Here is a 56,442-nt window from a genome sequence, read left to right as displayed (position 1 = left end):
GAAGAGGGCTCTTTATGAGTTTATCATATAGGGAGTTACTACCAACATACCATTCCATAAAGCTGTCCTGGACAACGAGGCATTCGTACGTGGTGACCTGACAACACACTTCATTGATGACTATGATATCATAGAAGATGTCAAAAAGGTCGTTGAACGTGAGCATGAAAAGAATATCACTCTGTCATCGGTGCTTTGTTCCAATTCCAGAAAGGCTGCAGCCGCAAGTGTGGCGGTCGGTGCCTACGTGAATACTGCAAAACAGCAGAACAATCAACAGACTAAATAAGGTCTGTTGACATTTTCTTTTATAATTAGATATGATGTGGGGGTCTTTATCTTGGCTGACAGGAAAATGGATATTATAAGAGCTTTGAAAGAAGCAGGGGATGCACCCATCTCCGGGGAAGATCTGGGTGAGAAACTGGGTATATCCCGTACAATGGTGTGGAAATACATAAAAGCCCTGGAAGAGGATGGTTACGTAATTGAATCATCTCCCGGGGCAGGTTATGTTCTTGTTTCCACTCCTGATAAGCTCTATCCGGCCGAGATAAGCATTGGACTTGATACTTCTATTATTGGGAAAGATATCCACTATTTTGAGACAGTTGATTCCACCAATGATATGGCAAAGAAAATGGGTCTTAAGGCTGAAGAAGGCACCATTGTTGTTGCTGAAGTGCAGGAAAACGGACGTGGTCGCAAAGGAGATCCGTGGATCTCTCCAAAGGGGGGTATATGGCTTTCTGTTATCCTTAAACCGTCTATTCTCCCTGCTCATGCACCGCGACTTACTCTTATGGCAGGGGTTGCTGTTGCCAATACCATGAGACAATTTGGTGTTGATGCATCTATAAAATGGCCAAACGATGTTGTCATTGGTAAAAAGAAGATATGTGGTATCCTGACGGAAATGGATGCCGAGGCAGACCATATTGGTTTTGTGGTTATCGGAATTGGGATCAATGCCAATATCCCTGTTGAAGAGCTTCCGGAAGAATTGAGGGAGGGTTCTATGAGCCTGAGTTCCATTAAAGGGGAATGCATAAACAGGGCGGAGTTCGTTCAGGCTTTGCTAAGGTCCCTTGAAACAGAATACCTGCGTTTCAAAGTGGATGGCTCCACTAAGATCCTGGAAGATTGGATGTCTTTGTCCAATACTATAGGTAGGCAGGTTGACGTTATAACACCTCACAAGATCATCTCAGGAAAAGCTACAGGAATTAATGCCGATGGTGCTCTGATAGTTGAAAATGATGAAGGTGTACATGAAGTTATTGCAGGTCGATGTATCTATAAATGATGGTGTTTGATTTGACCACTGGTAGAAATTACAGGTCATTGATCCTGTTTTTCATTTTAATTTCATTTCTTGTAATGCCGACTTCAGGTGCCCAGATAAGGCCTGAGGTATTGTTAGATGGAACCGGTATCTTTATAGAATCCGGCGATTCCTGGGAGTTTAGTCAGGGGTATGTTTTTGTCGTCAAGGATGTAAATGAAGATGGGGGTGCATGGGTAGAACTTTCACTCGATGGTGCTCTTCTAAAGGATGTAATCCTTCAGGAAGGTGATGTCTTTGTATATTCTCGTGATTCCAATGAGATATTCAATATGACAGTTGATACTATTTATTATGGCTCGGATGCTGAGCTGGTGACCTTCAGGCCAGTTTATCAGTATCGTGATATTGCTCTCCCGGCTCCACTACCTGATGAGTCCGATAACTCTTCAAATGAATCAGATGTCCCATCTATTCCGGATGTTACTCCTGATGAGAATATTCCGGGTTTTGGAATTTTGATGTCATTATTGTCGTTGACATCGATCTTTATCTGCAGTCGCTTTTTTATTAATAAGTGAGGATGATTTCAGGCAGGGCAATAAATAGCAAGATTTAGGTGAAATTGTCTGAAAAATGAAATAAGGTCTAAATATAAATTAACGAAATTAATAGATCAATTTAAAAAAAGTTAGAAAATCTTAAGTTCAGAACTTAAGATCTCCCTTTTCCATAAGCAATTTGAGGTCCTGAAGACTCATCTTTCCAGTCTTCTCGAACTTCTCTTTTGCTACACTGTGCTGTTCATCTATCTTCTTCTCATCCTTTACAAGCTGGATATCGTTGAGCTTGTCAAGATAGACACTGAGTTCATCCCTGAGCTGTGAGATCTTTGCCTTTAAAGGGTCGATCTTTTCCCTTATTGGGGACACTACGTCGTATGTTTCCTTGATCTGGGAATGGTACATATCAGCTTCTTTTCGAAGCTCATCTACCTTCTTATAGCTCTCAAGCATTGCAAGATGATGTTTCTGTGATTCTTCTGCAAGTTCCTTGATGTTCCCGCCAGGTGTGCCATCTGCCTTGTAGATTGATTCAGACTGTTTGTAAGTCTCTACTATCTTCTTGTGAATATCATCTGCAGTGCTGGCAGAGTCGATTCTCTGTTGTAGGTCTGTCAGTCTTGAGAAGATGTCGATCTCATGTTTTAATGGGATATCAGCGTTAAGGAATTTATCCAGTTCTGCTGCATATGCCTTTGTGAGGGAATCCACACTTCCTCTGGAAAGCTTGTTGTACTCATCACGTTTTGCTTTGAGCTCGGAAATACTGCCTGTGATCTTGTCCTTCTCGCCACGTACTTTTTCATTTGAAGCTTTGATCTCAGAGATCTTTCCGTTGACCTCATCACGCAGTTTCTTCTCTTCACGTGCTTTTGTTGCAAGTTCCTTTACCTGTGCATTAAGTTTGTCCCTTTTTTCCTTAAGCTCATCGATGTTTGTTCGGTGGAGCTTAAGTTCCCTGAAGACGCCTTTAAGGGTACGTTCGTTCTGTGAGATCTTTGTCCTGTAATCATTGACCACATTCTTGAGATCTTTCTCGCTCATCGTTGCCGGGTCCTTTAGTTCGCTCATGCGTCTGCCTCCTGTGTCTTCTCTTCGCTGGAGGGAAGCTTTTCCCAGTACTGAAGGGCTTCATTATGGCTCTTTATTCTGTTCTCAAGCCAGCCATGGCGAGGTGTGAGTTCCTTGAGCTCTTCTCTTGCTTTCTGGAAGGCGCTCTCAAAGTTATTTTCAGTGCCGCTGATGCCTGCAAGCTCAGTACTTGAGGTAATGGCTTCATTTACCCTTGTCCTGATTTGCTGAACTGCTTTCTGGATATCTTCCTGGGTTCCCATGCCATTCAGTTTATTAAGAAGCTCTTCAACGATCTTCTTTTCTTCATCGATATCAAAAGCACGCTTTACTTTGGTGATGTCATCTTTTACGCCATGCATCAATTTGTTATCAAGCAACTTTTCATCGATCTCGTCAAACATCTCTTCGAGGGTGTTCTCTGCCTGATGGTACAACTGCTGGCGCTTTTCTTTTAGCAGTTCGATGCGGCTTAAAACATCTTCCTTATCCTTCTTTGAGGAGTCGACCTGTTCTTTCAGTGCCTTCACTTTCTCTTCGAGACCGCTGAACTCGCGGTTGTATTCTTCCAGAAGGCGTTTATGCTTTGTGATCACATTCCTGACCAGTTCATTCCTGTCAAGAATGGAAATTTCATTACTTTGTGTACTCTCACTCATAGTTCCACCAAATTTATGTCAGAATTTTGATGTTGTGTAATCTATAATTATAATATGAAATTAATGTGAAATTATAATCTGTATAGCTGGGCATGCGGGATCCCTTCGATATATATTATGCATCCGGGATCTATCAGGCCTGCATCGACAGCACATTGTACTGCACGCTTGCCAAATATGTTTGATGTTGTAGCATTTGCAATGGCTTCAATTATCTTTTCTTCAGGTGCAATTTCACCTTTGTAGAATGATTCGGTTATTTCGACAACCAATTCGCCCTTTTTAAGTTTTTTACCTATCAGTTCCCTGTCACAGACCGCAACGATCATCTGATTTCCGGATTTGTGTATTTTCAGGTACATATGTTCACTTTTATACTATTTTTATGTGCTTGTTATCAGGCGAAAGCAGGTCTCCCTGTCTTTTCATTTTTGTGATAAGCTCTTCTACACGGTCCCTTTCTATATTTTCACTCTCAGCTTCTGCATAGACCTCTTCAAGAGGTGCCTTGGAACCTGCGTGCCTTTCACTGACACGTGCAATGATGTCTTTGACAAGATGTATTTTATCCCTCTGGCTCTTGCTCGTTCCGGATGCGATCACATCTACATCTAATGCACCTGTGTCCGGGTCAACTCCCACCTGTCTCATACATGCCATGGATATTCTTGTGGTACGCTTTGCATCATCCAATGTAACTACATTACTTAAACGTATGCGAGCACTTGCTTCGGCAAGCCTTACAAGGGCTTCCAGTTGCCTTGCAGTGACAGGAACAGGTGCATCCTTTCCTTCTCCCTGCCGTCTAAGGTCGAGGTAATAATTAATAATATGCTCACGGGCCTCATCTTCCATTATCGGGAATACTTTCCTTCGTGCATAGGCCACATATTTTCTCATCAGGTCATTGTCGATAGTAGGAAGTATGACCTCCATGTGTGATTCCACATCTTCCTTCGATACCGTTGATGTGGGGAGCTTTTGCCTTTGTTCTGAAAGTTCTCCTGCGTAATGGGATTTCAGGATGTGGTTTGCGATGTTACTATCCTTCGTGCGGTCAGGCACATCAAGAAGTATGAATATAAGGTCGAACCTGGAAATCAGCGCAGGTGGCATGTTGATCTGTTCGGCAAGTCCTTCATACTTATCGAATCTTCCATATTTTGGATTGGCAGCACCAAGGAGTGCACATCTTGATTTAAGGGTTGCAAGGATACCTGCTTTTGCGACACTGATGGTCTGCTGCTCCATTGCTTCGTGCAGTGCGCTCTTATCTTCCTTGCTCATTTTGTCCATTTCATCCACTGATGCCAGACCCATATCTGCCATCACAAGTGCACCGGCTTCCAGTGTCCAGCGTCCGTCGCCAAGGTCATCCTTGACCGCTGCGGCTGTCAGACCACTGGATGATGCGCTTTTACCGGATGCGAACACTCCTCTGGGTGAGATCTTCACCATGTAACGGAGCAACTGACTTTTTGCGATACCGGGGTCACCAACCAGGAGGATGTGTATGTCACCCCTGACACGGGATCCGTCTGGGAGCATTTTAGGAACTGCTGAGAACAGCTGAAGGCTGAGTGCTTCCTTTATGTCCTCATAGCCGTAGATAGATGGTGCGATGGATCCGATTATATTGTTGTAGATGTTCGGGTCTTTGCTCATGTCAAGTATTGTTTCTTCATCTTCCGGTGTTATGTCAAGCTCATCGAATTCCTGGTCTACATATTCAAGGGAGTTAGCATGAAGGACAAGGTCATAAAATGTGGATTTACCTTCCCTTAAGGTCCTTTGGTGTGAGCGAAGTATTCCATTTATTACAAGACGGTCACCTGGCTTCACAATACCTGCAAGGTCATCCTCTGCATCAACGTCGAGGCTTTGCGGTTGTGAACCTCCCTTTAGGTTCTCCGGTGATTCCTGTACCTGGAGCTTCTGTGCATCCACGAAGGTGGACTGGTCGATAAGTAATTTGAAAGGTCCCTTCTTACCACAAGATTCATTCTCACATTCATTTGGTTCTACGAACTTAGGACCGTCCTGTGGTTCATAGCTTGTGTTTTCACATCGCATGCACATGAATGCTGCATTCGTAACTTTTGGCCTGACCTCTGTAGCTTTGCGTATCATACCTTCGATGGATATGAATTTTAACAAATGCTTGCTACGCAGATCCCTTATGCCAATGCGGTTTGGGATATTTATAAACTGGACGTGTGCATCATCGAGATCTTTTTCGATAGGGATGTCGATCTCACGAAGTGCTTGCTCAGCATAGGGGATAACGTCATCAGGGTGCTCAAGCAGTTCATGTGCAAGATCTGAATCGAATTGTTCAAGGTCCGGGAAATCGACCACAATGCTTCGCATTTCGGGATATTCGTTGGCCAGCAGAAGAATATCATCCCAATAGTATCTCTTCAGGAAATCCCTGAATTTTTCATCCCATTTAATTTCACTCATCTGATCCACATTTGTCCTTTTTTAGAATGATTATTATATGTATCGCAGTTAAAAACATCATAATACATATCAATATTTCGAGCCGATATAATCATCATTGGATATGTAAGGAGGTACTTTCACTTGATCAGTTGCTGTATCCTTCCAAAAAAGCCCCTTAATGTCTGTACTTCCCTTGGCATGAGCTGTGCCCTTCCGAAGATCCTTTTGAACATAAGATGTGTTTTTTCTTTTTTATGCTCCGGGTACTGGATATCGTCCAGAAGTTCTCCTATGTGCTCGTGAAGAAGCCTGAGATCAAAACCATCTGCAAGTTGCTGCTCTCCAGCTTCTATCTGACTTAGTTCGTATAATATTATTGTCGTAGCATGTGAAAGGTTCATTATCGGATAGATCTCGGAGGTAGGGATGCTGACTATCATGTCGCTCATCCTTAGTTCCTCGTTCGTGAATCCGTTATCTTCCCTGCCAAAGAGGACGGCAACAGTTCCGCTTGTTTCGTTGAACTTTTCCTTGAGTTCGTGTGGAGTGTACGGCGGCATACGTATATGTTCATCCATTTTCAGTCCAGTTATGCCGGTAGTTGCGACCACTACATCGGCCCCTTCGATAGCTTCTTCGATGCTGGTTACAACGTTTGCTTTCTCAAGTACATCCCATGCATGTGATGCCAGTGCACGCGCTTCATTTTCCAACTTGCAAGGGTTGACCAATACAAGGTCACTGAACCCAAAGTTTTTCATAGCTCTTGCTACTGAGCCGACATTACCCTGGTACAATGGTTCCACCAGAACGATCCTCAAATTAAAAGTCATCCTCTTCTTCAATATCATTAATGCATGTATATCTTGCGCAATCATGTGTCTTTTATATGTCCTGCTATTTGGAGATTATATGCAGAACTGCTATTATATCACAGCATACGTCAGTATTCCATAAACGTTATCAAGAATCCTGATAATATAGTTATTACAATTTGTATCGAGGAGGTAAAGAAATGAGTTTAGAAGATATTTTGAAAGCTACTTTTAAGGGTGAGACAACTGAAGTCGGATGGTACCTTGCAATGTCAAAGCTGGCCGAGCGTGAAGGGCATTTTGATGCTGCTCTCTATTTCCGACAGATCGCAATGGATGAAGCATGGCATGCTACAGAAGTCGCTGAGATCCTTGGTGTTATCAAAGGCACTACCATCGAGAACATTGAGATGATGCTCGAGGGCGAGACAATGGCTGAACAGGAAAAGGCTGATGCTGCTAGTATTGCACGTGAGGAAGGAAATGAAGCCGCAGCATTGTTCTTCGCAAGAGCATCCCTTGATGAAGCAAGGCACAAGGCAGGTCTTGCAGGTCTTCTCAAAAAGCTGAAGCAGACTGAATAAAACCAATATAATTGATCGGATGTGGGATCGGTGGCAAAGGATCTGTTGGATAAATGTGCTATACTTCAGCGCGATAAGCAGACCTATGCCATTGTTCCACAAACTCCGGGTGGCATTGTAACTCCTGATGAACTCCAGTGTATAGTTGATGTTGCCAGGAAGTATGATGCTGATACTCTTAAATTTACATCCGCACAACGTATTGCTATTGTCGGTTTAAAAGAAGAGGATATTGACAATGCATGGCTGGACCTTGGTATGAAGCCGGCAGCAGCCATCGGCAAATGCATTCGCAGTATAAAGGTCTGTCCAGGCACGAGCTTCTGTAAAAGGGCACAACAGGATGCTGTTTCCCTTGGATTGATTATTGATAATAAATATCATGGTATGGAGCTTCCATCAAAGTTCAAGATAGCTGTCAGTGGTTGTATGAACTCCTGTTCCGAACCAGCAGTAAAGGATATCGGCATAATGGGAACTCCCAGAGGTTTTACTTTGATGGTGGGGGGAAATGCAGGTATAAGGCCAAGGCTTGGGGATGTTATCGCTGAAGGCCTGACTGAAAGTGAGGTTCTTGATCTCGTTGAGAAGATCGTTGACACCTATAAAGGGTATGCTAAACGGTATCGTCTTGGCAGGCTTATTGATGATATGGGTCTTGATAATTTCAAAAGAGAAATCGGTGTTTTATGATTTTTTAATGCTTTTTCCTGTACTTTCTTGTTTAAGCTCCTATTATATTGATTTTCATGTTTTCTGTGATCTCCTTGAATTGGATCTCTATAGAATGTTTTTTAATTAATTTCTCCCTCCCGGTGGATCATCGATAATGAAAATATTTAAATACAATAGATTCCACCAATACACAAACCGTATTCGGTATCATGATAATTTTTAGAAAGATGTAATCAATACTGATTCGTAGCAATATCAGGAGAATAATTTATGAGTATGGAATATTTCAGTGGACTTTCTGAGACTGCAGAAATCGCAAACAGTTTCGGGATGCTTACTGAGTCTATGAAGATCACATTTGCAGCGGTTATGATTATGGCCACCATATCAATAGCGATCTTCATGCTTGGTATGTATATCAATCTCAAAAAATGGGGCATGGGTTCCGAAGGCTACAGTCTTAAGCCAAAAGGAAGCATTTTCACATTCCCTAAAGCGTTAGCCTATCAAATGAGTGCAAAAGGGCATGGACATGGTCAGAATATCTTTGTAACACTTATTCTTGATGCTCTTCTTCAGAGACGTGCATTAAGGCGCAGTCCTGGAAGATGGATCATGCATATCGCCATCTTTGGTGGATGGATCGCTCTTTGTATCATGTCAGTTGCCATGTTCGTTGTGGAAATCATCCACATGGTAGGAATTCACATAATCTCGCCTGAGGTTTTCAGAGAGATGCTCAGTTTCCCTAACGATGTTTTCAGTTACATTCTGTTGTTCGGTATCATCGTTGCAATTTTCAGGAGACTTTTCCTTAAGAAGGCTCGTGAAAGTACAATCGCTTTTGATTCCGTACTTCTTGTCGGACTTACTATAATCGTTATTACAGGTTTCGTTGCTGATGGTCTAAGGAACGGTAATTTCTGGGGCTTCGGAATGCAGTCTGATCTTGCACCACCTGCAGCACTGTTCCACGTTGTGATCTCATTGTTCTTCTGTATCGCATATATCCCATTCAGCAAGTACATGCATATGATCGCAGGACCACTTACACTGCTTGCTAACAAGGGAGGCGAGTGATCATGAAAGGCGAACCTTCAATTAATACAAATAACTTTACTGCTGTCCAGCTCATGGAGCTTGATGCCTGTGTACGCTGTGGTGAATGTGTCAACTGGTGTCCAACCTATGACGCTTCCGAAAAAGATCCTGGACTTGCACCAAGGGATAAGATCCTCAGGTGGAAAAAGTTCATGGACAAGTCCTACGGTCTTCGTGCCAGGCTTTTCGGTCCAAAGGCAATTCCTGAGGAAGAGATCGAGCAGTTCAAGGATGATGTCTATGGATGTACTACCTGTGCAATGTGTGCAACTGTCTGTGAGGTCGGTATCAACACCGTCGAACTCTGGGAATCCATGCGTGCAAACCTTGTAAAACGTGGAAACGGTCCATTCGGTAAGCAGAGCATGTTCGTCAAGCTCATTGGTGAGTACATGAACCCATACATGGCTGACAACAAGGACAGGCTCAACTGGATCACTGAAGATATCAAGATCGCTGATAAGGCAGAGATCCTCTACTTCGGAGGATGTACTGCAGAGCTCAGGGAAGCAAAACTTGCATTAGCTACCGCACGTGTTCTCAACAAGCTTGGAATCGAGTTCACAATGCTTGGTGAAGATGAATGCTGCTGCTGTTCAGCACTTGTCAGGACCGGTCAGTATGAGATCGAGGACATTGCACGTAAGGCTGCAAGAAGCAATGTTGATGGTATCGTTGCAAAGGGTGCAAAGACAGTTGTCTATGCATGTGCAGGATGCTTCAGGGCTTCACTTGTCGACTGGCCAAGGCTTCTCGGTGAAGAGCTTCCGTTCAAGGTTGTTCATATCACAGAGTTCCTTGAGGGACTTATCAAAGAAGGAAAGATTGAATGGGAAAAACCATTTGACAACCTTACTGTAACATACCACGATCCATGCCACCTTGGTCGTCACGTTGGTGTTTTCCAGCCTCCAAGGAGTGTTCTTAACTCTATTCCAGGTCTCAACCTGAAAGAGATGGACCGTATCAAAGAGAACCAGCGCTGCTGTGGAGCTGGCGGTGGTGTAAAGGCAGGTATTCCAGACCTTGCTCTCAAGGTCGCTGAGACACGTGTCCAGGATGCTCTTGCAAAGAACCCTGATATTCTCTCAAGTGCATGCCCATTCTGTAGAAGGAACCTTTCTGACGGAAGAGACTCCCTTGGTGCAGATGAGCTTGTTGTTGAGGATGTCATCGTCCTTACAGCAGAAGCACTTGGAATTGATCTGGATGACTGAGTGGAGGGTTAACCCTCTGCTTTTCATTTCTTCTTTTTGTATATCCTGATTTTTATTTTACGTTAGTTCCTTTCTAGAGTTAGCTTTAAATATTGCAAGGTCTTCTTTTTGGCTCATGGAAATTCCCTATGAACTTTTGGGCAGGATATTTGTATATCTGCTTCTTTTTGTTTTGCTGGGAATTATTGTAGCATTACTGATCGGGTTTTATAGCTTTAAGAAAAAGAAGGTAGTGTTCCCGGGTTTTGTTCTCTTCATCCTTTATTTGTTCTATTCGCCAGCAAAATGGATCTGTAGTGTCTTCTCTATCCGCGATACGCTTGTGGATGAGATCCTTATTGAGATAAGAAATGCTGTAATGCTTGATGATTTTATCAATACAACAGGTCCAAGGGCTGTGTTCTTGCCTCAGTGCATGCGCCATGCCAGCTGCAGGGCCAGATGTGATCCTATCATTGGATATGAATGTAAGATGTGTGGTCTATGTGATATCGGGGCCATCTGTGAGGCGGCGGATGAACATGGGTTCACAGTTTATGTGATACCTGGTGGGAGTTTTGTGAAGAAGATCATGAAAGCACACAGGCCTGCTTCATGTATCGGTGTAGCCTGTTATAATGAGCTTTCAGAGTCCATGGAGGAAATATCCTTTATTCCTGTTCAGGGCGTCTGTCTTTTGAGAGACGGCTGCTTCAATACAAAAGTGGATGTTATGGAAGTGGTCAGTAAAATGGAGATCTGCAATGTATAATCTCATAGGCAAATTGGTATTGTTATTTTTGATACTTTCCGTTGTTGTTTCATCATTGTCTCTCTATGCCAGTCGCGTAAGCCTTACCCGGAAAGTGTGCTTATCCGGCTTCTTTGCAAAAGTTCTGGATTTTTTCTTTCTTCCTCTTAAGTATTTCTTCTGCAAGTTCTCGGATCCTCGCAAGCTTGACAGGTGGATGGTTTCCCTGAAGAACTCTGCACACCGCTCTGATTTTAAAAAGACGACAAAGAGGCATATGTTCGTTCCACATTGCATGCGTGCTCTTGATTGTCCTGCATATGCAACTAAATATGGTATACAGTGCAAGTCCTGTGGAAAGTGTGTCATGGATAAATTGAAGAAAGACGCAAAAGAATATGGGTATGAGTTCTATATTGTGACCGGCTCTTCATTTGTTAAGAATATCCTGAACGATCGTTATGCAGATGGTGTTCTCGTCATCGCATGTGATTATGAGATCAACAAAGGTATGCGTTCTCTTGCAGGCACCGGTATTGTCACATATGGTATACCTATGCTCAATGATGGCTGCTACAATACTGGGGTGGACTACAAAGCTGTCACTGAGACTCTGGAAATGTTTGCATAATTTCTTTTAGAATAAGATTGGTGAGTGAGGAGAGTAAGCTCCCTTCTGTTGGTGCAATTCCCCTGTTCACAGGGTGAATAGGGAAGGTCCTTACGGACTCTTGCACTGACGACATTCGGCTAAGCGTTAATAACTTCGGGACGGTCCAGAAACCCGTTTTATCCCTACTTCCAACTTGCATCCACGAGGATTCGCCGTTCCATCCACTTCCCATGCGACCTCAATCTTGCGGTATCATTGCATTAACATGGTGTGGTATCGTTTCTGTGCCAGCGCCCTGGCTCTCGCCAGACACCCTTCACAGGCGTTCGTGTATCTGGATGATGGGGAGACTTTCCTCAGGCCGAAGGCCCGGCGGTCGTCCTTCCTCTCTCGGTTCTATGGTTGTCGATGTTGAATATATAGTTAGCGGCAAAATCGGTGGTGTCTGGATGACGTTGGTTCTATTGTCTGCAGTTCATATGGCGCATTCATCATGTCTTATTTTTTGATTGTATTTATTGATGATTTGATCTATCTTTTAAAACAAAGCCTACAAATAGCAGTACTTATATATTGATTATTGTAATCAAGAGATCGCAGATGTCATTCAGGTGGTGCGGATATGCCAGATAAAACGGTGTTCGATCAGTACAAAGAGATGATTGAGAAAACAAAGCAACTTCACTCGGAATTAGTTGAATTGTCTTCAAAAGTAGATGGTATGGTTGGTACTATGGATACGGGCATTTCTGATCAAATTGCACCTGCAAGAATGGTTTCAGCATCGTCTTCTGATGTCAATATTTCCAGTGATCTGGACAACTATCCGGTAAGAGGCTCCTTGAAAAGGCAGGGTTCAGATCTTAAGAGGCATTAAGTATTCTGGATGTTGCACATATCTTTTCTTTTAGGTTATACTGACATTACAAGTTTTACCATCGTTTGGACGTTTACTATTTTAATATTATGTCATAAGTATGCGGGCAGGCAATATTTATGTAGTGTTCAATATAATGTTCATATGAACGCATTATGTAGATTCAGCTGATGGCTATGATTTAAGGAGTTCTGTTACATTGAAAAAAATAATGGTTGTTGATGATGAAGCTGACACCATTTATCTTGTCAGGTCCATTCTCGAAGCAGAGGGTTTTGAGGTAGTGGGGGTAGGTAGCGGTATCGAATGTCTTGAAAGGCTCGATGCTGAAAAACCTGATGCTGTGTTGCTGGATATTATGATGCCGGATATGGATGGGTGGGAAACCTATCATAAAATAAAAAAAGATTTTCCGGATATGCCTGTTTCGATCCTTTCTGCCAAAGGTCAGAAGTTTGATCAGATGCTTGGACTTAATGTTCTGAAGGCGGACGATTATATCATTAAACCATTCGGTGCAGCGGATCTTGCAAGACGTATCAAGTCCCTTTTTGGGGAAGCCTGATACGACTCATGTTCTTTTGTATTTTAGATCTTGTAGTTTCAGCCTATTATTTTGCATATGATGGCAGTTCCATCTCTGGCAAAAAGGTGAGCTGTACCTGAACCGGTCAGGCCTTTCTCGATCTCGTTTCGCATTTCCCAGTATCTTGCGGGATCAGTTCCGGCCCTTAATATTACTGTACCGATATCTTCCTTTCTAAGCTGTTTATTTATTAGTGCGGTGTCCAGCTTTGATATCTGGATAATTTCGTAACTTGTCTTTGCAATAGGGTGGTTTAGGGGTGATTCGGATGTAAGGAGAATCCTCTTTTGGTCGATATTGAATAATTTAACCTCTGATCCTGTATTTTCCATTATGGATCCTGCAAGCTCTGGCAACAGTTCGGCTTTAATGACGGATGGCTCTGGCTCACATGCAAACTCTCCGATATGTTCGGTAGTTATTATTTCTGAAGCTGGGCTATTTGAGTCGATCCTTGCTTCTGAAGGTAGTGATACTGCTGAGCGATCACATGTCTTTATATCTCCAAAATAAAGGTTCAATCTGTTCAACTGACCATTTAAGGATAGGTATTCTTTTTCACAATCAAACGGTATCCTGTCCGGTGTCATCTGTGGCGGGGCTTCGAATGCAAAATTGTTCGTTTTTTCCTCGTAGGCCGAAAGCACCTCTGGAATTCCCGGCTTAAGGCTTGTGATAAGACGTTTGTCTTCTAATGGTGGTCTTGCAGGGTCGGAGAAGAGTATGTCTATTTTAGGCACCTGTTCGAGAACCTCTTCTGATAGTGCATCTCCGCAGATGAACTCCACATTCTCCAGACCGTAACGTTCGCAGTTCTTTCTTGCAAAATCGATTTTTTCCTGATCGATCTCTATTGCATAGACCTTTTCACATTCTTTTGCAAAGAATATGGTCTGGCCACCTATTCCACAACTGATGTCTGCGATGGTTTGGCATTTCAGGCGTTTTGCCCTGTAGCTTGCTACTACTTCAGGTGTTGCAAAACGCAGACCGTCATTGTCGGCTTTAATCCTGTTATCAAATTTCTTTTTTCGTGACACTTGTGATCAGTATGAAAGAAAGGTTCAACAGATTTAAATCCATCCAATGTACCTGTCAATGTTCTCTTTATCTTCGTGGGATTTGTCGATTTGATCAATGTTTTCCGGTACATTTAATTAGGTTCCAAAATATCTGTGCAGTAGTTGTGCGGTAGTATATGTGTGATGTGTTAATCCTCATATATGGCTATTAAACCCTTCAATTGCATGAATGTTCTTGGTCGTATGCATTTTCGTGTTTGTTTTTTACCTAATGACCATGCAAAACATTTATATATAGAATCTGACATTTAGACACCCTAAGTTAGGATTAAGTATGTAATTTGGCCTTGCCAATTTACACGACTAAAGATCATAACGTAGGAATAAGCAAGTGTGAAAAGTCGGATTTAACAGGAAGTGTTCATGGGCCTCTTCACGGAATGCCCGCTCTTGTGTGCAAATGTGTACAAGGGAACACTGAATGGCTAAATCTTTTAGAGATGATTGAGTACGAACAGACAGCCGGATGTATCCTGCCTGTTATGAGAAGTATGTTAGTTATCTTGCTTTCCGCGTGATGTATGTAGAAACGATCTACGTAGTTCTTTTTGGAGCTATATAGTGGACATTGCATGCATTTTGGGAATTACACTTTTTTCACAGTCTTGGCCTACATCATGAAAAAACGAAACTTTGTTTCAAACAGAATCGTAAAAGTAGGAGAATACAAATGGCAAAAGGACACAGACCAAGGCGGGGTTCACTTGCATTCAGTCCACGCAAGCGAGCACAAAGTCACATTCCAAGGTTTAGATCATGGCCAGAGTCAAACGCTGAACCTAAGCTTCAGGGCTTTGCAGGTTACAAGGTAGGTATGACCCACGTCATCATGATCGACGACACAAAGAACAGTCTTACAGAGGGCAGTGAGATATCCGTTCCTGTAACTGTTATCGAGACCCCAGCTATCCGTGTTGCAGCAATTCGTGCATACGGTGAGGACACCTATGGGGAAAAAGCAATTGGTGAAGCATGGACAAACGTTCTTGACAGCGATCTTGACCGCAGGATCAAAGCTCCAAAGAACCACGACGTCAATGCAGCACTTGCTAAGATCGAAGGACTTGTAGAGGATGGTACTGTCACAGATATCAGACTTATCACATACACATTACCTTCAAGTCTTACTGGTGTTCCAAAGAAGGTTCCTGATATCATGGAAACCGGTGTAAGTGGAGCAGATGCAAAAGCAAAATTCGAGTACGCAAAGAACGTTCTGGGAACCATGGTAGATGTCTCAGATGTGTTCGGTAACGGCGGTATCATCGATGTTGCAGCTATCACAACCGGTCACGGTACACAGGGTCCGGTAAAGAGATGGGGAATTAACCTCATGAAGAACAAGCACTCCCGTCAGGGAAGTCTTAGACAGGTCGGTACTCTCGGTCCATGGACTCCTGCACACGTTAGCTGGAGAGTTCCACAGATGGGTCAGATGGGATACCACCAGAGAACTGAGTACAACAAGAGGATCTTAAAGATCTCCTCAGATGCCGATGAGATCAATCCTGCAGGCGGATTCACCAACTATGGTCTGGTCCGTGGTAACTATATCCTGATCAAGGGCAGTGTCCCAGGTCCATCAAAGAGACTTATCAGGCTCAGGGAACCAACCAGGTCAAAGGTATCCAGCATAGGAGAACCTCAGATCGTTCACATTAGTACACAGTCCAAGCAGGGGTGAAGTGAATGACCACAGCAAATATTATCGATTTATCAGGAAATGCTAAAGGCGAGATTACATTGCCGGAAGTATTCGCAGAGATCTTCAGGCCGGATCTTATCAAAAAGGCAGTTCTTTCTGCACAGGCCAACAGGCTTCAGCCATACGGTCCTAAGGTATATGCAGGTATGGAAACATCAGCACACTCCTGGGGATCAGGCAGAGGTGTTGCACAGGTTCCAAGGATCTCCAATGGAAGCCGTGTCGCAAGGATCCCACAGGCAGTGGGCGGAAGGCGTGCACATCCTCCAAAGCCGGAGACCGACCGTACAGAGAAGATCAACAAGAAAGAGAAGCGTCTTGCTATCAGATCCGCTATTGCAGCAACTATCAATGCTGACCTTGTAAAGGCACGCGGTCACAAGTTCGACGCAGAAGTTCCTCTTGTTGCAGAGAACACCATTGAAGGTCTTCTGAAGACAAAGGACGTCATAAGCTTCCTTCAGGCAGCTGGTGTCTATGATGATGTTATCCGCGCAAAGGAAGGTAAACACATAAGGGCCGGTAAAGGCAAGCGCAGGGGACGCAAGTACAAGACAAGGAAGAGCATCCTGATCGTAACTGGTGAGGAAAGTCCTATTGTTAAGGCAGCTAACAACCTTCCAGGTGTCGATGTTGCTACAGTAGATTCCCTGAATGCAGAACTTCTGGCACCAGGTACCCATGCAGGCAGACTCACCATTTGGACCGAGTCCGCAATAACCAACATGGAGGGTATGTTCATATGAGTGCTATTAAGTATCCGTTCATTACTGAAAAAGCAATGATGCTTATGGATGACAATAAGCTTCAGTTCGTCGTTGACACACGTGCTAACAAGAAGCAGGTGGAAAGCGATGTGGTCAAGATGTATGGCTTCGCAGTAAAGTCAGTACGCACAATGACCACCATGAAAGGCTTAAAGAAAGCATTGGTAACATTCGAGGAACCAGATGCTGCACATGAGATCGCAACACGTATAGGATTGATGTGAGGTGAAGTTACATGGCTAAAAGACTTATATCACAAAACAGAGGTCGAGGAAGTCCAACATACAGGGCTCCATCACACAAGTACAAAGCTGCACTCAAACACCCACGTGTAGATGAAGAAAGCGTTCTCAATGGTACTGTTATTGATATCACACACGACCCTGCAAGGTCAGCACCTATTGTCAAGGTAGCCTTTGAGAATGGTGAAGAGCAGTTGATTCTTGCTCCAGAAGGAATCGCAGTCGGTGAAAAGATTGCCTGTGGTGTATCCGCAGACGTCAAGCCAGGTAACATCCTTCCTCTTGCAGAGATCCCTGAAGGTATTCCAATATGCAACATTGAGTCAAAGCCAAACGACGGCGGTCAGTTTGCACGTTCATCAGGTGTTTATGCAACACTTGTTTCACGTGAAGCAAGCAAGGTCGTTGTAAGGATGCCATCAGGTGTCTTGAAATGGTTCAATCCAAAATGCAGGGCAACAGTCGGTATCGTTGCCGGTGGCGGAAGGGTTGACAGGCCATTCCTCAAGGCAGGTAAGAAATACCACAAGATGAAAGCAAGGGCAGCCAAGTATCCACGCGTATCAGGAATTGCCATGAACGTTATTGACCACCCATTCGGTGGAGGTAACAGGAAGCATCCAGGAAGGCCAACTACCGTGAGCAGGAATGCGCCACCAGGACGTAAGGTTGGTCAGATCGCAGCACGCAGGACCGGAAAACGTTAAACAAAGAGGTAGTATACATGGCAAAGAAATCAACATCAAGATTACCAAAACGAAAAGGAGAGTTCACATACCGTGGTCTTACGGTAGAACAGCTCCAGCAATTGAGTTTTGAAGAATTTGTAGAACTCCTGCCTGCAAAGGAACGCAGGTCCATACGCCGTGGTCTTTCCGATCACCAAAAGGATATTCTGCAGCAGTTCAGGGACGGTAAAGAAAGCGTACGAACTCACTACAGGAACATGATCATCTACCCTGAGATGGTCGGCAAGACCATTGAGGTCTATAATGGTAAGACGTTCGTAGCAACAGAGATCATGCCTGAAATGATCGGGCACAGGTTCGGCGAATACTCCCCAACACGTAATAGGGTTTCACACGGAAGCGCTGGTGTTGGTGCAACACGTTCGAGTAAGTTCGTACCATTGAAGTAAGGTGATGTGAATGGCAAGAATCAACTATACAACAGAACTTGACCCAGAGACAAGTTCAAAAGCAATGGGTTCCGAGCTTCACATCTCACCTAAGAGGTCACGTGAGCTCTGCAAAGCTGTAAAAGGCATGAAGACAAAGGCAGCAAAGCGCTATCTTGAAGATGTCGTCGTCTTGAAGCAGGCAGTTCCTTTTGGAAGGCACAATGACAGCCTTGGTCACAAGAAGGGTCCAATGGCAGCAGGTCGCTATCCTGTAAAGGTCGCCACAGAGATGCTTAAACTTCTCAAGAACGCAGAAAGCAATGCAGAATACAAAGGTCTGAACCCTGATCACATGTACATTGCACACGCAGCAATGAAGCGTGGACGTGTGATACACGGTATGAGACCAAGGGCTCGCGGAAGGGCAAGTCCGAAGAATACGGAAACTGTCAATATTGAACTGATCATAAGCGAGGTGCGCTAATGGCTGTAGAGAAAAAGTTCGTCCAGGATGGATTTGTAAAGGCATCCATGGATGAATATTTTGCAAAACAATTAAGCAGGGCTGGCTACGGCGGTATGGACATTAACCGTACCCCAATGGGAACCCAGATCACTATCTATGCTGAGAAACCAGGTATGGTAATCGGAAAGGCTGGAAAAGTGATCAGGAAACTGACCCGTGACGTAGACAGGATCTATGACCTGGACAACCCACAGATCGATGCACAGGAAGTCAAGAAACCTGAACTGAATGCACAGATGATGGCATCAAGACTTGCTTCTTCCATTGAGAGAGGATGGTATTTCAGAAAGGCCGGTCACAACACCATGCGTGCTATTATGAACGCTGGTGCACTTGGATGTGAGATCGTCATTTCCGGAAAACTGACCGGTGCAAGGTCAAGGGTAGAGAAGATGGTCAACGGTTACATCAAGCACGCAGGTAAACCTGCTGAAGACATCGTCGATGACGGTTTTGCTGTTGCTGTAAAGAAACTTGGTACCCTTGGATGCAGAGTACGTATCATTCACCCTAATGCAGTCCTTCCGGACGCATACAGGATGAAGACCGCTGAGGAACTTGCAGCATCAGGTGTCGTTGCTCCTGCTGAAGAGGCAAAGGCAGGCATCGAAGAGCTTGTAGAGGCTGAAGGCGCAGTTGCAGAGCCTGAAGAAGTTGTTGAAGCAGCTCCTGAAGTTACAGAAGTAGCTGAAGAAACTGCAGAGGCAGAGGTTGTAGCAGAAGAACCTATGACTGAAGCAGCAGCAGAATCAGAACCTGTAGTTGAGATCGTTGAAGGAGAAGAGCGCCGTGAGGTCAACGGTGTATGGCAGCACAAACATGAGGGACACGATTACTGGCACCCAACGGCCCGTGTCCACAGGGAGGGCTAATCATGGCAATCCTTCGTACAAAAGAGATTAGGGACATGACCCCACACGAACGTGTAGATGAGCTTGAGAAGATCCGAAGCGAACTTATCCGTGAGCGTGCACTTGCATCTGCAGGTGGAGCTCCTGATAACCCCGGAAGGATCGGAGAGCTTAGAAGGACCGTTGCAAAGATCAAGACAATTCAGAACGAATTGAAGGAGATCTGATTTGGAAGCATCAGCTTCTAATCTGATTTTCCACGAGCTGATCGGGCTTGTAACGGAAATCATCGGGTCAACGAATCCCACATTAAATAACATAAAAGGCAGAGTGGTAGACGAGTCACGCAATATGCTTGTGATCGAGACGGAAGACATGGACGAAAAAATGGTCCCAAAACAAGGGACCACGTTTGTCTTCCATCTTCCATCCCATTCTGCTGATCAAGATCAACGTGTTAAAATAAACGGGAAGTTACTGCTCTCACAACCCGAGAATAGAGTTAAGAATATTAGAAAAATACGCATGAGGTAATAATCATGGTAAAAGACATTGGATTGGATGTACCTGAGCCGTCCAAGGAATGTAATGACGTAAATTGTCCATTCCACGGCAGTCTCCCTGTAAGGGGACAGATCCTCGTCGGTACTGTTGTAAGCGACAAGATGGACAGGACAGTGGTCATTCAACAGAGGCGTGAAAAGCTTATAAACAAATATCAGAGATATGAGAAAAGGCAATCAAAGATCCACGCTCACAATCCACCATGCATCAATGCAAAGGTGGGAGATATCGTGACGATCGCGGAATGCCGCCCTCTCAGTAAAACAAAATCATACGTAGTAGTCAAGTCGGAGGTGCAGGCGTGAGGGGTATTCGTTCAACGATCCCACGTGCACTGAACGCTGGCGCCAAGATCGATTGTGTTGATAACACTGGTGCACGTACCGTGGAGATCATTTCAGTCAAGAAGTACAGGGGTGTAAAGAACAGGATGCCAAGGGCAGGTATTGGTGACATGTGCGTTGTATCTGTAAAGAAAGGTACTCCTGAGATGCGCAAGCAGATCCTTTACGCAGTAGTTGTACGTCAGAAGAAGGAATTCCGTCGTCCTGACGGTCTAAGGGTAGGTTTCGAAGACAATGCGGTAGTGATCGTAGATGATAAGGGTATCCCAAAGGGAACCGACATTAAAGGTCCTGTTGCAAGAGAAGCTGCAGAAAGATTCCCAAAGATCGGCACAACAGCATCCATGATCGTGTGAGGTGTTAAATTATGGTATCAAAACAGCCAAGAAAACAGAGGAAAGCACGTTACAACGCACCTCTCCACATCAGGCAGAAATATATGGCTGCACCTCTTTCAAAGGAGCTTCGCGGCAAGTATGGTCGCAGTGCAAGCGTTATTATCGGCGATACTGTTGTGGTAATGCGTGGTGACCATGCAGGTACTAAAGGAAAGGTCGAAGCCCTGTCCCTGAAGAGCGGAACCATCGTCGTAGAAGGTGTTTCTGTTAGCAAAGTGGATGGAACCGAGGTTCCAAGGCCGATCTATCCTTCAAATGTGATGATCACATCACTGGAAATGAACGATAAACGTAGAGAATCAATATTATCTAGAGGCAGGTGATTCAAGTGGGCAAACATCAAAAGAGGATATCTGTCCCGAACAGCTGGCAGATCTCAAAGAAATCCAACAAATGGATCACATCTACAAGACCAGGTCCTCATAACAGATTACAGAGTCTTCCTCTTGCTGTTGTGCTTAGGGATATGCTTGGTGTCGTGGACAACCGTGCAGAAGCAAAAAGAGTACTTTCTGAAGGAAATGTACTTGTTGACGGAATCGCAAGAAAGGACCTCAGGTTCCCTATAGGCCTGATGGATGTAATCAGCATCCCACTGAACAATACAGAATATCTTGTATTGCTTGATGGTAAGGGAAGGCTTGTTCTCAACAAGCTCGAGGGCATGGGTGCAAACAAATTGTGCCGTATTGAGAACAAGACTGTTATCAAAGGCGGAAACATTCAGTTGAACCTGAACGACGGTACAAACTTTAATGGTTCCAATGATTACAATACAAAGGATTCCATTATCCTGTCCCTTCCTGAAAAAGATGTTGTAAAACACATCAAGTACGAGGTAGGCAACCTTGCAATGATCGTTGGTGGAAGCCACTCCGGTGAGATTGGTACTATCAAAGAGATCAACAAGGTAAAAAGCTCTAAGTACAACACAGTGACCATCTCCGGAGAAACCGAATTCGAGACCATCGAGAACTATGTTTTCGTGGTGGGCGAGAAGGAACCAGAGATCAGCCTGGGTGGTGAGTAAATTGAGTAACTCAATGAGAAATCCTAAGGTCGATAAAGTAATCGTCCACATGGGTGTTGGAGAAAGTGGTCAGCATCTTGTAGATGCAGAAGGTATCCTTGAGGCTATAACCGGTCAGACCGTTATCAGAAGCTATGCAAAGAGAACCTTGCCTGCATTCAGCATCAAGAAGAACGAGCCTATCGGATGCAAAGTAACTCTTCGTGGAGATGCTGCAGAAGATTTCCTTACTACATCCCTGGAGATTGTCGAGAAAAAGCTTCGTGCCTCCCAGTTCGATACCTATGGTAATGTTTCCTTTGGTGTCGAAGAGCACACCGATTATCCTGACATGAAGTACGACCCAAACATCGGAATCTTTGGAATGGATATCAATGTGGTCGTAAACCGTCCTGGTTACAGGATCAACAAGAGAAGGATCATAAAGCGAAAGATACCAACTTCCCACAAGATCTCAAAAGAGGATACGATATCTTTCTTTAAAGAAAACTATGGTGTGGAGGTAGAATAATGACTCAGACAGAGAAGAACTTTGGAAGAGGCGCAAACGAGTGTAAAAGATGCGGCAGAAAGCAGGGTCTGGTACGCAAGTATGGTATCTACCTTTGCAGGCATTGTTTCAGGGAAATTGCCCATGACATGGGATTTGAAAAATATACATGAGGTGAACAGATATGGTATTATTGGATCCTCTTGCTGACGCGTTATCAACTATCAAGAACGCTGAAGCTGTTGGTAAAGATTCCTGCACCATCAGGCCGGCATCAAAGCTCATCGGAAATGTACTCAAGGTCATGAAGGACCGTGGATACATCGGTGAGTTCGAGTTTGTGGAAGATGGTAAGGCTGGAATATATACAGTAGAACTTATTGGACGTATTAACAAGTGTGGAGCTATCAAGCCACGTTATTCAGTTGGAGTAACCGATTTCGAGAGATGGGAGAAACAGTTCCTTCCAGCAAAGAACTTTGGTGTTCTGATCCTCACAACCTCCCAGGGAGTAGTTTCCCAGTACGAGGCTCGTGAGAATAACACTGGTGGACAGTTATTATCATTTGTGTACTAATTTAAGGGTGAGATGATATGGCAAAAGAAATCAAAAAAATAATCTCGATTCCTGAAGGTGTGACAGTAACGTTAGAAAATAACGTTCTGTCCGCTTCAGGGCCCAAAGGTACCAACACAAGATTTGTGTGGTATCCAGGTGTGAACATCACAGTGGACGGCTCAGAAGTGACCGTTGACTCTGCTTCATCGAGAAAAAAACAGAAAGCAATGGTCGGAACACTTGCTTCTCACATCAACAACATGATGAACGGTGTTGTGAACGGCTTTGAGTACCGCATGAAAGTGGTCTACTCTCACTTCCCTATGCAGCTTAAGGTAGAGGGTAAGCAGTTCATTATCAGTAACTTCCTTGGTGAGAAGAAGTCAAGGGTCTCCAAGATCCTCGGTGAGACAACTGTAAAAGCAAGTGGCGATGAAGTGATCGTTTCCGGTATCAACAAGGAAGATGTCGGTCAGACCGCTGCTAACATCGAGCAGAAGACAAAGATCAAGCGCTTTGACCCACGTGTATTCCAGGATGGTATATACATCGTTGAGAAGAGGGTATGAGAGAGAAAGTGTAGGTGATCTGAATGGAAGATACAGTTAATGAAACTAACATGAAAGAAGCAGCAGCCACCGAACTTGCACTTGATGAAGAGTCCAAGAGGCTTTTCAAGGTAAGGAAAGTTCAGAAAGGTAAAAAACCTGCCTTCAAGAGGACTGATTCACACAAGTACAAGCGTCTTGATTCCAACTGGAGAAGACCAAGAGGTCTTCAGGGCAAACAGCGCAGACACATTGCTGCAAAAGGTGCTCGTGCACAGGTAGGCTATGGCAGTCCTGCAGCAGTAAAAGGTCTCCACCCATCCGGGTATGCAGAAGTCCTTGTGAAAACTGTTGCAGACGTTGATAATGTTGATGCTTCCCTCGAAGCTATCAGGATCGCAAGAACCGTTGGTGCAAGAAAGAAAGCGCTCATCGAAGCAAAAGCAACTGAAATGGGTATTAAGATATTGAACCCTACCAGGAGTGAGTAAGATGACAGATCTCTCTAACCAGAAAAAACTTGCAGCAAAGGTCCTGGGATGTGGAGTTCACAGGGTCTGGATGGATCCTGAAGCATCTGCTGATATCGCAGTTGCTATCACAAGGGAAGACATCCGTGGCCTTATCGCAAGCGGAAGCATAAAAGCAGAAGCTGTGAAAGGTGTTAGCCGCGGACGTGCAAGAGAAAGGGATGCAAAGCGCAAATACGGCCACCGCAAGGGTCATGGTTCCCGTAAAGGTAGAAAGGGTGCACGTAACCCTAGGAAAGAGCAGTGGATGAAGAAGATCCGTGCAATCAGAAGGAGGCTTAAGGAGCTTCGTGCTGATGGTACACTTGACAAGTCCACATACTGCAAGGTCTACCGTAAAGCAAAGGGTGGCGAGTATAGAAGCCTGGCTCATATGGAAGCGCATCTTGATATTAAGAAGACGGAATGAGCCTGAGGAATAGATAATGAAGACAAATTTACATGTTAAGCTGATGTGGAGGATCTAATATGGCTACAGGACCCCGTTATAAAGTCGCTTTCAGGCGACGAAGGGAAGGGCGTACAGATTATCACCAGAGACTCAGGTTGCTTCTGTCAAAAGAGAATCGAGTAGTTGTGCGCAAGAGCACAAGGCACATGCAGTTGCAACTTGTGGTACCAGATGCAAAGGGAGATATGACATTATCGTCAGCTATCTCTACAGAGCTCGGGAAATACGGATACGAGGGAGCAACCGGTAATACAACCGCAGCATATCTGACAGGTCTCCTGTTCGGATACAAGGCACTTGAAGAAGGCTATGAGAGCGGTGTACTGGATATGGGACTTCAGGCATCATCACCAGGATGTCGTGTATATGCAGCACTCAAAGGTGTTGTCGATGCAGGACTCGATGTGCCTCACAATCCTTCAGTATTCCCATCTGATGAGCGTATAAGAGGAGAACACGTCGCAGAATATATGGAAGGATCCAATCTGCCTGAGATGTTCGAAGCAGTAAAGGAAAAGATCCTTGCAGAGTTCAGTTAAGGTGTGGTTATATGGCATATGAATATAATGAGGAATGGGTACCCAAGACAAGGCTTGGTACGCTTGTTTCAGAAGGACAGGTTACTTCCATGGATGAAGCCATGGATTCCGGTCTCCCTATAAGGGAATCAAAAATAGTTGATATATTATTACCTGATCTGGAGGACGAAGTTCTCGATATCAACATGGTCCAGAGGATGACCGACTCCGGTAGGCGTGTCAAGTTCAGGGCAACCGTTATCGTTGGAAACGGCGATGGTTTTGTTGGACTTGGTCAGGCAAAGGATGTACAGGTAGGACCTGCTATCAGGAAAGCTATTGACAACGCAAAGATCAACATCACACGTATCAATCGTGGATGCGGTTCATGGGAATGCGGTTGTGGACTTCCACACACCGTTCCTTCCGAGGTCAATGGAAAGGCAGGTAGTGTAACTGTAGTACTCAAGCCTGCTCCACGTGGACTTGGACTTGCTGCTGGAGGCACTGCAAAGAAAGTGCTTGAAAAAGCAGGTGTCAAGGACGTATGGACCCGTACAGAAGGTCAGACAAGGACAACTCTCAACTTCGCAAAGGCAACATACAATGCCCTGATGAACACAGGTACTGTCAGAAGGCCAATTGTATTTGAAGAGCAGGAGGCATGAAGATGTTCGCAGTAGTTAGAATGAGAGGCCAGGTGCACGTTCGTGGTGAGATCGAGGATACCCTCGGTATGCTTCGCCTTCACAAGGTCAACCACTGTGTATTCCTTGCTGACAACCCTAACAACAAGGGTATGATCCTGAAAGCAAAAGATTACATTGCATACGGTACCGTTGATGCTGACACTCTGGCACAGGTACTTGGTAAGCGCGGAAGACTCGAGGGCAATGCACGCCTGACAGATGCATATGTTAAGGAGAACTCCGAGTTCGAATCCATTGAAGCATTTGCAGAAGCTCTTGTCAACGACAATGCAAAGATCTCTGATGTTCCAGGTCTGAAGCCGGTATTCAGGCTTCACCCACCAAGGAAGGGTCACGCTGGTATTAAGAGGACTGCTCAGCAGGGCGGTGTCCTTGGAAACCATGGTGAAGACATAAAGACACTTTTGAACAAGATGAGGTGATGTTACTATGAGCAACAAAACCAACACAAAGAAGTTCAGGGGTTCACGTACCTGTGGTGGCGGTACTACCAAGAATCGCCGTGGTGCAGGTAACCGTGGTGGACGTGGTAGGTCCGGTGAGAACAAACACCACTTCACAAGGGCTCTTCAGGGCGGATACACACGCGGAAGCAACCGTGGATTCTCTCGTCCATTGAAGATGATTCGCGATGTTTCAGTCGTGAACGTCGGTGAACTTGACGAACTTGCAGATCAGCTTGTAGAAGATGGCTTTGCACAGCTTGAAGATGGTGCATATGTCATCAACCTTGCAGATCTTGAAATTGAAAAAGTTCTTGGTACCGGAAAAGTAACAAAGAATATGGTTGTTACAGCATGCACCTTCTCCGGAGTTGCACGGGACAAGATCGAAAATGCAGGTGGATCCTGCGTAGAAATTGAAGAGTAATGTCTGTTACAGACATTACTTTTATATTTGTTGCGTTTTTATTACTGCTGATTAATTTGTATTATATGAAAGTCTGTTTGACTTTCAATCCGAATAAAGGTGTAGTTAATGAGTCTCAGGGAGAGTTTGGAACCGTTTTTTAACAGATTGCCCGCCGTTGCAAGTCCGGAGGGGCATGTGCATTTTAAGAACAAGTTATTATGGACTCTTGGAATATTGGTACTTTACTTTGCTCTTGCAAATGTACCTCTATTTGGTCTTTCAAGTGATTCCATCGACCTGTTCGAACAATATAGAGCGTTCTTTGCCGGAGCATCAGGATCACTAATGCTTCTTGGTATTGGTCCTATTGTTACTGCATCGATTGTCCTTCAGCTTCTTGTAGGCGCTGATGTTATCAAGCTTAACATGTCTGATCCTGCAGATCAGGCTTTCTTCCAGGGCGCACAGAAGTTCATGGTCTTTGTAATGATCGTGCTTGAAGCCCTTCCACAGATCGTAGGAGGTTACATACAGCCGGATGCCGGAGTAGCGTCAGCTCTCGGTGTTGGTCTTGGAGTTGTCACACTTATCATCTTCCTCCAGATATGTATTGGCGGTGTGCTGATCCTCTTTATGGATGAGATCGTGTCAAAATGGGGAATTGGTTCAGGTGTTGGATTGTTCATCGTTGCTGGTGTTTCACAGCAGATCGTGACCGGATTGTTCAACTGGGAACTTGATACAGCAGGTCTTCCTATTGGAATACTTCCAAAGTGGATCTATATAGCTCAGAATGTAGGACTGGATTATATTTTCACAGGCGATGGTATGATGTTCCTCCTTATCAGAGGTGGAATTCTGGCACTTGTAAGTACAGTTGCTATCTTCCTGTTGGTCGTATATGTGGAAAGTACCCGCATTGAGATCCCACTGGCCCACAGTGCTGTAAAGGGCGCAAGGGGAAGATTCCCTGTAAAACTTATCTATGCATCCGTTCTTCCAATGATCCTTGTCAGGGCATTGCAGGCGAACATACAGATGATCGGTCTGTTGCTTTCAGGACGTGGCATAACCTTCCTGGGTGAATACAATGGTTCCACTCCTATCAATGGTCTGATGTACTATCTTTCACCGATAAACAGTCCGTATGACTGGATCCCTTCACTTGTAAGGGAGTCATTCACAGGATATGGAGCACCTGTACCTGCAGGCTGGCAGATAGGATTGCATGTGCTTGTTGATGCTCTCTTCCTGATCGTTGGTGGTATAATATTCGCTCTGTTCTGGATCGAGACCACTGGCATGGGTGCAAAACCAACTGCTCAGAAGGTTTTCAATTCAGGAATGCAGATCCCTGGTTTCAGGCGTAATGTCGGAAGTATCGAAAAGGTCATGGTGAGGTACATTCCCAAAGTAACCATTATTGGTGGTGCTTTCATTGGCGGACTTACACTTCTGGCAAGTTTGCTGGGTACCATTGGTGGTGCAGGTGGAACAGGATTGCTGCTTACAGTAAGTATTGTATACCGTCTGTATGAGGATATTGCATCTGAACAGATGATGGAAATGCATCCAATGGTCAGATCCTTCTTCGGACAGGATTAATACGAAAAATGGAGATATATCAATGAATGTTGTTTTATTTGGTCCGCCGGGTGCAGGAAAAGGCACCCAGGCCAAAGAACTGGCTAAACATTATCAGATCCCTCACATATCTACCGGTGATATTTTGAGGGCAAACGTACGTGATGGTACAGAACTAGGACGCGAAGCTAAGGGCTATATGGACAGGGGCGAACTTGTTCCTGACGAAGTACTTATCGGAATTATTAAGAACCGTCTTACAGAGGATGACTGCAAGGCAGGATATCTTCTTGACGGATACCCAAGGACAACTCCACAGGCAGATGCACTTTCAGGGATCCTCTATGAGATCAATATGCCTCTTGAAGCAGTTCTTAATATCGATGTTGCTGATGAGGAGCTTGTGATCCGCCTTTGCGGCAGGTTCATGTGCAACTGCGGTGAGAGCTACCACATAAAGTTCAACCCTCCTGAGAAAGAAGGTGTATGTGACTCATGCGGTGCAGAGCTCTACCAGCGTGATGACGATAAAGAGGATGTCATCAGGCAGAGACTTGAGTCCTACAAGGAGAAGACACAGCCACTTATTGATTATTACAATGAGAAGAACATTCTTGTGAACATCGATGGTGCAGGCGAGATCGATCGTGTCTTTTCAGATATTTGTGAAGTCCTTGACCAGTACAAGTAAATTATCCGAAGGTGATGATGCATGGCAGATTCAAATTTCAAGAAAACAGCAGAAAGATTTGTACTGGCAGTCGGTATTTCTCTGATGATAGGTATCCTTGTTCTCGGTGAGGAAGGCAGGGAAGGTATCGGAGCTATCGTTGGTGTCCTGATGGACCCAATAAGTGCCATGGTCGGTGATGGCAACTTCCACATAATGTTGTTCATCATGGCAGCGATCACTGCTTTGTATGCATCACTTATTCAGAAATATACTATTGACTGGAAGCTCATGCGTAACACACAGGAACGTATGAAGTCCTTCCAGAAGGAGTTCCGTGAGGCACAGCTTGCACAGAACACCTATCTGGTAAAAAAATTGGAAGAACAGCGTGCTGACATGATGTCTGACCAGATGGAAATGTCAAAGCAGCAGTTCAAACCGATGGCATATATCAGTATAATCTCCCTTCCACTTTTCATGTGGGCATACCATTACATCAGCCTGCATCCGGGAGCTTCACTTGTATTCCCATTCTGGGGACAGCAGGAACTTGTTTCCACTGTGTTGGGACCGATCCAGTACTGGATATTCTGGTATTTCATCACATCACTGGCTATCAGCCAGGTAGTGCGTAAAGCACTGGATATTGGTGGCGTCTAAGCATGCTTTTAACTATTAGTGGACTGCCTGGAAGTGGAACCACAACCGTGTGTAAGCTTCTGGCAGAACATTATTCCGTTGAGATGATCTCAGCAGGAGATGTTTTCAGGGGTCTTGCAAAAGAACGCGGAATGACCCTTTCAGAGTTTGGAAGCCTGGCAGAATCTGATCCTTCTATCGACATTGAGATCGATAAGAGGCAATCTGAGATCGCTAATAATTCCGATGGTCTTATTCTCGAAGGGCGTCTTGCAGGTCACATGGCTGGAAATGCCTTGAAGGTATGGATCAAGGCACCTATGGAAGTGCGTGTGAGGAGGATTGTCGTAAGGGAAGGTTCATCCTTTGATGTACGCATGCAGGAAACTCTGGAACGCGAGGCTTCAGAAGCATTGCGCTACAAAGAGATCCATTCAATTGATATCAATGATCTTTCTATCTATGATCTTGTAATTGACTCCACTCGCTGGGATCAGTTCGCTATCACAGCTATCCTTAAGCAGGCAATTGATGCCTGTGGTGGGTTTGAATAAATAATTTACAGGTACTGCTATGGTTTCATCAGGTAATTCCAAAGATGTGGACATGATGGTAGTTAAGGCACATGCCACTACTAATGCCGCATACGGCTGCAGGCCGGAAGAACGTCCTATTCTTGAGTATATTAATATGGGTGTCGTTAACATTGACAAGCCCGCAGGTCCTACCAGTCATGAAGTGACAGCATGGATAAGGGATATGCTTGGTGTGAGCAAAGCCGGTCATTCCGGTTCACTTGATCCGGGTGTAACAGGTGTACTTCCGGTGATGCTTGGTAAGGCTACTAAAGCAGTCTCAGCCCTGCGCCTTTCAGGCAAGGAGTACATCTGCCTCATGCATCTTCATAGTGATGTTCCTGAGATTAAGATCAGGCGTGTATGCAAAGACTTCAAAGGTCCTATTTACCAGACCCCTCCGGTTATCTCTGCAGTTAAAAGGCAGTTAAGGATCAGGAACATCTATTATCTTGATGTCCTGGAGATCGACGGCAGGGAAGTGCTCATGAGGGTCGGCTGTGAGGCAGGAACATATCTGCGTAAGCTTTGCCATGACATTGGTCTTATCCTGGGTTGTGGTGCCAATATGAAGCAGCTTCGCAGGACGGGTACAGGTCCGTTCAGGGAGGATACTCTGGTAACTCTGTATGATCTTAAGGATGCCTGTGTTTTCTGGAAGGAAGACAACGATGAGGCCGAGCTCAGGAAACTGATACTTCCTATGGAGGTGGGTCTGTCCCATCTGCCCCGCATTGTCATCCGTGATACTGCAGTTGATGCGGTATGCAGGGGTGCACAGCTTGCAGTTTCAGGAGTTTTATCTTTTACCAAAGGTATCAAAAAAGACGACAAGGTAGCTCTTTTCACACTAAAAGGGGAAGCTGTGGCACTATGCAGGGCGTCCATGGATTCCGATGAACTTTGGGACAATGATCACGGTATCGCCTGTATTACCGAAAGAGTAATAATGGATGCCGCTATTTATCCAAGCTGCTGGAAGGCAAAATAAACGCCGGTCAGCACAAATACGGCTTTTTTGCCGAGGTAGTCTAGTGGTAGGGCGCAAGCCTGGAAAGCTTGTGGGGCCTGTCCCCTCGGGAGTTCGAATCTCCCCCTCGGCGTTTTTCTCTTATTTCAGTGTCTATTATTTCATGTTTTATACCTGCATATACAGGTAACTCTTCAGAATGCATTGCATTCAGGGTGCCATAATTGAATTACATCTTACAATTTCTCTCATGATCATGTAACGTCCTTGGTTTAAGGTATTCTGAATTGCGCCAATGTTTATTGTATCTTCAATTTGTTTCCGATATATCCAATGAATATTTCAACAAACATACCACCAAGTCCAATCAGCATTAGTGCTGAATATAATCTTGGGAAATCATGCAGGTAATAAGACCATGAAAGCATGTGTCCAATTCCAGCATTCGTTGCTCCAAATAACATTTCTCCCATGATCTGGAAAAATAAGCATAGTAGATATCCAATTTTAATTGCATCCAGTCGGTGACCATTACCAGAGATTAATATAACTACTAAAATAGGGACTATTATCGATTGCAGGAAGATTAGAAGTCGCGAAAGGCCAAAAAGAACGATCAGAATTGGCACATTTACCATAATTGCTGCTCCAATTGCGAAAACGAGGAACCATAATGCTGGATTAATGGCGGTTTTTAGCCTTTGGGATGTGTACATGAGTTTACCCAATGGTAAACCAATTGCCAATATTATCAATAACTCCAAAAACGAAAAAACAAGTGTGATCATAAGCTGATAGACCAATGTTAATGACAAAACCTGGACTATAGTGGAAAAGGGTGGAACCTCATATGTTGCAAGAATTGTTCTTGCTAAAATTTCCCAGGATAAGAACAACATCACAAAGGGGATAACACGATAAAGCTATTGTAAGGATTTGCTTTTGTAGTTTTGATTTTCGATTGTATCTTCCATATACCCACAGCCAAAATATGATATATTTTTAGATAATGTAAAATAAAATATAAATGTATGGGTTTAATTGATTTAGGGGTATACTTCAGACGAGAGTAAATCTCAATCAATATATGATTCCCTTTTACTTCTAAATTTGTTCGGAAATGTATTTATCCCGAAAACCCACATTATCTTATGTGATAGGTATGTTGGGGGACATAACAAAAACAATATTGTTAGTTTCAACGGTTTTAATTTTATTTGCAACTGTGTGTATAGCGGCAGATTTTGAGGATTGTGCGGACTGTCATCAGGAATCATATGATCAGTGGAGTTCTTCGGCTCATGGAATTGCCGATTGTGGAATATGCCATACTCCTGCAGATGTTGATTTTGAAGGTCATATTGCGGAACCTTCTGCTTCAGTCCCATCTGCAGATCTGTCTTCTGAGGTGTGTGCCGATTGTCACGCTGCCATCTTTGCTGAGTGGAACGAGTTTGGAGGAGCTGATTTCGATATGGAAGTAATGGCAAGCCACTCCGAACCAACTGAGATCGCAGAGCCCTATGTGCTGCATTCGGATGTTTCCTGTGTTGTATGTAAGAGCACAGATGGTGCGATATTGAATCTTGAGGAACCGGAAACGTATATGCTGAACGAGGAAGCTGCCCATGACATTGAAGTGACCGAATGGTCGATAGCTTGTGTTGCCTGTCATGATCCTCATGAGGGTTCTTTGAGGGTTGAGGATAGTACGCTTCTCTGTTCTAATTGTCATAACACAGAAGGTGTTGTAGCAGACGGAACTGTTGATGTTGTAAGGCATGCGCAGTGGGAAATGGTCAGCACATCAATATATGAGGATGGGACTCACCCTGAATTGGGCTGTGTTGATTGCCACATGTCAATGGTACCATCAGATGGCGGAATGACAACAGGTCATAATTTCGATTTTGATGTAGTGGCCCTTTCAGATCCGGATTCTTCCAATGGCTGTTATATGTGCCATCAGGACGAATTAGCATCATTGATCGAAGAAAAGCAGGAACCTATATCCCAAAGGATATCTGACCTTAACACGTTGAAGGAAGGGGCAAACGTTGCTCTTGAAAGCTTCAATGGAACAGATGCCTATGAAACACAGCTTGCCAACTATAACAACGGACTTTTCTATCTTACAGAAGTTGGGAATGATGGCAGCCTTGGTATCCATAATATGGTACGTGCAGAGTCCGATCTTGACATGGCAGAAGAATTCTTCAATTTAGTGATCGAAGGCGATTCAGATTCCGATGAACCTGCTGACAAGATCCCTGCGATCGGCGCTCCGGTCGTAGTAGTGATCTTTGCAGCGCTTGCAATTTTAGTAAAGAGGGACTGATCTTTGTCCCTCTGACCTATCTTTTTTTAAAATTAGTTTAAAGTTTTTAGAACAGCTTTGCCATATTCTGTTGCGCTTTTCGGGTCTCTTCCGGTGACGATATTTCCATCTGAGATCACACCTTTGTCTTTGTGTTTGGCTCCCTTCTCCTTAAGTATCCTGACGGTTTCATCGTTCTTGAACACGGTACTTTTCTTTCCTTCAAGGACGCCTGCATTTGCGAGTACGACCGGTGATATGCATATCGCAGCTACGACCTTGCCCTGTTCGTTAGCTTTTCTTACAATATCCTGCAGTTCCTTGTTGTCCCAAAGATACTGCTTGGCACCTCCACCACCGGTAATGGATATAGCATCATACTCATCGATGTTCACATCGGAGATACTGATGTCAGGATTGACCTTTCCTCCGAGCATTCCTTTTGCTTTCTTAGTTTTATTGCTAGCGACGGTGACCTTTGCACCACTTTTCTCGAACACTTCCTTTGGTTCAAAAAATTCCTCGTCCCTGAAATTTTCCTGTGCCACTACCATGAGTATTTTCTTCTGGTCTGTCATTTGATCACCTTTAAGATTTAATTGTAAAATGTCATTCAGAGAAACATTTCTGTTAACCTTATGTTCTTGTACTATCTTATAAATCAATAGCGAAGTCTGGTTCTTTGTTCTATGGTTTCTTTTAGAAAATTGTTTAAGCTAACAGTACTTTAGAAAACTAGGTGTGAAAGAATGGAACGTATCTACAAGTATTACCCGGAGGATTTTGGAGAACTGACTGTCAGGGTCATCCACATGGACCTTTTGTTCGATGTATATGATGATCACACTTACGTGACCTCTGACCTTAAGGTCAGGACTCTTGAAGAGCCTATGTGGTCTCTTGACCTGAACTGCCGTGATCTTGAAATTAAGATGATCAGTTGTGAGGATTATGATGTATCCTATGATTACAGGAAGGATGAGCACATCCTATCCATAGAATTTGGTTGTCAGGTGCCTTCTGATACTGAACTTGTGATCCATACGGAAACGGTGTGCAAACCGACACGTAATATCCTTGAAGGTCTCTATTATGATGAAACACCTGCAGGCGCACCTCCTCAGCAGATAACACAGTGTCAGCAGTGGGGATTCCAGCGTATCGTTCCATGTATCGATGACATGACTGCCAAATGCACTTATACGACCACCATCATTGCAGATGAGCGATATACCAATCTCATCACAAATGGGGATGTGGTGGAGGAAAAACACTCTGTAGGTAATGGCAGGGCAAAGATCGTCTATGATAATTCCGTCACACCAATGGCAACTTACCTTTTCTTCCTCGGGGTTGGCACCTATCGTACCTTCACAAGGGAGTTCGAATATCCTGACGGCCACACCTTCAATCTGGAGCTGTTGGTGCCACCGGAGTCCGAGGTATATCCTGCAGAAAAGGCACTGGATGTGATCTATGACTCTGTGATGTGGACATATCTTTTCACAGGCCCTGAGCAGTATAATGACATTGACAAAAGGAAGGAGATATATGATCTTGTCAGGGTACGTGATGCACTTAAATCAGAAGGCAACACTGATGACCTGAAGTTCATGCGTGATGAGCTGAAAAAACTTGACAGCTCACTTATTATGGGTTACAAGTACACTGGAACCGTCTATCGCGAGATCGGGATGCAGAACTCCGATTTTGGTGGTATGGAGAATGTAGGTAACACTACAATAACGACCAACCGTATCATGCCTTATCCGGAGACCACAGACCCTTCATTCGAATACATGGTGCGGGTCAAGGTCCATGAATACTATCATAACATTAATGGTTCCGAGGTCACAGGGTGGAGTCCGTTCGAGATATGGCTCAATGAGGCGGTGACCGTTCACATAGAGCATCAGTTCCATGCTTTCATCTTCGGGGAGAATTACAGCCGTTTGTCTAATGTCCTGGACCTTCTGGCACCCGGAGTTGGTACCTTTGCACTCGACAGTGGTGCCGCTTCCATGTCCATAGTTCCTGAAGGTTTCAATGATCCTAATGACCTGATCACAGCAGTGACCTATGTCAAGGCCCCCGAATTTGTGAGGATGCTGGAAACGCTGATGGGCAAGGAAGTCTTTGCCCGTGCTCTTGATGTTTATCATACGAAGTTCAGCCACTCCAATGCCACAGGCTCTGACTGGTTGAAGACCATGGAAGAGGTTTCCGGAATGGACTTTTCCGAAATGTCCGAGACCTGGCTGTCACAGACTAAATTCCCAATGGTCCATGTTGATACTTCATACGATCCGAAGGACAGTTCTTTTACGCTGGATATCCATCAAGATGTTCCTGAAGGTGGAAAACACTGGGAATTCCCCTTTGTTGCAGCTCTTGTGGATGAGGATGGAAATGATATTGTGCAGATCAATGAATGGATCGATTCGGTGGATGCCAGCATCCTTGTAGAGAATGTTGAGGCACCGGCCTTTGTATCTGTGAACCGCGACTATTCGTTCTATGGAAAGGTGGTTCGTGAGGTTTCCGATGAGGAGCTTCTGCTGCAGGTTAGAAAGGACAGCGATGTGATCAACCGTTTCATTGCCTATTACACTCTTGTTGACAGGGAAAAGATGCGTCTGATAGCTAATCCACAGGCGCAGGTGTCCGAAATGTTCATTGAGTTGTTCAATGACCTGATCAACGATGATCTGTTGATGGAAGATGTTGGCGGTCAGTTCCTTGCTATCTTTGAGTCGGTGGAGGATGAACGGCTTGCACACAGTTACCAGCTTCTCTATGATGTGAAAAAACGTATTCTTGAAGGTATTGCGAGAAATAATACGGTTTCCATGCTTAATTTATATCACAAATACCTGAAGGTAGCAATACCTCAGGACGATACTCTCGAGGAGCATGCACGCGTTATCAAGGCACGTCAGGTGAAGAACGCTGTATTGCGTATCATTACTAACCTTGATACTCCGTTCGTACATCAGTTGTGCAAGAAGCAGTTCTTTGAGGCATCCTGTGCAAGTGACAGACTGGTGGCTTTTGACTGTTACATCAACAGTTCTGCCGAGGATAAGATGGAATTGCTTTGGGATTTCATGGAAGATTCCAGGAAGAACCTTGTTGCCTGGGAGGCCTTCCTTTCAATAGTTGCAGGAAATAGCAGTTCTGATGCTGTCTCTATTGTAAAGGAAATTGAAGCTTCGGATTCCTTCCGCATTGAGCAGGCTAACGATCAACGTGCTCTGTATGGTGGTTTTGGCAGGAACAGGAAGATCTCCTTACAGACCGGGGAAGGGCGTGAACTTCTGCATTCGATATTGCTCAAACTTTCTTCTGTCAATGAGTACAGTACCACAAATCTTCTCAATGTCTTCGCAAATATCGACCTGATGGAGGAAGAATACCATATTCCTCTGGTCTCAATACTTGCTGACATGCTTGACACTCTCGATTCGGAGAAGGTTCCCAGTGTCTACAACAGGATCAGGAAATTACTGCAGGGTGCTCCGAACGCAGTGGCTGCCTATGAGGCAGATACTGGTAAACTAAAAGGAATGTGATGGATCATTGTGTGCTTCTTAATTTCAGAAAATCGTTAAAAAAGGAATAAGATTATTGCTCCGGGAGAATTAGAGTAGAATTATTTTACATTCTCCCCTATTTTTTTATTTTCGAGTACAATGTCAAGGACTTCTGTAATCCCTGATAAGACGATATCTGCTTCAACGTTATCGGAGTAGTGCCTCCTGTCCCCATAAGCTGCGTAAGCGGTTATCATTCCTATTTTTCTTGCCGGTTCTATATCCCTTCCGGGGCTGTCTCCTACAAAAAGTGCCTGTTGCGGGCTAATGTCCAGAAGATCAAGTGTAAAATAGAATACTTTGTGGTCAGGCTTTTTGGCACCTGTCATGTCATTGGTAACTATAATATCAAAATATTCCTTTATTTGCATCCTCTCGAGTCTTTTCATAGCATTGTTGGAGTGAGCATCGGTGACAAGTGCCAGGGTAATGTGTTCTTCTTTGAGGATTTCAAGTGTCTGCTTCACTCCCGGGTAAAGCACAAGGGCTTCCAGTTTGATGGTCTCGTAGATCCTGCAGCAGATCTCGTAATCCTCTTCGGAGTAAAGTTCGTTGTCCAGAAGGTAGTCCCTGATGTTCTCGAGGTCTTCAAATCCGGGTGTTCCACGCAGGAAATATCCCAGCATGTCCTCAGGATCCCCTCCTCCCAGATGTTCTACCATCCTTTTGCACGCGGTAAGCTTTGCTTCCAGAAAATCAAAAAGGGTGTTGTCCATGTCAAAGAGTACTGCTTTTATGCTCCTTTCCATGGATCTGACTGCCTCCACTTCAATACTCAAAAAAGGCGAGATATCCGGGTAATCCCAGATTGAGGACTGGTACTAATATGACCAGTCCCAACCATTTAGACTTGTTGACGGCAAATGCGATCTGTCCCCAGATGTATGCGAGATATAGTATGTTCACGAAAGGTATGAAAAATGGTACTACTGCGAAAAGTGAAAATCTGCATATCCTTACCATCAGGACAAGGTTCAGTATAGGTATCCAGGCCATCCACCAACCTTCTGTCTGTGTCTTTCCAGCGATAACCTGCAGTGAATAGGCAAAGTATATGTAGAAAAGTATTGATGCGAATAAATGTGATATTCCAAATCCCGGGAATAATGATACGATATCCATTTTATTAACTCCTATCCATGAAATTGAAACATCAGGTATTTATTTATGCCGATGATGGTGGTGATGTTCTATATAGTGTTAATTCTATATGTGCTTCTCATGGGTTCATCACCTGTAAAGGGCTACATGGAGATCACTGCCGGATGTATCATCTATGGGATGGTGGGTGTATTCCTTGCATTTATACATGATATGGGCACTCTGCCTATTATATTCTATAAACTTCTGATAGGCATATTCTTTATGCTGGTCTATTTGTATCTCCGGGGTAATCTGGGAATTCTCCGATTGGGTGGTAAGAGGCGTCACCTGTTGCTTCTTGGTATTTTCAAACTGATGACCATATCTTTCTATTTCACATGTATCATTTATTCAGGTCTTTCGATAGCGATACTTCTGCTATATACAGCACCCATGTATGTGACCATACTGTCTCCGGTCGTGCTGGGGGAGAGGGTGACACGATCAGGTCTTGTTGGGCTGTTACTTTCCATGATCGGTATTCTTCTCATTGTTGATCCTGCAACACTTGTTCGTTCAGGTATGGATGATATTCATTTTATTGGTATGGCAGCAGGTATCCTGTCAGGAATCTCTTTTAGTTTCATCATTATGACTGCACGTTATGTGAGGGATGAATATTCGGGCTTTTCACAATTCTTCTGGGCAACGGTATTTTGTGTTGTTGTGCTCGTGCCTTTTGCTCCAACGGTTTCCATTCCGGTTCTCAGGGAGAATTTCCTGATGCTCCTTCTTTTTGGTCTGGTGAACACGAGTATAAGCGGGGTTCTGTATTTCAACGGACTTTCAAGGGTGAGGACACAGGCTGCCAGTATACTGGCAATGCTGGAGCCTGTAAGTGGTATCTTTTTTGATTATACCATCCTTCATAGTGCTATCTTTGCTGAGACAATCCTTGGTTGTGTGTTCATTATTGCAGGTGCCCTTCTAGCAGTAACGGATCATATTTCGTTTGGCAAGTATCTTAAATTTGAGACCTGACATTTTGATATGGTTTTCCACTTTGATCTTTTCTATGACAATTGCCTGCATTTAAATCCCTTAAGCGGGGTTCGACATGAATATATACGAGATCGTTGTTTGATGGTATATTCTCTGGGATGGCGTAATAAGGAATTTTTTGGCTAACATGCCAAAGAATTGCAATAAATAAGGTTATATACCAGAAATCGCATATTCAGCGAAGTCGCTTTTGAATTTATAAAAATTTAGAAAGCCACAAGGCTGTGTCGGAACCAATGGGTTCCGAGGCTACGGGGTGTTGATTCACCCTTAAGGAGGATATTATATGGCAGACGAAGAAATTAGACATCTGGTTCGTATAATGAATACTGACCTGCAGGGAAGCCAGCGGGTAAAGTACGCATTGACCGGTATCCGTGGTATCGGATTAAGAACCTCTCGTGTTATAGTAGACAGTACCGGCGTTGATCCGGACGCAGTGATCGGTTACCTCCCTGATGAGGACATCGCAAAACTTGATTCTGCAATTGCACAGTTCGAGCAGAACCTTCCTATATGGATGCTCAACAGGCAGCGCGACCCAATATCTGGTGACAGCAAACACCTTCTTGGTCAGGATATTATCATGACCCTGAAAGAGGATCTTAACGACCTCAAGAAATCACGTGCATACCGTGGTCTCAGACATGAGAGAGGTCTCAAGGTCAGAGGACAGAGAACCAAGTCCACAGGAAGACGTGGTAGCACCATTGGTGTAAGGAAGAAGAAATGAAGGTGATGCAATATGGTATATCCTGGTAAAAGTACAAAATCTTATGATACACCAAAGCACCCCTGGCAAGCTGCCAGGATGGCTACTGAGGTTGAGCTCGTTAAAAAGTATGGTCTCCGTAACAAGAAGGAACTCTGGAAATCTCACAGTGTACTGAGAAGGTTCAGGGCAGACGCAAGGCGTCTCCTTGCTGAATCCGCAGAGTCCGAACTTACAGGTCATGCAAAGACAGAAGCAGACCAGATCCTTGCAAAACTGATCAGGTTCTCAATTCTGAAATCAGACTCTAACATTGATGATATTCTTGGTCTCCAGACCGAAGCAATCCTTGAGCGCAGGCTTCAGACACAGGTCCACAGGCTTGGATTTGCCCGCACTGCACGTCAGGCAAGGCAGTTCATTACCCACGGTCACATCGCTATCGATGGAAAGAGGGTAACAGTTCCTGGTATGATGGTCACAAAGGAGCAGGAAATGGCAATCGACTACTACGGTAAGTCTCCAATTTCCAGGGAAGCTCACCCGGAAAGACCTGCACAGATCGCATCATCAATCGTAGAGGAATAAGGAGGAGTAAAATATGGCAAACGGAATCTGGGGTGTTGCACACATCAAATGTTCATTTAACAACACGATCATCACCGTGACAGATCTCACTGGTGCAGAGACCATCGCAAAATCCTCTGGTGGAATGGTTGTAAAGGCAGCAAGGGATGAAAGTTCCCCATATACTGCTATGCAGATGGCAAGCCAGCTTGCAGATACCCTCAAAGACAAGGGTATCGAGGGTGTTCACATCAAGGTCAGAGCACCTGGAGGAAACAAGCAGAGGAGTCCGGGTCCAGGCGCACAGGCTGCGATCAGGGCATTCGCAAGGGCAGGCGTCAGGATCGGTAGGATCGAAGACGTTACACCAGTACCACACGATGGAACTCGTCCAAAAGGCGGAAGGCGTGTATAATCACAAAGAACAGAGGTTTTCCAATGGAAATAGATATACTTGAGTTATCCGATAGATCAGCAAAGTTCATTTTATCCGGCACAACCGCAGCTTTTGCAAATGGTGTCCGCAGGGCTATGCTCGCAGATGTACCTACGCTAGCGATCGATGACGTGAATATCTATAATAATACTTCTGTTCTGTATGACGAACAGCTGGCATTGAGGTTGGGTCTGATCCCCCTCACATCCAGTCTTGAGGACTTCGTGCCGCAGGATAAGTGTACCTGTGAAGGTGCTGGCTGTCCTGCATGTACTGTTTCCTTGACTCTCAGCGCTGAAGCAGGTGAAGAGGAGCAGGTCATCGTTCATTCCGGTGACATCGTCTCATCTGATCCAAATGTACAGCCAGCAGACAAGACCATCCCTATAATTGATCTAAGGACCGGCCAGAAGGTCGTTCTTGAAGCAATTGCACACATGGGCTATGGTAATGAGCATGCAAAGTGGCAGGCAGGCGTTGCCTGTGGCTACAAGAACATGCCTGTTATTACCATTGAAGGATGCGACAGGTGCGGCATATGCGTCAATGCATGTCCAAGGAACATAATTCAGCTCGGTGAGGAATCTGCTGAGGTCGCCAAAGAGGACCTTCTCAGGTGTTCATTGTGCAGATTATGCCAGGATTCATGCGATATAGATGCCATTACCGTTGGTGCAGATGAAAAATCTTTCATTTTCACTATGGAATCCGATGGTTCATACACTGCTCAACAGTTAATCTTAAATGCAGTGAATACGATTAAAGGAAAAGCCTCTGAGATGCAAAACATCCTGAGCACACTGTAAATCGGAAATACCAATTTCCTTTTTACTTTATTTAATTTCAGAAGATCCCGCGTGCGGGGGTTGCCCAGCCAGGCCAAAGGCGCTAGGTTGAGGGCCTAGTCTCGTAGGAGTTCGTGTGTTCGAATCACACCTCCCGCACCAAACCACTTTCGGTCAATTCCGAAACAACACGGTCCTGAGATCTTTCAGGACGGTAACTCGATAAATCAACAACATCCACTTTGCGGGGGTTGCCCAGCCAGGCCAAAGGCGCTAGGTTGAGGGCCTAGTCTCGTAGGAGTTCGTGTGTTCGAATCACACCTCCCGCACCAAACTAATTTCGGTCAATTCCGAAACAACACGGTCCTGAGATCTTTCAGGACGGTAACTCGATAAATCAACAACATCCACTTTGCGGGGGTTGCCCAGCCAGGCCAAAGGCGCTAGGTTGAGGGCCTAGTCTCGTAGGAGTTCGTGTGTTCGAATCACACCTCCCGCACCATCTTTCTTATTCTATTATTCTAACAAACTTATGTTTTCACTCTGGCACTTTTGCTTAGCGGTTCATGATCGATAGCATTTGCTATGTACCATTAACTGAAAAATCCGAAAAAAGAAGAGAGAATGCAAAAGCATCTCTCTGAATGCAATCCCGTGGAGTAGGTGTCTTTTATTGCTCTTCTTCAATGTGCTCAGCAACGCCCATTACAACGATCCTGGTTTCCACTATCGTATCATGCCCTTCAAGAAGCACTTCATCCTTTTTGATGTCTATCTTGACTGAATCCGGATCAAGATCTGCTTCTTTCATGTATTCATAGATAGTATCCTTACCAATACTGATTGCATGTTCCACTGCATCTTCATATTCGTAGAAGTTCTCTCTTCCTTTTTCGGAATATACATAGAACTCCCATTCCGGCGCAGCCATGGATGCCGGTCGTATTAATATTTCGACTCTCCTGATTCCTTTTGCAGCCAATGCCCCTGCAGCATTACCCACATTTGCAAATTCCGGCAGGATTATCTCTGCATCTATCAGTTCCTTCATCTCTTTAAGATATGCTACCACGGGGCCACCGATCAGCACCACTGGTACATGTACCTTGAACTGGATTGGTGATTCTGCATCGAATATATTGCGTATTTCCTCTCTCGATATCTTTTCAAGGAAAAATGAAACAAGATCTGCTGCCATGTTCTTGGCAAACTCTCTCTTCACATGGGATGCAAACTCATCTCCTTTCATCTTATAAAGTGGGGCGAGGTGCTCTGCACCGATGCGTGAAGCCTCTGCATCGTATTCCGTATACTCTCCAAGCACATGCAGGGCATCCGTGGGTGTGAAACTGATAGGTTGTATCAGCCTTTTCTGCATGAGTGTATCCAGATGTTTTGATGCCGGGTATTTATTGATACGTGATCGTATCTCCTTGAGGGATGTTGGCTCAGCAGGAATTGCATTGAGGATCTCTGTTTCCAGATCAGTTAGCTCAAGGGGATCATACTCTGTCCTTATGTAGAACTTGGTAGGCTGAAAGTTTCTCCCCAGTAATGCTTTGGAAGGCATCGGGTTGGTTGCTATCTGCTCAAGGAATTTAGGGAACTGTGCTGCTGCCCTGCATAAAGGAATGACCCTTCGTGGTCCGAAGTTGAGCTTTCCTGAAGCGATCCAGATATCACTGTCTCCTCCAAGTGCCGAGGTTTCCATCCTTATGGCCTTGACCCTTGTCTTCCATCCACCTACTACAGCTCCGGAGTCACTCATTTCGGGTATGCTGTTTCTTATCACGGACACATCAGTACTTGTTCCACCTACGTCTATGACTGCGCAGCTATCTTTCTTTGAGAGGAATGAAGCACCTACCAGACTTCCTGCAGGTCCTGAGAATATGGATTCGATCGGTCTTTCCAGTGCACCCTTGATTCCGATCACAGATCCGTCACATTTGAGCATGAATATCTTTGATTCCATGCCGCGACCTCTTATCTCAGATTCCACACTGGACATGAACTTCTCTGTTATGGGAAGCAATTGTGCGTTAAAGAATGCTGTTACAGCTCTTTCGAATGCTCCGAGATCCTGTGAAAGCTCATGTGCACACACCACAGGCATGCCTGTGATCTTCCTGATGATCTCCTTGACCCTCAGTTCATGTTCAGGGTTGCGGATGCTAAAATAAGATGAGACTGCAAAAGCTGAGACATTTTCCTTTGCCCTGTGTGCAAACTCCTTTACTGCATTTTCATCCAATGGTTCTGCTTCAGATCCCTTATGGTCATGACCTCCTTTAACCTGTACGAAATGTTCTGTGGGAAGGTCAGTACTGGTAAAATAATCCCCCACAAGGATGAGTCCCACGGGGAACCCGGTGCCTTCCAGGATCGTGTTGGTTGAAAGGGTGGTGGAAACTGATACCACCTCTACCTGTGAAAGTATTTCCTGATCAATGCCGTCAAGTGCTTCCCGTATACCCTCCAGTGGATCGGGATAGGTTGTGAGTGCCTTATAGGACGCAATTATTGTATCCTCCGGGCTCTTTACAACAACTGCATCTGTATAGGTGCCACCTGCATCAATTCCAAGATTTAATTTCATATTCATCTCCGTTGTTTAGGTTCAGTTAAATTATGCTGGCATCACACAGTTCTTTAAGCCTGTAGTCCATGTAGAGTATGTCTTCTATTTTCTTTGGTTTCTTCCTGATTGATACCAAACGTGTCTTTCCATGCCTACCCCTGCTACGCACAGGTGCTGAAATAATACCCATCATATCGAATTCTGAGACGATCCCTGATACGCTGGTACGTCCCAGAGGGTTTGTCCCCATCTGCTCGCAGTACTTCCTGTAGAGCATTTCTATCTGGCCTGTTGTTACTTTATCGTTTAGTTCCTCTGTAAGTCGGATGATGCTGAGAAGAACAAGTTTTGAATTGATGGGCAGGTTTTCCAGTGAGGTTAACAGGTCCTTTTCTCCCATTTCTTCATTTGCCAGCAAGACGTGTTTCTCAGTTACTCTTTCCTCATTCGAAATATCTGCGATGGTACCTGCTCTTTCCAGCAAGGTCAGGGCTTTCCCGCAATCATGTTCGACCCCGGATAGCTTCGTACATAGTGAAACGATCCCCTTGTCAACAGCATCTTCCACAAACGCAATTTTACAGCGGTCATTCAGTATCTGCTCAACATCTTCCTCGCTATATGGTGGAAATATTATGTTTCTGTACTGGAGTGCCGAAAGAACAGTATTCTCGGCCTTAGCGTAAAAGAATATGTCATCACTAATTCCAATAATACCTATGAATATGTCTTCTTCGATGCTCATATTCTCGCCGGCATAGCTGAGTTCATAGAGTACATTTTTGTCTTTCAGAGATTCGATTTCATCAAGTACTACAATGATTGTGGTCCTCTTTTCGTTCAGAGCTTTCCATAATGCCCTATAATATTTTCCCATTGAGAGTCCTGTTCTTGGAACTTCCGTTTCGGGTGATACCTTGTTCAGTATCTCAAGTATGATTTTGCTGGTCGTGCTGATCTTCCGGCAATTGATGAAGATCGGAACAGCGCTAAGATCCTTCGTCTCAATGTTAGTGCTCAGCTGTTTCAGGAGAAATTTCACAACAGTTGTCTTGCCTGTTCCTTTAATTCCGGATATCAGTACATTTGCAGGCTCTCCGTGGTGGAGGACAGGCCTCATCAGTGATGCAAGTTCTGTTACTTGCTTTTCTCTTCCAATAAGCCTGTCCGGAAGGTACCTTGGAGAAAGCGCTGCCCTATTCCTGAATATCTGGATTCCATCGGTTCCAAATATATCATTCATGTTAATCTCTCAAATCTCACTCGATGCCACAGTACTTGCTAACTTCCGCAAATACATCCCTGTAGATGGCCAGATATTCTTCTGAGGGTTTCATTTCATATTCCGATCTTACGTTATAACATTCGCCGAAAGGTTTGCCTTCCGGAGCATACGCTAGCAGGTTTTCATATTTCCTGTAGATGTTCCGTGCAGCCTCATCTGCTTCCAGAAGTGAAAGTCCGGTTGCCATATGTGCAACTTCTCCCATGAACCTGGACTCGAGTCCTGTTGAGTGATCTGCGCCTGCTCCGCGGGCACCTACCGGTCCAATCAGCATGTCTCTTCCACAAACAGTATCTCCGATGGCCTGTGCAGCGGTCTCATAGAACATCATGTCTGTACAGCAGCCTGCAAGGTTCCAGTAATATCTTGCTGTGTAGTGGTGCATGTTGCGTGAAATGGCAAGAGAAGACAGGTTAGATCCCCACATGATCTCTTTTGTTGAGGATGAGTTCGTATTCACATGCACCGCACCGGAAACATGCAAACTGGCACCGGTGAGCACCTTTGATTGGATGGTCTCTGCAACATCTACAATGGCAAGTCCTTCAGGTGAACCGATACCTGTTCCTCCAAATACCGGACACTGGCCGCTCAGGAAATGGTTTCCGTGCTCAAGGTGGAATATGGATTTGTAAAATGTCTCATAGTCGGTCTTAAGTTCATCCAACTGGTAGACCTCCTGGACATCTGCACTGGAGTACAGTTCTTCAGAAGAAACCAGCATATATGCGGGAGAGATGGTTGGTGTTCCGGGTCCCATCAATGTGAGGCCTTCACGACCTGCAAGTTTTGTTGCAAGCCTTTCTTCCCTGGCTTCCTTCAGTGCGGCAAGCATCTCAAATGGAGTTTTCCCGCGTATTCCTTTGCCTCCCATCTTTTCAAGTGCACCTGCATATATGCCCTGTACAATAGGCTCCATGGCGGAACTCACGTGTACTTCAAGGAAATTCTCTTCGGAAACAGTACCTCCCATGGGTCCTCCGATTATGACTGGAGGTTCGGAATCCATAATGTACCTGAAGGGAACTGTGACCTTTTCATTCTTTCTTCCGATCTCAAGCGTTTCGGAAGTGTTTAGATATCTGGTAATATCCTCTTCTTCGATCTGTATCGTTTTCTTTGTATCTGTGCAGTAAATCCCCACAGATGTCAATAACTGAATGGCAGCTTCAAATACGGAGTCTGCAAGGCTCGTATCTGTTGGTACAATACTTTCCCCATCATATTTGATATCGAATTCTTCAGCCAGTTCCTGTGACTTCATGAACACATTCATGTCATGTTTTTCTTCTGGTTTCTCTTCGCCTGTGGTGGCAGATCTGAGGTACTTGTATATGTTGTTCATAATATTGACTCCTTTTTGTCCCGTTTTTGTCTTTTTTATTTCATTTTGTCTTACTTTCTATTTTGTGAAAACTCCATGAAATTAGCCCTTAAACCTCAATTGACATGGAGCTTATATATATTTTTCCATGTTAGTAACTTCAAAACCTCTGTTGACATGGAGAAGTTAAAAATATTTGATCAAATTGTTGTTCTTGATCGATCTATTGGATACTGTTAATATATCACATTGTGAAAGATACTGGAATACTTTCACCCCGCTTGGCTGTCATTAATATATCCAGAAGTAATTGTAGTATTTGAGGTGAAATAATATGGATGATTTCTTTACAGAACTGGTAAACAGAGCAAGATACTATGAACAATTTGAAGAATTCGTAAGAGCCCACAAATGAGCTCGTTAAAACATTGGCCGTAGTTCCTCCATCCCGTCAGAGTTGTTTGCTTTCGCTGCGGCCCTACTTTTTCCAATTTGTCTTTTTCTTTGTGACTACCTATTTTAGATCTGAATCTTGTTAGATAGTCCAGATCATGATCGATCAGGTCGGATCATTGGCAATGTCCATCACCGGTTTTGGTAATTTCTTTAAGAAAATGGGTTGTTCGGTGATTTTCTTTCTTCTTCTGTTCAGCCAGGCGTGCCTGGTAGATACGTATTGATCTTAAGAAGTCGATCCTGCGAAACTCGGGCCAGAAAGGTGCGCAGAAATATGCGGCACATTCATTCCCGTTAGCCTGCCAGGGGAGGAAATTGGATATCCTTTCGTTTCCGCCTGTACGTATTATGAGGTCAACATTAGAGACTGCTGCACCTTCTGAAGGATAAAAATGATCGGCAATAGTGGATTCGTTGATATCTTCCAGTGATATTTGTCCTTTAAGGACCTTATCTGCCATTTTCCTGACAGCCTGGACGATATCCTGCCTTCCACCATAGGCAAGTGCAACATTCAGGTTGAATTTGTCGTAGTCTTTTGTTGCCTGCTCTATCTTTCTGGCAGATTTCTGAAGCTCTTCCGGAAGAAGGGAATGGTCTCCTATAACACGCACTCTTATCTCTCTTTCATGAGTTCGTTCGTTCTCTCTCATATAATCGAACTTACTTCCGATAAGATCAAACAGCTGCAATGTTTCGTCGGAAGACCTGTTAAAGTTCTCTGTGGAAAAGGCATAGACTGTGAGTTCTTTCACACCGATGTCATATGACCATTCTATTACTTTTTCAGTCACATCAGCGCCCTTTGAGTGGCCATAGCTTGTTCTTTTCCCAAGCCTGCTAGCGAACCTGCGGTTACCATCCATGATTATGGCCACATGTTCGGGAACAGTTCCGCTCTTAACATCTTTTGAAAGAGCCCTTTCATAGGTCTTGTAGAAGAGGTTCATAAGGGATCTGATCATGAAGATTCCTCCCAAAGAACGATCAAAAAAGATATGTTAACACCATGCGGTGTTCAGTAGTTATCAAGAACTGCTTTAACTATAGGTTTATAGTCTTCTTTCAACAGGTAAAGATTATGATCGCCAGTTACGTCTATACTCAGTATGCCAAGCCTGGTGTTCATGAGGCCAACCATGGCTGAAACACCTCTGTAGCTCACATCAAATTCCTTTTCATTAAGATGCTTGTAGACATCACCTGTTGTGAAAGTTCCACCTTCAAGGAAGAGCTTCAGCACATCTTCACGTATACCTGTATCATCACGGCCTAAATATTTGATAAGCCTCGCCTTTACCCGGTCCTCAATAGTCTCCAGCACAAACACCTCATTTACATCTATGTAATTTCTATTTATAAACTTATGCTAATTTATTTGTTTTATGATACAGAACGCGTTTCCACTACAACATTAATCCTTATAAATGTTAGTGTCAGAGCGGAATCACTTCAACTACGAGTCCGTCTTCGAAGGGATACCTCTCAATGATCGACGGGATAAGGCCTTCTTCTTTAAGTTCTTCTGCTATTTCCTCGATTATCCACCAGGGTAATTCCACAGTGTTGCCCTTTACTTCAAAAAGGTCTTCCGGTACTTCGAAGCTATGCAATATCCCTACCATTTTATCAGTATCAGCACCCTCAAGAGAACCATAGACGATCGTTCCTTCCTCAGTGATCTCGTCAAGCTCTCGTGCTGTCTTTCTTGCAGTCCTTAGCAGACGCTCACGCAGTTGTCCGGCATCCTTGTATCTCGACGAACAGAAGTGTATCTTAGGCAGCTTGTCTGCCAGCTCCAGTGCAAATTCTTCCGATCCTTCCACAGCATTGCTCATGTCATCCTTGAGCACGAAGTTCCTCTCTTTCATCTCTATGGCATTCGTGTCCGAGAATTCAAGCTCGTTGAGGTTCAGGAAACAGCCTGTATTGATGACAACCTCTTCGACATCGTTTACTCCTTCTATTGATGGCAGTTCCATTCCTGCTTCCATTCCAAGCTCAATGGAATCCCTTATGGCACGTTCAAAATCAGAGCCTTTAAGCTCTTTCCATAATTGCTCAGGCGGGTGGAACCTTATTTCATCAAGTCCTGCTTCAGAAAGGGCTTTTAGCAAATCCCTTTTCGGGGCTATTGAAGTGTAAAGATGTATGTGGTGGTCCTTGCCGAACCTTTCTTTCAGAAGTCTGATATAATGAAGGACAAGTTCCGGTCTTATTAGTGGTTCTCCACCGGTGATGCCTGTTCCCAGGGCATCCATCCGGATCGCTTCATCGATAACATCTTCATCGTCCTTCACCAGACGCTCATTGGCATAGGTATCATCCTTCTTTCTTTCGTCCGATAGCGGACAATAGAAGCATCCTCTGTTGCATATGCCTGTAATGAAGAGCACCATCTTGGCACCCTGCTGGCATAGTTTGCAGCCTCTTGTGAGGTATGTGTAGAAAGACCCCTTATCTGTGCGGACCATCCCTTTCATGCTGTGGTTCATATCTCCTCTCGTATATAAGCCTGATTTAAATACAAAAGTGTATGTATGTTGTGACCTAATTGTTCGCAGATGAGTCACCCGGAAGGATATATAGCTGTCATCGGATGCAACAACTGTGGCAAATGCGATAACATTTGTCCCTTTGGAGCTTTGCAAATAAGAGATGGAAAGGCCACAATTGATTACAGCAAATGCACTGTCTGCATGAAGTGCATCAGCGTGTGCCCCGTGAAAGCTCTTGTATATGTGGATTGATCTATTGAATGATTGATTGATTGATTGATTGGTTGCTATTTTTTTTAAATTTTACTTCTTAACATTGTCATATCAATCCCCTGAAGAATATCCTTGAGACCACCGTTGTGACCGTGAAAACGATTATAGCGATCGGCAACGATTGACCGAGGTCGTACAGGAACTGTGTTCTTTCTCCTCCGTTCTCTATGGTGCTTGAGAATCTCACAAGGATGGCTGTGATGAGAATCAGGTAGACTCCAATTGACAGCATGAAAAGGTCCGGTGCAATTGTCTGGTGAAGGTTCTCAGGCGATATCTGTGCCGGACCGGGTACGAGGTTCTGGGGGAGCCTTGAAATGCCTTCAGCGACGTCCTGAAGGATCCTAGCGATGACCTCCGAGAGAGCTATGGTCACACCTGCGATAAGGGGTGCGAATATGCAGGCTGTTGTTCTCATGGTGGATGTCATATCATACAGTGAATGCCTGATGTTCTTCTCCACGGCCTGTAGTTCTTTCAGGTGGTCTGCAAGCTTAATGATGGCAACTCCTGCTGAAAGGTGGCTCTTGTGCACACTTTCCGTGAACATTATCATTGTGGTCTGTATCCTGTCCGAGTAAACATCCCTGAAAGCCCCGAACTCCTCGTCGAAGATCGCTGACCTTATGTTCGTTCGCATGGTGATCAGGTTGATGGAGATCCTTTCGAACATTTTTCCGATATGCGATCCTTCCATTGTTTTGGAGGTGTGGGCGAATGATTCCTCTGCAGAACGTCCTTCGGAGATCCTTCTGCCCAGTATGAACAACGCATCGGCAAATTCGCTTTCCATCTTCCGGATATCGTCCCGTATCTTCTTGTATGGTGAATATACTGTGTTCATGTATATCGAAAATGCGATCACTATCCCCCAGATGACAAACAGTGCAGGTGGAATTATCCCTTCCAGGGTCCCGGTTGAGATGATATTCATCGGATTGCCAAAAAAGATGGCTATGTATCCTGATGAACTGACCAGAATACCGATCACAACTGCAACGACCGTTGCAACTTTCCTTTTTCTGGCTATGCCTTTCAGTCCCGGGTGAGTTTCCGGAATTGCCTGGGGCAGGAAAGTTGCCGGGCGTTGCATGAGGATGTATTCCGCGTATGCAAAGGTGGCTATCGGGAGAACAAGGTCATAAAGTATTACGAGGGTCACTGCATCGAACCTTATCCCGACTACAGTAACGGCAGGCAGGAGTGCCACAAGCGCCAGGGGAATGAGGATAAAAATGGAATAAAGGATGTATGTGGGAGTCTTCAGGCGTACTGCATACTGTTCCATCATCTCCTTTGTTCCCTCCAGCACGATGTCCAGGGCGCGGTTAAGTGTGATCACCCTCTGTGCCTCATCGGGTTCGCTGGTGGAACTTTTGATCAGGTGAAGGGAACGTTTGAAATGCTCGCTATTCTTCCCCCACATCTGTGCAAAGTCCAGTAGCGCATCATCCATGCTTGAATACATGCGAACCTGCAGGTTCCAGAGCATCTTCCTGAGGTCGTTTGCAAGTGGCCTTGTGGAATTGAGGGCAGCAAAATGGATTGCCTTTTCCATGTTAGAGACAAGCCTCATGGACATGACAACATAGCTCAGGACCTCAGGTATGTCGCCGATGGACTGTATCTTCATGTACCTGGCGTGTATTTTCACATATTCGCTGAGGTAGAACAGTATTCCCAAAGGCACCAGCAATGTCATTACGGCCACGAATGTCAGCACAGTCGGATTGAACGTTGTGATGCGGAACAGGATGACATCCAGAAGAAGGAACATGGCAAGCGCTGTCAGTGATCCGACATAAGAGAACAGGACGGTCTCGAAAGGTTCTATCACGGATCCCGTAAAGATCACAGCATCACGGTATTCCTGGCTGACCGATCTTTCAGCCTTTGTTGAGAAGGCATCAATGTCCCTTATGAACCTGGAAAAATGTCGGGATGTGAACCTGCATCCACGAACGTACCAGTTCTCTGATATTCCTGTTCCCATCGTACCGCTCCTTTAAACCCGGGAAGCGGAGAAATTGTCGAACCAGCGATTCCATTTCTCATATACCCTTTCATAGTCCGGTCCGCAGGTGCCATGTTTTTCCATGTCCATATACAGCCAGAAGGCGTTGTTGGCCTTGCTGACCACATCTGCTTCCAGAAATCCGGGATTGAGAGTGCCGGCACTGGCTATCTTCTGCTTTATCCTTGCCCTTACGCGTATGTTGAGTGATGCATCATCGATGGCTATCCCCCATTTGCGTGCGATCTTCCCGATGAGCTCGGACTGCCCCCTGTCCAGTATGTCAGTGGGTATCAATGAGTCCTCAACGGTGCTGTACTGCATTATCTCTGTGAATATCTCCTCCGGTGTGGCATCCTCATCCCACCCTGTGGACACTTCCGAGATCTGCGTTACCCTGCGTTTTTTGCTCATGCTTCCTCCAATCCTTGTGTTGGTACAGACCACCACTGCATCGGTGGACTTGAAGGATGCAGGGGGCACGCCGAGAGTATGGACTATGCGCTCATAGACCGACCTTGTAGATGCCCCGTGTATGGTTCCAAGGACAGAATTCCCTGCTGTACCTACCTGCATGGCCTCGTAGAGCACTTTTACCTCGGGTCCCCTGACCTCTCCTATCACAAGCGAGGAATTCCCAAGACGCAGGGCTGCCCGTAGTGCAACATCGGGTTTCACTTCGATGCTTGTGTTCAGTATCGATGAGCGTGAGTTCATGCCCTGTATCTTCCATCCAAGCTGCTGCAGGTCCTCTATGGGGAGTTCCCTTGTGTCTTCTATCGTCAGGATGCGGTATTTCTGGGGGATCTCCATCATCATGGCGGATAGCAGGGATGTCTTCCCTGCGCCCACCTCTCCGGCCACAAGGATCGATGCCTCCCCATCCATGAGGAAGCTCAGGAGGCCGGCAGTAAGGGGTGAGATCGAACCGGTGTTGATCAGCTTAGGCAGTGTCCACGGGGTCCTTGCATGCTTCCTGAAGGCATAAGCAAGGCCGTTGGCACTCAAAGGATCGCCGATAACTGATACACGGACCCCGAATTCGGCCAGTTCCATTTCCAGTACCGGTGTTGCTTCTCCGAAAGGTCTTCCGCTAATGGCCCTGAACCTCGAGACCATTGAGTCCAGGTCGTCCTGTGAGAGGAATATGTTGGTGATGCATTCATCTCCGTCCACGACCACATGAATCGGATTGATGTCTGCAGGTGCGTTCACATATACATCCGTGATCTTCGGGTCTGAAAGCACATCCTCCAGTATCCCGAGACCTGTTGTGTATTTTGCAAGAAGGTCTGAATATGCCATGGTCTCAAAAGGCGTAAGGGCGATCTCATGCAGTTTTGCATCTTCCTCAAGCATTTGCTTCCCGATCCTGTAGATATATTCCCTTGAGTTCACAGGATCAGCGAAGTTCATATTCTCAGGACGGAATCGTATCAGCTTTTTCCTGACCCTTTCGATCAGGCCAAGACCTTCATGTCCAAGGTTGTACTCAAGGGGAATTGCCATGTAAAGCTTCTCAGGTCTGTCCGTCATTTCATAGATGGATATCTGGAGCATTCTCCCTGCATTGTTCCTGACGTCGTAGCATTCCATGAATCGTGTATTTCCAGGTGGTTCCGTGTATATGCGGGAAGTTGAAAAAGCAGGCCTTACGTGGGGCTTGATGTAGCTGTCATAATCAAAAACTGTCCGGGAGTTGTCATTGTTATCAGCATCGTGCCGGGAATCTTGTTCTGTCCTGAAGTAGTGAATGATACTGATCTCAGAAGCGATGTCCTGCATTTCCCGGATGGTCGATCTGAAGTCTGCAACACAGTCATGGCATTCCGGGTGGTTAGGGTATTCGTTGCCATCGATCCCAGTTTCCTTTAGAAATTTGCACGCAGTAACAGGATCATTCTTTGAGCACTCCAGAACATTGTCAATCAACTTTTTCCTGTATGAAGTGCATTTGTCGGCTTCCCTGTGTGAACAATTGGATGTAAGTCGCACATCCTTGTAATTTAAAAGGGCATCTCCAAACTTTGCAAGTTCATAGATGACTGCGATCTCATTTCCTTCATAGTCGCGTTCATAAAGGTGGGAAAGTACAAGCCTGTTTGATATGGGTTCTGTGAGTATGATATCAAACAATCTTTCACGACAGGCAGGATCATTGAGAGTTGATGACTGTTTGCATTGGGAACAATCTACCTGTATGGTCCTCTGGTTCTTTGTCTGGCGTACCCTGTACTGGCAGACACTTTTGGATTCCTGCTTATCTTTACTAATGAAATTGTGCAAATAACTTCGGAGTGTCACGTTTTTTATCTCTGGAAGGTTTGCACAACCATATTGTCGGCAATTATTAAAATATTCCCAGATTCTTTAGTCTTCAGATAAATTTAAAACTGGTTCTATAATGCATGGACGCGGCAGTTGCTAAAAATAAGTGAAGATGGGTTGTAATTCTCTCAACCACATCCTCTTTTCATCCTGTTGGCCTGAATGGTCAGTTGGAACGAGATCTGATCTATCTTTAACCTACCTCTTTCCACCCTCTAACTTCTCTCTGTCTTATGCTAATCAATGTTCAAGCAGAATATCGCTCAGACAATAGTATGTTCGTTCTTATCCCCTCGCCCGATTCCCTTGTACACAAAGCCATTGCTGATGTATATATCAGGGTCCACAACGTTCCTTCCATCTACAATAACTGTGTTTGCCTTTCCTGTCAGTGCCTTTAGTTGTGAAGGCTTCAGCTCGAAGTATTGGGAGTGCCCGGTCAGTATTGCCACGACATCAGCATCTTTGATAACTTCGTCCAGGTCCTTCATGATCTCCACACGGGGGTAGTTCAGCACATGCGGGTCATGTACCATTACATTTGCTCCCTCGTTCACCAGAAGGTCCCTATATGGCTCAGAAGGCGGGTTGCGCGCATCATCGGAGTCATTGATAAATGCCCATCCAAGTATTGCGACCTTTGAACCTTTCACTTCCCTGTCGATGCGCTTGAGTGCTTCTTTTGTCAGGTGGAACATGTGCTTTGGCATGAAATCATTCACCTTTCTTGCAAGGACGAATATGGAATCCATGTCATCAGGATAGTCAAGTGTTCCACCACTGGTTGTGACTCCTCTTTCAAGATGATACGTGTCCTTTGTAAGGCAATGTCCTCCCACACCGGCACCCGGATATAATATTGCACGTGTAATGCCTTCGCCTTTGAGGCTGTCGATACCTGTTCTTACATCGTAGACATTGATGCCCATGGCCTCACAGTACAGTGCCAGCTGGTTGATGGCTGCTATCTGGAGGTCCCTGAAGGTGTTCTCTGCGGTCTTGGTAACTTCTGCGGCCCTTGCTGTCATGGGTATTATCTTTCCCTTTGTGAGCACCGGACTGTAAAGTTCCACTGCTCTCTTTGTGCTGGCCTCATCGATACCGCCCACAATACGGTCGTGCTCCTGTATGTTCTTCAGCAGGCGCCCCACCATGACCCTTTCAGGGGCGTGTGCAAGCGCAAAGTCCTCACCGGCGGTAAGCCCGGATTCTTCTTCAAGGATCTGTCGGGCAAGCGTGTCCGTGGTTCCAGGAGTTATGGTGGATTCCAGAACTACCAGCATGCCTTCTTTCAGATACTTCCCCACATTGTGTATGCCTTCAGTGAGTGCACTGAAGTCGGGAAGAAGACTTGAGGGGTCGGAGAATGGTGTTTGTATTGCAAGGGTTACCGCATCAAGTTCTGATATCCTTGAAAAGTCCGGTGTGCATTCGAACTTATCTTCGCCAACGACCTTTTTCAGCAGTTCTTCCAGGCCAGGTTCCTCCCCTTTGAGGGGGCTTTCCCCATTGTTCAACATACCTATCTTGTAACCGGAACTCTGTGAATCTCTCTGGAATCCCAGAACATGATCAAAACTGTCGGAGTTTGCAAAAAGAGCAGCTGCAGGGATTCCTACGTATCCCATTCCAAGTACGCCTATTTTTTTGATAGGTCCTCTGTTTTCGAGGATCGAACCCAATTTTTCTGTCATGGTAACCACTATCTCCATTTTATCCTAAAGTAAATGCAAGTACCATAACATATATTCTATTGAATAGTATTTATTCTTTTCAAAAGGACAGTATTCATCTTCTCATTTGATGAGGCCTTTTGATAAAAGGACCGAATTAACGGTCTCGAAGAGTTCTGTCCTTTTTTCAAAGGTAGCAAAGATAAGTTCCGGTATTCTCAGTATATTCTTCCTGTATCGGGTTGCAATACAATAAGTTCCCAGGGCAAGAACGATCCCTCCGATCATGTCAGTGATCCAGTGTATTCCAAGATAGAGGATCGTGAACTGGATCGCAATTGTAAGTGCTACTGCAAAGATCTTGAACCTCTTGAAATCGGTTCTAAGCACCATTAGCATGGCCATAACAGACAATGCTGCATGAAGGCTGGGAAAACAGTTGTCAAGGAACGGGTCCACTATCATTACACCCTGTAGTATAATTGGACTTATGTTGTACAACAGGG

General features: G+C 44.8%; 66 protein-coding genes, 4 tRNA genes, 1 other RNA gene and 1 pseudogene (2 of these 72 only partly in view). 51 read left to right on the top strand and 21 right to left on the bottom strand.

The genetic code is table 11. The features are described from left to right. The 3 genes and pseudogenes from WOA13_RS04790 to WOA13_RS04780 form a co-directional block, all read left to right on the top strand. Nucleotides 1-289 (top strand): annotated as a pseudogene (locus WOA13_RS04790) (acetyl-CoA carboxylase biotin carboxylase subunit); it begins 1,205 nt to the left of the window's first position. Nucleotides 290-340: 51 nt separating this feature from the next. Further along, on the top strand, nt 341-1,306 hold the full coding sequence (locus WOA13_RS04785) for a biotin--[acetyl-CoA-carboxylase] ligase (RefSeq protein ID WP_342126808.1): 966 nt from the start codon (nt 341-343) through the stop codon (nt 1,304-1,306). An 11-nt stretch (nt 1,307-1,317) separates the two neighbouring features. Beyond that, nucleotides 1,318-1,866, top strand: a complete 549-nt coding sequence (locus WOA13_RS04780) for an S-layer protein domain-containing protein (RefSeq protein WP_342126807.1) — start codon at nt 1,318-1,320, stop codon at nt 1,864-1,866. A gap of 126 nt (nt 1,867-1,992) precedes the next feature. Here WOA13_RS04780 and WOA13_RS04775 read toward each other — a convergent pair whose 3' ends face one another. The 5 genes from WOA13_RS04775 to WOA13_RS04755 all read right to left on the bottom strand — a co-directional run bounded on the left by WOA13_RS04775 (nt 1,993) and on the right by WOA13_RS04755 (nt 6,856). Then, complete coding sequence (locus tag WOA13_RS04775; protein WP_342126806.1) at nt 1,993-2,919, bottom strand: coiled-coil protein; 927 nt, start codon at nt 2,917-2,919, stop codon at nt 1,993-1,995. Continuing rightward, nucleotides 2,916-3,578: a hypothetical protein gene (locus tag WOA13_RS04770; RefSeq protein ID WP_342126805.1), complete on the bottom strand. Its 663-nt coding sequence runs from the start codon at nt 3,576-3,578 to the stop codon at nt 2,916-2,918. The genes WOA13_RS04775 and WOA13_RS04770 overlap by 4 nt, the downstream gene beginning before the upstream one ends. A gap of 71 nt (nt 3,579-3,649) precedes the next feature. Continuing rightward, the gene (locus WOA13_RS04765; protein ID WP_342126804.1) at nt 3,650-3,940 is read right to left on the bottom strand and encodes a DUF424 domain-containing protein; all 291 of its coding nucleotides are present in this window, start codon (nt 3,938-3,940) and stop codon (nt 3,650-3,652) included. 10 nt (nt 3,941-3,950) lie between these two features. After that, nucleotides 3,951-6,041 (bottom strand): minichromosome maintenance protein MCM, encoded by a 2,091-nt coding sequence (locus WOA13_RS04760; protein ID WP_342126803.1) that lies wholly within the window; start codon nt 6,039-6,041, stop codon nt 3,951-3,953. A gap of 119 nt (nt 6,042-6,160) precedes the next feature. Continuing rightward, nucleotides 6,161-6,856, bottom strand: coding sequence for an RNA methyltransferase (locus WOA13_RS04755; protein ID WP_342126899.1), 696 nt, complete (start codon nt 6,854-6,856; stop codon nt 6,161-6,163). 182 nt (nt 6,857-7,038) lie between these two features. On the opposite strand from WOA13_RS04755, the gene WOA13_RS04750 reads away from it, so the two are divergent. The 6 genes from WOA13_RS04750 to WOA13_RS04725 all read left to right on the top strand — a co-directional run bounded on the left by WOA13_RS04750 (nt 7,039) and on the right by WOA13_RS04725 (nt 11,776). Beyond that, on the top strand, nt 7,039-7,422 hold the full coding sequence (locus WOA13_RS04750) for a ferritin-like domain-containing protein (protein ID WP_048204820.1): 384 nt from the start codon (nt 7,039-7,041) through the stop codon (nt 7,420-7,422). A 30-nt stretch (nt 7,423-7,452) separates the two neighbouring features. Then, complete coding sequence (locus WOA13_RS04745) at nt 7,453-8,115, top strand: nitrite/sulfite reductase domain-containing protein (RefSeq protein ID WP_342126802.1); 663 nt, start codon at nt 7,453-7,455, stop codon at nt 8,113-8,115. Nucleotides 8,116-8,367: 252 nt separating this feature from the next. Further along, on the top strand, nt 8,368-9,177 hold the full coding sequence (locus WOA13_RS04740) for a disulfide reductase (protein ID WP_342126801.1): 810 nt from the start codon (nt 8,368-8,370) through the stop codon (nt 9,175-9,177). Continuing rightward, on the top strand, nt 9,177-10,415 hold the full coding sequence (locus WOA13_RS04735) for a (Fe-S)-binding protein (RefSeq protein ID WP_342126898.1): 1,239 nt from the start codon (nt 9,177-9,179) through the stop codon (nt 10,413-10,415). Before WOA13_RS04740 ends, WOA13_RS04735 begins: the two co-directional genes overlap by 1 nt. Before the next feature lie 115 nt (nt 10,416-10,530). Beyond that, on the top strand, nt 10,531-11,166 hold the full coding sequence (locus tag WOA13_RS04730) for a DUF116 domain-containing protein (RefSeq protein ID WP_342126800.1): 636 nt from the start codon (nt 10,531-10,533) through the stop codon (nt 11,164-11,166). Next, nucleotides 11,159-11,776, top strand: a complete 618-nt coding sequence (locus WOA13_RS04725; protein ID WP_342126799.1) for a DUF116 domain-containing protein — start codon at nt 11,159-11,161, stop codon at nt 11,774-11,776. The genes WOA13_RS04730 and WOA13_RS04725 overlap by 8 nt, the downstream gene beginning before the upstream one ends. 22 nt (nt 11,777-11,798) lie before the next feature. On the opposite strand, the gene rnpB is transcribed toward WOA13_RS04725, so the two are convergent. Then, nucleotides 11,799-12,150: RNase P RNA component (gene rnpB / locus WOA13_RS04720), an RNA gene on the bottom strand. A 230-nt stretch (nt 12,151-12,380) separates the two neighbouring features. Between rnpB and WOA13_RS04715 the strand changes: the two genes are divergently transcribed. Both WOA13_RS04715 and WOA13_RS04710 read left to right on the top strand, forming a co-directional pair. Next, nucleotides 12,381-12,635 (top strand): hypothetical protein, encoded by a 255-nt coding sequence (locus WOA13_RS04715; RefSeq protein ID WP_342126798.1) that lies wholly within the window; start codon nt 12,381-12,383, stop codon nt 12,633-12,635. A gap of 199 nt (nt 12,636-12,834) precedes the next feature. Further along, nucleotides 12,835-13,200, top strand: coding sequence for a response regulator transcription factor (locus WOA13_RS04710; protein ID WP_342126797.1), 366 nt, complete (start codon nt 12,835-12,837; stop codon nt 13,198-13,200). Between the two features lie 38 nt (nt 13,201-13,238). Here the strand turns inward: WOA13_RS04710 and WOA13_RS04705 are convergent, their stop codons facing one another. Beyond that, a complete protein-coding gene (locus WOA13_RS04705) occupies nt 13,239-14,261 on the bottom strand; it encodes a methyltransferase domain-containing protein (protein ID WP_342126796.1) in 1,023 nt (340 codons plus the stop codon). 712 nt (nt 14,262-14,973) lie between these two features. Between WOA13_RS04705 and rpl3p the strand changes: the two genes are divergently transcribed. The 29 genes from rpl3p (at nt 14,974) to WOA13_RS04560 (ending at nt 31,082) form a co-directional block, all read left to right on the top strand. Then, nucleotides 14,974-15,987 (top strand): 50S ribosomal protein L3, encoded by a 1,014-nt coding sequence (gene rpl3p / locus WOA13_RS04700; protein WP_342126795.1) that lies wholly within the window; start codon nt 14,974-14,976, stop codon nt 15,985-15,987. A gap of 5 nt (nt 15,988-15,992) precedes the next feature. Next, nucleotides 15,993-16,754 (top strand): 50S ribosomal protein L4, encoded by a 762-nt coding sequence (rpl4p, locus tag WOA13_RS04695; protein ID WP_342126794.1) that lies wholly within the window; start codon nt 15,993-15,995, stop codon nt 16,752-16,754. After that, nucleotides 16,751-16,999, top strand: coding sequence for a 50S ribosomal protein L23 (locus WOA13_RS04690; RefSeq protein WP_342126793.1), 249 nt, complete (start codon nt 16,751-16,753; stop codon nt 16,997-16,999). The genes rpl4p and WOA13_RS04690 overlap by 4 nt, the downstream gene beginning before the upstream one ends. A gap of 11 nt (nt 17,000-17,010) precedes the next feature. Continuing rightward, complete coding sequence (locus WOA13_RS04685; protein ID WP_048204830.1) at nt 17,011-17,724, top strand: 50S ribosomal protein L2; 714 nt, start codon at nt 17,011-17,013, stop codon at nt 17,722-17,724. Between the two features lie 17 nt (nt 17,725-17,741). Then, nucleotides 17,742-18,155 (top strand): 30S ribosomal protein S19, encoded by a 414-nt coding sequence (locus WOA13_RS04680; protein WP_048204831.1) that lies wholly within the window; start codon nt 17,742-17,744, stop codon nt 18,153-18,155. Nucleotides 18,156-18,165: 10 nt separating this feature from the next. After that, nucleotides 18,166-18,621, top strand: a complete 456-nt coding sequence (locus tag WOA13_RS04675; RefSeq protein WP_048204832.1) for a 50S ribosomal protein L22 — start codon at nt 18,166-18,168, stop codon at nt 18,619-18,621. Next, on the top strand, nt 18,621-19,535 hold the full coding sequence (locus WOA13_RS04670) for a 30S ribosomal protein S3 (protein WP_342126791.1): 915 nt from the start codon (nt 18,621-18,623) through the stop codon (nt 19,533-19,535). Before WOA13_RS04675 ends, WOA13_RS04670 begins: the two co-directional genes overlap by 1 nt. Before the next feature lie 2 nt (nt 19,536-19,537). Then, nucleotides 19,538-19,741 carry a 50S ribosomal protein L29 gene (rpmC, locus tag WOA13_RS04665; protein WP_048204834.1) on the top strand — a complete coding sequence of 68 codons (204 nt, stop codon included), beginning with the start codon at nt 19,538-19,540 and terminating at the stop codon, nt 19,739-19,741. Nucleotide 19,742: 1 nt separating this feature from the next. After that, the gene (gene rnp1 / locus WOA13_RS04660; protein ID WP_342126790.1) at nt 19,743-20,048 is read left to right on the top strand and encodes a ribonuclease P protein component 1; all 306 of its coding nucleotides are present in this window, start codon (nt 19,743-19,745) and stop codon (nt 20,046-20,048) included. Nucleotides 20,049-20,053: 5 nt separating this feature from the next. Beyond that, a complete protein-coding gene (locus WOA13_RS04655) occupies nt 20,054-20,383 on the top strand; it encodes a 30S ribosomal protein S17 (RefSeq protein WP_342126789.1) in 330 nt (109 codons plus the stop codon). Next, on the top strand, nt 20,380-20,778 hold the full coding sequence (locus tag WOA13_RS04650; RefSeq protein ID WP_048204837.1) for a 50S ribosomal protein L14: 399 nt from the start codon (nt 20,380-20,382) through the stop codon (nt 20,776-20,778). Before WOA13_RS04655 ends, WOA13_RS04650 begins: the two co-directional genes overlap by 4 nt. 11 nt (nt 20,779-20,789) lie before the next feature. Next, nucleotides 20,790-21,143 carry a 50S ribosomal protein L24 gene (rplX, locus tag WOA13_RS04645; protein WP_048204838.1) on the top strand — a complete coding sequence of 118 codons (354 nt, stop codon included), beginning with the start codon at nt 20,790-20,792 and terminating at the stop codon, nt 21,141-21,143. Nucleotides 21,144-21,148: 5 nt separating this feature from the next. Then, the gene (locus WOA13_RS04640; protein ID WP_342126788.1) at nt 21,149-21,850 is read left to right on the top strand and encodes a 30S ribosomal protein S4e; all 702 of its coding nucleotides are present in this window, start codon (nt 21,149-21,151) and stop codon (nt 21,848-21,850) included. Between the two features lie 13 nt (nt 21,851-21,863). After that, nucleotides 21,864-22,361 (top strand): 50S ribosomal protein L5, encoded by a 498-nt coding sequence (locus tag WOA13_RS04635; RefSeq protein WP_342126897.1) that lies wholly within the window; start codon nt 21,864-21,866, stop codon nt 22,359-22,361. Then, nucleotides 22,361-22,513, top strand: a complete 153-nt coding sequence (locus WOA13_RS04630) for a 30S ribosomal protein S14 (RefSeq protein WP_048193264.1) — start codon at nt 22,361-22,363, stop codon at nt 22,511-22,513. The genes WOA13_RS04635 and WOA13_RS04630 overlap by 1 nt, the downstream gene beginning before the upstream one ends. 11 nt (nt 22,514-22,524) lie before the next feature. After that, nucleotides 22,525-22,917: a 30S ribosomal protein S8 gene (locus WOA13_RS04625; RefSeq protein ID WP_342126787.1), complete on the top strand. Its 393-nt coding sequence runs from the start codon at nt 22,525-22,527 to the stop codon at nt 22,915-22,917. 17 nt (nt 22,918-22,934) lie between these two features. Further along, entirely contained in the window at nt 22,935-23,468 is a 534-nt protein-coding gene (locus WOA13_RS04620; RefSeq protein WP_342126786.1) for a 50S ribosomal protein L6, read from the top strand. 23 nt (nt 23,469-23,491) lie between these two features. Next, complete coding sequence (locus WOA13_RS04615; protein ID WP_342126785.1) at nt 23,492-23,938, top strand: 50S ribosomal protein L32e; 447 nt, start codon at nt 23,492-23,494, stop codon at nt 23,936-23,938. A gap of 1 nt (nt 23,939) precedes the next feature. Further along, complete coding sequence (locus WOA13_RS04610; protein ID WP_342126784.1) at nt 23,940-24,386, top strand: 50S ribosomal protein L19e; 447 nt, start codon at nt 23,940-23,942, stop codon at nt 24,384-24,386. 59 nt (nt 24,387-24,445) lie between these two features. Further along, a complete protein-coding gene (locus WOA13_RS04605) occupies nt 24,446-24,967 on the top strand; it encodes a 50S ribosomal protein L18 (RefSeq protein ID WP_342126783.1) in 522 nt (173 codons plus the stop codon). 11 nt (nt 24,968-24,978) lie between these two features. After that, entirely contained in the window at nt 24,979-25,614 is a 636-nt protein-coding gene (locus WOA13_RS04600; protein ID WP_048204845.1) for a 30S ribosomal protein S5, read from the top strand. 2 nt (nt 25,615-25,616) lie between these two features. Beyond that, nucleotides 25,617-26,078, top strand: coding sequence for a 50S ribosomal protein L30 (locus tag WOA13_RS04595; RefSeq protein WP_342126782.1), 462 nt, complete (start codon nt 25,617-25,619; stop codon nt 26,076-26,078). Nucleotides 26,079-26,085: 7 nt separating this feature from the next. Continuing rightward, on the top strand, nt 26,086-26,526 hold the full coding sequence (locus WOA13_RS04590; protein ID WP_048204847.1) for an uL15m family ribosomal protein: 441 nt from the start codon (nt 26,086-26,088) through the stop codon (nt 26,524-26,526). A 108-nt stretch (nt 26,527-26,634) separates the two neighbouring features. Then, complete coding sequence (gene secY, locus WOA13_RS04585; protein ID WP_342126781.1) at nt 26,635-28,113, top strand: preprotein translocase subunit SecY; 1,479 nt, start codon at nt 26,635-26,637, stop codon at nt 28,111-28,113. A 22-nt stretch (nt 28,114-28,135) separates the two neighbouring features. Further along, complete coding sequence (locus tag WOA13_RS04580) at nt 28,136-28,783, top strand: adenylate kinase (RefSeq protein WP_342126780.1); 648 nt, start codon at nt 28,136-28,138, stop codon at nt 28,781-28,783. 21 nt (nt 28,784-28,804) lie between these two features. Next, nucleotides 28,805-29,425, top strand: coding sequence for a DUF106 domain-containing protein (locus WOA13_RS04575; RefSeq protein ID WP_342126779.1), 621 nt, complete (start codon nt 28,805-28,807; stop codon nt 29,423-29,425). A gap of 2 nt (nt 29,426-29,427) precedes the next feature. Next, a complete protein-coding gene (cmk, locus tag WOA13_RS04570; RefSeq protein WP_342126778.1) occupies nt 29,428-29,958 on the top strand; it encodes a (d)CMP kinase in 531 nt (176 codons plus the stop codon). A 19-nt stretch (nt 29,959-29,977) separates the two neighbouring features. Beyond that, a complete protein-coding gene (locus WOA13_RS04565; protein WP_342126777.1) occupies nt 29,978-30,970 on the top strand; it encodes an RNA-guided pseudouridylation complex pseudouridine synthase subunit Cbf5 in 993 nt (330 codons plus the stop codon). A gap of 29 nt (nt 30,971-30,999) precedes the next feature. Continuing rightward, nucleotides 31,000-31,082 (top strand) — tRNA-Ser (locus WOA13_RS04560). Nucleotides 31,083-31,248: 166 nt separating this feature from the next. Here WOA13_RS04560 and WOA13_RS04555 read toward each other — a convergent pair. After that, nucleotides 31,249-31,848 carry a hypothetical protein gene (locus WOA13_RS04555; protein ID WP_342126776.1) on the bottom strand — a complete coding sequence of 200 codons (600 nt, stop codon included), beginning with the start codon at nt 31,846-31,848 and terminating at the stop codon, nt 31,249-31,251. Between the two features lie 326 nt (nt 31,849-32,174). Between WOA13_RS04555 and WOA13_RS04550 the strand changes: the two genes are divergently transcribed. Further along, a complete protein-coding gene (locus WOA13_RS04550) occupies nt 32,175-33,287 on the top strand; it encodes an ammonia-forming cytochrome c nitrite reductase subunit c552 (RefSeq protein ID WP_342126775.1) in 1,113 nt (370 codons plus the stop codon). Nucleotides 33,288-33,319: 32 nt separating this feature from the next. Here the strand turns inward: WOA13_RS04550 and WOA13_RS04545 are convergent, their stop codons facing one another. After that, entirely contained in the window at nt 33,320-33,844 is a 525-nt protein-coding gene (locus WOA13_RS04545; RefSeq protein WP_342126774.1) for a DJ-1/PfpI family protein, read from the bottom strand. Nucleotides 33,845-34,015: 171 nt separating this feature from the next. Between WOA13_RS04545 and WOA13_RS04540 the strand changes: the two genes are divergently transcribed. Beyond that, the gene (locus WOA13_RS04540; RefSeq protein ID WP_342126773.1) at nt 34,016-36,838 is read left to right on the top strand and encodes a M1 family metallopeptidase; all 2,823 of its coding nucleotides are present in this window, start codon (nt 34,016-34,018) and stop codon (nt 36,836-36,838) included. Between the two features lie 80 nt (nt 36,839-36,918). Here WOA13_RS04540 and WOA13_RS04535 read toward each other — a convergent pair whose 3' ends face one another. After that, a complete protein-coding gene (locus WOA13_RS04535; RefSeq protein WP_342126772.1) occupies nt 36,919-37,608 on the bottom strand; it encodes an HAD family hydrolase in 690 nt (229 codons plus the stop codon). A 19-nt stretch (nt 37,609-37,627) separates the two neighbouring features. Next, a complete protein-coding gene (locus WOA13_RS04530; protein ID WP_342126771.1) occupies nt 37,628-37,981 on the bottom strand; it encodes a DUF5684 domain-containing protein in 354 nt (117 codons plus the stop codon). Nucleotides 37,982-38,044: 63 nt separating this feature from the next. Between WOA13_RS04530 and WOA13_RS04525 the strand changes: the two genes are divergently transcribed. The 8 genes from WOA13_RS04525 (at nt 38,045) to WOA13_RS04490 (ending at nt 42,006) form a co-directional block, all read left to right on the top strand. Beyond that, the gene (locus tag WOA13_RS04525; RefSeq protein ID WP_342126770.1) at nt 38,045-38,983 is read left to right on the top strand and encodes a DMT family transporter; all 939 of its coding nucleotides are present in this window, start codon (nt 38,045-38,047) and stop codon (nt 38,981-38,983) included. Between the two features lie 307 nt (nt 38,984-39,290). Next, complete coding sequence (locus tag WOA13_RS04520) at nt 39,291-39,737, top strand: 30S ribosomal protein S13 (RefSeq protein WP_342126769.1); 447 nt, start codon at nt 39,291-39,293, stop codon at nt 39,735-39,737. 12 nt (nt 39,738-39,749) lie between these two features. Continuing rightward, a complete protein-coding gene (locus WOA13_RS04515) occupies nt 39,750-40,304 on the top strand; it encodes a 30S ribosomal protein S4 (RefSeq protein ID WP_342126768.1) in 555 nt (184 codons plus the stop codon). Nucleotides 40,305-40,317: 13 nt separating this feature from the next. Then, nucleotides 40,318-40,698, top strand: coding sequence for a 30S ribosomal protein S11 (locus WOA13_RS04510; RefSeq protein ID WP_048204861.1), 381 nt, complete (start codon nt 40,318-40,320; stop codon nt 40,696-40,698). A gap of 23 nt (nt 40,699-40,721) precedes the next feature. Further along, nucleotides 40,722-41,525, top strand: a complete 804-nt coding sequence (locus WOA13_RS04505; protein WP_342126767.1) for a DNA-directed RNA polymerase subunit D — start codon at nt 40,722-40,724, stop codon at nt 41,523-41,525. 53 nt (nt 41,526-41,578) lie between these two features. After that, nucleotides 41,579-41,666: transfer RNA gene (locus tag WOA13_RS04500), tRNA-Leu, on the top strand. 82 nt (nt 41,667-41,748) lie between these two features. Further along, nucleotides 41,749-41,836: transfer RNA gene (locus tag WOA13_RS04495), tRNA-Leu, on the top strand. 82 nt (nt 41,837-41,918) lie between these two features. Next, nucleotides 41,919-42,006 (top strand) — tRNA-Leu (locus tag WOA13_RS04490). A 168-nt stretch (nt 42,007-42,174) separates the two neighbouring features. Here the strand turns inward: WOA13_RS04490 and WOA13_RS04485 are convergent. The 6 genes from WOA13_RS04485 to WOA13_RS04460 all read right to left on the bottom strand — a co-directional run bounded on the left by WOA13_RS04485 (nt 42,175) and on the right by WOA13_RS04460 (nt 49,645). Beyond that, nucleotides 42,175-44,103 (bottom strand): hydantoinase/oxoprolinase family protein, encoded by a 1,929-nt coding sequence (locus tag WOA13_RS04485; protein WP_342126766.1) that lies wholly within the window; start codon nt 44,101-44,103, stop codon nt 42,175-42,177. A 25-nt stretch (nt 44,104-44,128) separates the two neighbouring features. After that, entirely contained in the window at nt 44,129-45,328 is a 1,200-nt protein-coding gene (locus WOA13_RS04480) for a Cdc6/Cdc18 family protein (RefSeq protein WP_342126765.1), read from the bottom strand. Between the two features lie 16 nt (nt 45,329-45,344). Continuing rightward, nucleotides 45,345-46,715, bottom strand: a complete 1,371-nt coding sequence (locus tag WOA13_RS04475; RefSeq protein ID WP_342126764.1) for a monomethylamine:corrinoid methyltransferase — start codon at nt 46,713-46,715, stop codon at nt 45,345-45,347. A gap of 548 nt (nt 46,716-47,263) precedes the next feature. Continuing rightward, nucleotides 47,264-48,115: a polyprenyl diphosphate synthase gene (gene uppS / locus WOA13_RS04470; protein ID WP_342126763.1), complete on the bottom strand. Its 852-nt coding sequence runs from the start codon at nt 48,113-48,115 to the stop codon at nt 47,264-47,266. 53 nt (nt 48,116-48,168) lie between these two features. Next, nucleotides 48,169-48,480 (bottom strand): DUF2551 domain-containing protein, encoded by a 312-nt coding sequence (locus WOA13_RS04465; protein WP_197072223.1) that lies wholly within the window; start codon nt 48,478-48,480, stop codon nt 48,169-48,171. 106 nt (nt 48,481-48,586) lie between these two features. Beyond that, entirely contained in the window at nt 48,587-49,645 is a 1,059-nt protein-coding gene (locus tag WOA13_RS04460; protein ID WP_342126762.1) for a radical SAM protein, read from the bottom strand. A gap of 69 nt (nt 49,646-49,714) precedes the next feature. On the opposite strand from WOA13_RS04460, the gene WOA13_RS04455 reads away from it, so the two are divergent. After that, a complete protein-coding gene (locus tag WOA13_RS04455; protein WP_342126761.1) occupies nt 49,715-49,900 on the top strand; it encodes a 4Fe-4S binding protein in 186 nt (61 codons plus the stop codon). Nucleotides 49,901-49,967: 67 nt separating this feature from the next. Here WOA13_RS04455 and WOA13_RS04450 read toward each other — a convergent pair whose 3' ends face one another. From WOA13_RS04450 to WOA13_RS04435, 4 genes are all read right to left on the bottom strand, one after another. Continuing rightward, the gene (locus WOA13_RS04450; RefSeq protein WP_342126760.1) at nt 49,968-51,914 is read right to left on the bottom strand and encodes a hypothetical protein; all 1,947 of its coding nucleotides are present in this window, start codon (nt 51,912-51,914) and stop codon (nt 49,968-49,970) included. A gap of 12 nt (nt 51,915-51,926) precedes the next feature. Next, complete coding sequence (locus WOA13_RS04445) at nt 51,927-54,239, bottom strand: type II/IV secretion system ATPase subunit (RefSeq protein ID WP_342126759.1); 2,313 nt, start codon at nt 54,237-54,239, stop codon at nt 51,927-51,929. A 287-nt stretch (nt 54,240-54,526) separates the two neighbouring features. After that, complete coding sequence (locus WOA13_RS04440; protein ID WP_342126758.1) at nt 54,527-55,957, bottom strand: nucleotide sugar dehydrogenase; 1,431 nt, start codon at nt 55,955-55,957, stop codon at nt 54,527-54,529. Nucleotides 55,958-56,059: 102 nt separating this feature from the next. Next, nucleotides 56,060-56,442: the final stretch of a phosphatase PAP2 family protein gene (locus tag WOA13_RS04435; RefSeq protein ID WP_342126757.1), read on the bottom strand. Its footprint extends 487 nt past the window's final position; 383 of the gene's 870 nt are visible here — the last part of the coding sequence; its start codon lies beyond the right edge, outside the window; the stop codon is at nt 56,060-56,062.

The organism is Methanococcoides sp. LMO-2, assembly GCF_038432375.1.
GTDB lineage: Archaea > Halobacteriota > Methanosarcinia > Methanosarcinales > Methanosarcinaceae > Methanococcoides > Methanococcoides cohabitans.
Note: the sequence above shows the minus strand (reverse complement) of the source record. Positions and strands in the feature narration are given on the sequence as shown.

Coding starts and splice junctions, on each gene's coding strand:
- WOA13_RS04775 (WP_342126806.1), bottom strand. CDS start 2,919: ATGAGCGAACTAAAGGACCCGGCAACGATGAGCGAGAAAGATCTCAAG.
- WOA13_RS04770 (WP_342126805.1), bottom strand. CDS start 3,578: ATGAGTGAGAGTACACAAAGTAATGAAATTTCCATTCTTGACAGGAAT.
- WOA13_RS04765 (WP_342126804.1), bottom strand. CDS start 3,940: ATGTACCTGAAAATACACAAATCCGGAAATCAGATGATCGTTGCGGTC.
- WOA13_RS04760 (WP_342126803.1), bottom strand. CDS start 6,041: ATGAGTGAAATTAAATGGGATGAAAAATTCAGGGATTTCCTGAAGAGA.
- WOA13_RS04755 (WP_342126899.1), bottom strand. CDS start 6,856: ATGACTTTTAATTTGAGGATCGTTCTGGTGGAACCATTGTACCAGGGT.
- WOA13_RS04750 (WP_048204820.1), top strand. CDS start 7,039: ATGAGTTTAGAAGATATTTTGAAAGCTACTTTTAAGGGTGAGACAACT.
- WOA13_RS04740 (WP_342126801.1), top strand. CDS start 8,368: ATGAGTATGGAATATTTCAGTGGACTTTCTGAGACTGCAGAAATCGCA.
- WOA13_RS04730 (WP_342126800.1), top strand. CDS start 10,531: ATGGAAATTCCCTATGAACTTTTGGGCAGGATATTTGTATATCTGCTT.
- WOA13_RS04725 (WP_342126799.1), top strand. CDS start 11,159: ATGTATAATCTCATAGGCAAATTGGTATTGTTATTTTTGATACTTTCC.
- WOA13_RS04715 (WP_342126798.1), top strand. CDS start 12,381: ATGCCAGATAAAACGGTGTTCGATCAGTACAAAGAGATGATTGAGAAA.
- rpl3p (WP_342126795.1), top strand. CDS start 14,974: ATGGCAAAAGGACACAGACCAAGGCGGGGTTCACTTGCATTCAGTCCA.
- rpl4p (WP_342126794.1), top strand. CDS start 15,993: ATGACCACAGCAAATATTATCGATTTATCAGGAAATGCTAAAGGCGAG.
- WOA13_RS04690 (WP_342126793.1), top strand. CDS start 16,751: ATGAGTGCTATTAAGTATCCGTTCATTACTGAAAAAGCAATGATGCTT.
- WOA13_RS04685 (WP_048204830.1), top strand. CDS start 17,011: ATGGCTAAAAGACTTATATCACAAAACAGAGGTCGAGGAAGTCCAACA.
- WOA13_RS04680 (WP_048204831.1), top strand. CDS start 17,742: ATGGCAAAGAAATCAACATCAAGATTACCAAAACGAAAAGGAGAGTTC.
- WOA13_RS04675 (WP_048204832.1), top strand. CDS start 18,166: ATGGCAAGAATCAACTATACAACAGAACTTGACCCAGAGACAAGTTCA.
- WOA13_RS04670 (WP_342126791.1), top strand. CDS start 18,621: ATGGCTGTAGAGAAAAAGTTCGTCCAGGATGGATTTGTAAAGGCATCC.
- rpmC (WP_048204834.1), top strand. CDS start 19,538: ATGGCAATCCTTCGTACAAAAGAGATTAGGGACATGACCCCACACGAA.
- WOA13_RS04655 (WP_342126789.1), top strand. CDS start 20,054: ATGGTAAAAGACATTGGATTGGATGTACCTGAGCCGTCCAAGGAATGT.
- rplX (WP_048204838.1), top strand. CDS start 20,790: ATGGTATCAAAACAGCCAAGAAAACAGAGGAAAGCACGTTACAACGCA.
- WOA13_RS04635 (WP_342126897.1), top strand. CDS start 21,864: ATGAGAAATCCTAAGGTCGATAAAGTAATCGTCCACATGGGTGTTGGA.
- WOA13_RS04630 (WP_048193264.1), top strand. CDS start 22,361: ATGACTCAGACAGAGAAGAACTTTGGAAGAGGCGCAAACGAGTGTAAA.
- WOA13_RS04625 (WP_342126787.1), top strand. CDS start 22,525: ATGGTATTATTGGATCCTCTTGCTGACGCGTTATCAACTATCAAGAAC.
- WOA13_RS04620 (WP_342126786.1), top strand. CDS start 22,935: ATGGCAAAAGAAATCAAAAAAATAATCTCGATTCCTGAAGGTGTGACA.
- WOA13_RS04615 (WP_342126785.1), top strand. CDS start 23,492: ATGGAAGATACAGTTAATGAAACTAACATGAAAGAAGCAGCAGCCACC.
- WOA13_RS04610 (WP_342126784.1), top strand. CDS start 23,940: ATGACAGATCTCTCTAACCAGAAAAAACTTGCAGCAAAGGTCCTGGGA.
- WOA13_RS04605 (WP_342126783.1), top strand. CDS start 24,446: ATGGCTACAGGACCCCGTTATAAAGTCGCTTTCAGGCGACGAAGGGAA.
- WOA13_RS04600 (WP_048204845.1), top strand. CDS start 24,979: ATGGCATATGAATATAATGAGGAATGGGTACCCAAGACAAGGCTTGGT.
- WOA13_RS04595 (WP_342126782.1), top strand. CDS start 25,617: ATGTTCGCAGTAGTTAGAATGAGAGGCCAGGTGCACGTTCGTGGTGAG.
- WOA13_RS04590 (WP_048204847.1), top strand. CDS start 26,086: ATGAGCAACAAAACCAACACAAAGAAGTTCAGGGGTTCACGTACCTGT.
- secY (WP_342126781.1), top strand. CDS start 26,635: ATGAGTCTCAGGGAGAGTTTGGAACCGTTTTTTAACAGATTGCCCGCC.
- WOA13_RS04580 (WP_342126780.1), top strand. CDS start 28,136: ATGAATGTTGTTTTATTTGGTCCGCCGGGTGCAGGAAAAGGCACCCAG.
- WOA13_RS04575 (WP_342126779.1), top strand. CDS start 28,805: ATGGCAGATTCAAATTTCAAGAAAACAGCAGAAAGATTTGTACTGGCA.
- cmk (WP_342126778.1), top strand. CDS start 29,428: ATGCTTTTAACTATTAGTGGACTGCCTGGAAGTGGAACCACAACCGTG.
- WOA13_RS04565 (WP_342126777.1), top strand. CDS start 29,978: ATGGTTTCATCAGGTAATTCCAAAGATGTGGACATGATGGTAGTTAAG.
- WOA13_RS04555 (WP_342126776.1), bottom strand. CDS start 31,848: ATGTTGTTCTTATCCTGGGAAATTTTAGCAAGAACAATTCTTGCAACA.
- WOA13_RS04545 (WP_342126774.1), bottom strand. CDS start 33,844: ATGACAGACCAGAAGAAAATACTCATGGTAGTGGCACAGGAAAATTTC.
- WOA13_RS04540 (WP_342126773.1), top strand. CDS start 34,016: ATGGAACGTATCTACAAGTATTACCCGGAGGATTTTGGAGAACTGACT.
- WOA13_RS04535 (WP_342126772.1), bottom strand. CDS start 37,608: ATGGAAAGGAGCATAAAAGCAGTACTCTTTGACATGGACAACACCCTT.
- WOA13_RS04530 (WP_342126771.1), bottom strand. CDS start 37,981: ATGGATATCGTATCATTATTCCCGGGATTTGGAATATCACATTTATTC.
- WOA13_RS04525 (WP_342126770.1), top strand. CDS start 38,045: ATGTTCTATATAGTGTTAATTCTATATGTGCTTCTCATGGGTTCATCA.
- WOA13_RS04520 (WP_342126769.1), top strand. CDS start 39,291: ATGGCAGACGAAGAAATTAGACATCTGGTTCGTATAATGAATACTGAC.
- WOA13_RS04515 (WP_342126768.1), top strand. CDS start 39,750: ATGGTATATCCTGGTAAAAGTACAAAATCTTATGATACACCAAAGCAC.
- WOA13_RS04510 (WP_048204861.1), top strand. CDS start 40,318: ATGGCAAACGGAATCTGGGGTGTTGCACACATCAAATGTTCATTTAAC.
- WOA13_RS04505 (WP_342126767.1), top strand. CDS start 40,722: ATGGAAATAGATATACTTGAGTTATCCGATAGATCAGCAAAGTTCATT.
- WOA13_RS04485 (WP_342126766.1), bottom strand. CDS start 44,103: ATGAAATTAAATCTTGGAATTGATGCAGGTGGCACCTATACAGATGCA.
- WOA13_RS04480 (WP_342126765.1), bottom strand. CDS start 45,328: ATGAATGATATATTTGGAACCGATGGAATCCAGATATTCAGGAATAGG.
- WOA13_RS04475 (WP_342126764.1), bottom strand. CDS start 46,715: ATGAACAACATATACAAGTACCTCAGATCTGCCACCACAGGCGAAGAG.
- uppS (WP_342126763.1), bottom strand. CDS start 48,115: ATGATCAGATCCCTTATGAACCTCTTCTACAAGACCTATGAAAGGGCT.
- WOA13_RS04460 (WP_342126762.1), bottom strand. CDS start 49,645: ATGAACCACAGCATGAAAGGGATGGTCCGCACAGATAAGGGGTCTTTC.
- WOA13_RS04455 (WP_342126761.1), top strand. CDS start 49,715: ATGAGTCACCCGGAAGGATATATAGCTGTCATCGGATGCAACAACTGT.
- WOA13_RS04450 (WP_342126760.1), bottom strand. CDS start 51,914: ATGGGAACAGGAATATCAGAGAACTGGTACGTTCGTGGATGCAGGTTC.
- WOA13_RS04440 (WP_342126758.1), bottom strand. CDS start 55,957: ATGACAGAAAAATTGGGTTCGATCCTCGAAAACAGAGGACCTATCAAA.